The sequence below is a fragment of the Rufibacter sp. JT3400010 genome (assembly GCF_054956755.1).
Map to the genome: position 1 here is coordinate 1 of NZ_JBUDXA010000010.1, position 57,671 is coordinate 57,671.

Here is a 57,671-nt window from a genome sequence, read left to right on the forward strand (position 1 = left end):
GAAATTCTTTCCAGTTCCTTTATCTGGTATGCCTCTAAAAGCTTTTCAATGGCCACCTTTTGCTGGAAAACAGCATTTAAAAGCCCAAACAGCCGAAGGTATCTACCTAACAGTTCCTGGTGCCCGAAACACCCTTCCAGCCCGAACTCCAGGAAATTCTTTTTTGCTACCTCCCCAACTTCTATCATGTAAATGGCCTGGTGAATGTCACTCCAATTGATACTTTCCAATGAGTTGTGGCTGTTGTTCTTTAGGTTGTATGCTTCGGCCTTGTGCTCGTCTGTAAAGCCGCTGACCATGCTCTTATGCAATTGGTTGTACTTTTCGATCATTGTTTCCATAGGTGTTCCAGTAGTTTTAAATTTTTGGAAAAAGCACCCTTAATGCAGTGAAATTCCCCTTGAAACTGGGTGTTCCATTCTGTCTTACTCTTCAGCAAAATGGCTTTGTAAAGCTGCGTTAGCCTAAGTTCTAGGCTGCGTTTTATGTTCTCTTTTTGAAGCACTTTCAAGCCCCTGTTAGCTTAAAATAACCGGGGTGGCACAAGGCCACCCCGGCCCACTCAAGCCCGAACCGTTACACAAACAGTTAAACCTATCAAAACTAAACTATGCAGGCACGGCCTCTGCTTTCCGAGGGACGCGGCCTTTGGTTCGTTTCTTGAGTGTTCTCTTGTACACGCTGTCAAACAGCAGCGGAAAAATAAGCAGGGTGAGCACGGTGGCGCTGATGAGGCCACCAATGACTACAATAGCCAGCGGTTTCTGTGTCTCAGAACCGATGCCGGTGGAAAGCGCAGCCGGTAACAACCCTATGGCAGCCATCATAGCGGTCATCACCACCGGACGGGTGCGTTCTTTCACGCCTTCTTTGATGGCTTTGCCCAGTGGCATCTCCTCCAGCAGGTTGTTCTTGAACACCGAGATAAGGATCACCCCGTTTTGCACGCATATTCCGAAAAGAGCGATAAAACCCACGCCCGCCGAGATACTAAAATTGGTATGGGTGATTAAAAGGGCCAGGATACCGCCAATCAGAGCGAAGGGCACGTTCAAAATCACCAGCGCCGCGTCTTTCCCGTTGCCGAACAATGCGAACAAGATCAGGAAAATCAGCACGATACTCACTGGTACTACTTGCATGAGGCGGTCGGTGGCGCGAATCTGATTCTCAAACTCTCCTTTCCATTCCAGGTGCATGCCTTTGTCCAGCTTCACTGCCTGGTCCACCTTTTCCTGCGCCTCTTTGATGGTGCTGCCCAAATCGCGGCCGCGCACCGAGAACTTCACGGCAATAAAGCGGGCGTTGTCTTCGCGGTAGACAAAGGCAGGGCCAGTTACGCTGCTGATCTTGGCAATTTCCTGCAGCGAGATGTTTCCTCCGTGGCTCGTTGGTACCCGCAGGTTGCTAAGTTGCTCCTCGTTGTTTCTAAACTCCTGCTGATAGCGGATTCTAATGTCAAACTTGCGTTCGCCTTCGTAGAGGCTGCTGGCGCCTTTTCCGCCAATGGCCATCTCAATGACTGCCTGTGCATCGGCGGTGGAGACGCCATAAGAAGCCATGCGCTGTTGGTCCAGTTCAATCTGCATCTCGGGCTGCCCAATGAGGTTGATCACGCCCAAATCGTCTATCCCCTCCACCTTGTTGAGCACGTTGTACACTTGGTCCCCCAATACTTCTAACCGTTGTAGGTTATCTCCGAAAACCTTTACGGCCATTGAGCCTTTCACCCCAGAGACGGCTTCCTCCACGTTGTCCATGATGGGTTGGGAGAAGTTGAAGCTGATGCCCTGGTACGCCGCCAGTTTGGTCTGCATCTCTTGGATGAGTTCTTCTTTGCTTATTTTCCGCTGCCAGTCTTCCTTGGGCTTCAGGTCCACGTGCATCTCAATGTTAAAGAAACCAGTGGGGTCCGTTCCGTCATTAGGGCGACCCGTTTGGGACATTACCTGCTTCACCTCGTCAAAGGACCGGATGGTACTCCTGATCTTTTCTGACATTTCGATAGACTGCTTCAAGGATGTACTCATAGGCATGCTGGCCCGCACGTACACGGCGCCCTCGTTTAGTTGGGGCAGGAACTCAGAACCCAGGAACTTGAAGGTGAAAAGCCCCGCTGCCATGATCGCCAGCGCCACTACTAAACTGGCCCGCTTGTGCTTGTAGGTGAAGCTGAAGCCCTTGTAAACGTACTTGTTCAGGAAGTTCACAAATGGGTTATTCTTCTCCTGAACGTTTTTGTTTAAAAGCATGCTGGAAAGCACCGGCACCAGCGTGAGGGTGAAGAACAAAGCGCCCAGCAAGGCAAAGCCCAGGGTGTACGCCAACGGCGAGAACATTTTACCTTCTACTTTCTGGAAAGCAAAAATGGGCAGCAGGGCGGTAATGATGATCAGTTTGGAGAAGAAGATGGATTTCCCCAGATCAATGGCCGTTTTCTTGATGATGCCGCGTTTGGAAAGCAGGTTGTACCTGGCCATGCCCACTTCATGCGCCTTCTTGTCCAGCACCACAAACAAGCCCTCCACCATCACCACGGCCCCGTCAATAATAATCCCGAAGTCAATGGCTCCCATGGACAGCAGATTCGCCGACATGCCTTTGAGGCGCATACATACAAACGCAAAGAGCAAGGCCAGCGGAATGATGATGGCCACCGTGATGGTGGTACGCCAATCGGCCATAAACAGGAACACGATGGCTGTTACCAGCACAATGCCTTCCAGAAGGTTGTGCGATACCGTTTTGGTGGTAAAGCCAATTAAATCAGAACGGTCATAGAAAGGCTTAATCTGCACGTCATCGGGCAGCACCTGTTCGTTCAACTCCGTGATCTTGTTTTTGAGCGAGGCCAGCACCTCGCTGGGATTCTCGTTCTTGCGCATCACCACAATGCCTTCCACCAGGTTGGTTTTATCGTCCCGGCCCACAAAGCCCAGGTTTGGCAAGTGCGATTCCGTGACCGTGGCCACGTTGCGGATGAGCACCGGTACGCCGTTGCGATCAGTGACCATCACGTTCTCAATTTCAGAGATGTTGTTGAGCTGCCCGATGCCGCGCACCACGTAGGCCTGGCCGTTTTTCTCGATCACATCGCCACCCACGTTGAGGTTGCTCTTGGCAATGGCCTCGTACACGTCGGGCGCGGTGATGTTGTATTTACCTATCAGGCTGGGGTCAACGCTTACCTCGTAGGTCTTCACTTCTCCCCCAAAGCTCACTACATCGGCGATTCCCGGTACGCCTTTCAGTTTGCGATCGATCACCCAGTCCTGAATGGTTTTAAGTTCGCGCACATTTTTGGATTTACTTTCCAGAGTGTAGCGAAAAATCTCGCCGGTGGGCCCCGCGGAGGGCTGCATCTCGGCATCAATGCCCTCGGGCAGGTTAACGGTGGCCAATTGGTTCGCTACTAATTGCCGAGCATGGAAATCGTCAACTTCGTCCTCAAAGATCATGGTCACCACCGATAGCCCGAAGAGTGAAATAGAACGGAGACTGGTCTTTTTCGGCACCACGTTCATTTCCACCTCAATGGGAATGGTCACAAACTTCTCCACTTCCTCGGCGCTGCGGCCGGGCCATTGCGTGATGATCTGCACCCGCGTGTTGGTTACGTCGGGGAACGCCTCAATAGGAGTGTGCAGGAAGCTGAAGATACCGGCCACCACAATGCCGGCGGTAATGAAAAAGACCAGGAATCGGTTCTTGAGCGAGAACCCGATGATATTTTTAATGAATGAATTCATAAATAAAAAGGAAAACTAAGACGTTGACGAATTCGGGCCTAAAACAGAGTGCCGGACCAATTCTGGAATCAACTGCCTTTGATGATAACAGGCTAGAAACGCTAAGCAGTTTATTTTGCCTTTGAGGCGTTATAGACCAGAAGCGGGTACTTGCTGATCACACTTTCACCTTCTTGGAGCCCGCTCTGGAGGTAAGCCGTCTGGCCTACGGTCTGGTAAACCTGCACTTCCCGCAGTTCCACATCGCAACGCTTGCGGTACACCATCACATAGTTCTTGCTTTGATCGAAGACAATGGATTGCGCGGGTACCGCCAGCAGTTGCTTGCCATCGGGGTACTGCAAGCGGATGTTGGCGAACATCTCAGGCTTCAAGGAGAAATCGGGGTTGTCTAGGCGTACCCGAACTTTCATGGTGCGGGTCTCGGGGTCCAGCACGTTGAAGATGCGGTCTATCTTGCCCTTGAACACTTTATCTGGATAGCTGAGGGTGGTCACTTCGGCCTCGTAGCCTTCCTTGATTTTGGAGATGTCAGACTCAAACACGTTGGCCATGACCCAAATCTCATTCATGCTGGAAATGGTGAAGATGTTGGTGTCATTATCTGAGCGGATCTGCATATCGGCGTTGATGTTTTTCTCCACCACAAACCCCGCCGAGGGTGCTTTTACCACGTACTCAGATCCTTTGCCAATGTTGTAGATGCCGTAAATCTGCTTCAGGCGCTGCACCTCCGCATCGGCGTTCTTTTTTTCCTGCTGGGCGGCCAGCAGTTCTTTCTCGGAGATAAGCCCGGCCGCCAGCATGTCTTTAGCCACGTCCAGATTCTTTTGGGCTAATTGCTGAGCAGATTGCCCAGCAATGCGCTGCTGCTCAAATTCGGCAATCTCGCCACTCCGGATCACCGCCAGGGTCTGGCCTTTCTGCACGTAATCGCCCAGCTCCACCTTCACCGTCTGCACGTGACCACCCACCAACGGGAATACCTTGAAAACCTTTTTCTCATCTAGCGAGATTTTTCCTACTAGTTGTAACTGGTTCGTGACTTGCTGAAGCCGCGCGGTGTCCATCCGCACCATGTTGGAGAGCGTATCGGTGAGGCACAGTTCATTGATGGCGATGGGAGAGGTCTGAGCGGGTTTCTTTTCTTCTGAGCAGGCAGTGAAGAGAAGGGCTCCACTGAGTAAGGCCAGAAACGGAGATGCTATTTTACTTTTCATATAGATTCTGGTGATGGGGAAGTAATGGATAAGATTGACTTAATAACTGATGACCGGCTTGCCCACGGCAAAATTGATTTCCTCCAGGGTGCGCAGGCGATTGGTGCTGAGTTCCAGCAATTGGGTAATGCTGTCGGTATAGGTTTCGTAGTAATCCAGAAACTCAATGAGGCTGATGTTGCGGCGCACAAAGCTGGTTGTGACGCCTTCCAGCAGGCGGTCAAAGTCTTGCCGGAAATTGGGGTCAAAAGAAGCGTAGAACTTCTGGGCTTCCTGCGCTTTTTGGTAGGCCTGCATCACTTCGTTCTCCACCACCAATTGCTGCTGAGCTAAGAGTTGCTGACTGCGGTCTATCTCGTGCTTCGCCATTTTGATGTTACCCTGATTGCGGTTCCAGAGCGGCAGCGGCACAGACACATTCAGGCCCACATAATCCCGGATGAAATTGCTTTGCCGGTCATAGTTGGCCCCCACGGTGAGGTCCGGCACCGCTAAGGCTTTCTGGAGTTTCAGATTCGCTTGTTGTAATTGTACCTCCGTTTCGGCGGCTTTCAGGTCATACCGGTTTTCCTGGGCAGTTTCCAGCAGATGGGCGTATGAGAGTTGGTCTCCGTTAAGGTTGTTAAGAGCTGATTCATTTACCACTGGCACCAGCGTTGTGGTAGCAGGAGTGTTAGTCAGCAATCTTAGCTCCGCCTGTTCCTCCTGAATCTCATTGAGTAAACTCAACTGCTGGTTGCCTAATTGAAATAGGAGGGCTTTAAGCCTGGTGATTTCTTTTAAGGGAATGTTGCCTTTCTTGTATTGTCCGTCCAGGGCTGTGACTAGCCGCTGCACTGCCTGGGTTCTTTCCTGCAGCACGTTGTAGCCTTGCAATTTGTAGTGCAATTCAATGAAGCTGGTGCGCAGGGCAAAGCGCAGGGTGCGCAGCAAATCAAAGTAGGCCTGTTCGGTGAGTTGGGTGTTCAGTTGCTCTACCTGCACCCGCTTGTTGCGCTTGCCGGCCAGGTAAACCAGTTGGTCCAGTTGCACATAGGTTTGTCCTTGCTGAGACAGGTCAAAGTAGCGACCGTTGGTGGGGTTGTAAATGCCTTGATCAATGCTCAGGACTGGATTTTCAAACAACTTCGCCTGGATGATGGCAGCCTGCGAAGCTTCTATGGCCGTTTTCTGCGCCAGCAACGGTAAGTTTCGCTCCTGAAAAAGCTGTTCGGCCTCTGGTAAAGTAAGACGTAGCGAGTCTGTGGTCGCTGTTAAGGTGATGGGGGTTGTTGGGGTACGTTGTGCAAGAACCGGTTGGAGGGTAAACGCCAGCAAGAAATGCAGAAAGATTATTTTGGGTTTCAACATGGGCATTCTTTAAAGGAATGCTCAAAAGTAGAGTGCCCGTATTAGAGGCTGATTAGACCCAGATTAGAAAGTGATGAGAGAGGGGTGCAGAGCTAAATGAAAGGCTTAAGATGGTCATTTACTCTGAAATAGGAGGTATGTTGAGGCAAAAAAACTTTCCCGTCGTCTGTAAATTCGTGTAAATCTGTTCAAGCATCTTTCCAGCCTTATTTCGGAATTCTGAAGCTAAAACCCGCGCTGAGGTAATAGTCTGGGGCGTCTTCCGAAAGCCCAAGCGATGCTGATAAGTCAAATTGAAGGTTGTAGCGGGGGGAGAACGTGATGCCTCCGTCGGCGGAATGGCTCCACTTCTGGTTTTCAGGCTTTTCTCCAAAAAACTCTACATAACCGCCCCACAGTTCTGATATGTCGGTGCCCAGCGCCAGGGTGTAGATGCCAGTACCGGTAGGGGTGTCCCCATCCCATTCATAACCCAGGTTGTAGCCTAGGCTGAGTTTATCGGTGAGAGTGTGGGCGAGGGAGAATCTGAAATCTGGGGCTACAAACGCGGGCCTGAACTCAGAGGAACCGGAGGGTAACGTCAGGTGGCCAATAAACGAAATCTCGGGCAACAACCCTTTTTCTTCCGTGATATAGATTTTGGTTCCTACCGCTAAGGCATTCAGGCCACGCTGGGTAACAGTCCTGCCTTCAGCGGAGAAGGTATTTTGGTGGTATTCAGTGATAAGCCGGAGTTCAAGCCGCTGGAGAACCCCAAACCGGAACAGCGTGGTAGGGTAGAGGTAATCGGTGGTTTTCTGCCCTTGGTGCTTGTACACTTGCCTTAAAAAGCCACTCTCCACCTGCAAAGTGCCCACCAGGATCACACTGGAGGCTTCGGTCTGGTCGGGCCGGTCCGTCTCCAGTGCCGAATGCGCTTTGGTGCTGTCCTGCGCGGCTTGGGCAAAACAGAAAGCGGGAAGCAATGCTAAGCAGAACAACGTAAAGATTTTCATAGGACCTGGATTATGGTACGATCTTCTTTACAGGTAAATCTAATTAAAAGTTTAGATTAATCTAAATATTGAATCAGGGTATGTCTGCTTTTGAGGTGTTTTCCAGAAAAGTCCCGTAAAACGTCCTTCAGGAGAGTAAAAATCCAGTTCTGGGCCTAACCCTAAAATGTACTTTTCCTGCTGATTTCTTAATTGTTTCGGAAAATCAGCAGGAAAACGCAAAAATAGTATGCATGCAAACTAATTTCTACTCATCTTCGTAATCTAAACCCATCATCTTGTTGTAGGCTTGCTGCAACTCTGAGAAGGCATGGAGCTGGCCTTGTTGCCGGCTTACCTGCATGCCTTTCTGGTACGCCTGTTTGGCGAGTTCAGGCTCCTCTAGCTGCAGATAGAGGCTGGCGGCGTGGTAGTAAGTACCTACATATTCTGGATGTTCGGCCAGCAGTTTTTCGTAGAAGAAGCGGGCTTTACCGGTGTCTGTGGGACGGTATTCCGTAGCAATGGCGTAGATGGTGAACGGATCAGTAGGATCTTCTTCGTAGAAGGCCAGGAGTTGCGTCAATCTGCTGTTGGTCGTTTCCATTTGATGAATTATTCTTTTAAATTGCCCACAAAATTAACTTAATTAAGCTAACCCTAAGTTAAATGAAGATCTTAGTTTGCATTAGCAACGTGCCTGACACCACCACCAAAATAACCTTTTCGCCTGACGGCAAAGCGTTTAACACGGCCGGTGTTCAGTTTGTCATCAATCCTTACGATGAATATGCCCTCACCCGCGCCATTGAGCTGAAAGAAGCCCAGGGCGGCAGTGTGACGGTTTTGAACGTAGGAGAGGCTGATACGGAGCCCAACATCCGGAAAGCTTTGGCCATTGGAGCTGATGACGCCATCAGAGTTAATTTGAAACCCACCGATGCTTTCCTGGTGTCGCAGCAGATAGCCCACTACGCTAAAGAAGGCGGTTATGACCTTATCCTGATGGGCCGTGAGTCAATTGACTACAACGGTTTTCAGGTGCACGGCATGGTAGGCGAGTTGTTAGGCATTCCTACCATCGCACCAGCCATTAAACTTGACGTGAACGGTTCTACCGCTACGTTGGAACGCGAGATTGAAGGCGGAAAAGAGATCATTGAAGCTTCATTGCCGTTGGTGGTGAGTGCGCAGCAGCCAATGGCTGAGCCCCGTATCCCTAACATGCGTGGCATCATGACGGCCCGCACCAAGCCGTTGAAAGTGGTGGAGCCGGTAGGGCAGGAAGCGAAGACCAGCGTTCAGAACTATGAGTTGCCGCCCGCTAAATCTGGGGTGAAGATGATCCCCGCTGAAAATGCCGGTGACCTGATTAAATTATTGCGTAACGAAGCTAAAGTTCTATAAGCATGTCAGTATTAGTAGTGATTGAATGCGCGAACGGCGAAGTAAAGAAGTCTTCCCTGGAAGCCGCTTCGTACGGGAGCAAAGTAGCCGCCGCGCTGGGTACCTCGGCCACTGCCGTTGCCATTGGCGATGTGCAGGCTAACGCCCTTACCAGTCTGGGCGAGCAAGGAATTACCAGAGTTTTATTAGATAATGACAGCCGTCTGCATGGTTTTGTAGCTGCTGCCTACGTGAAAGTAATCTCCAAAGCCGCAGAGTCTGAAAACTCAACGGTGATTGTGCTTTCCAATTCCAACATTGGCGCAGCCATTGGCTCGCGCCTGGCCGTGAAATTGGGTGCCTCTTTGGCGACCAACGTAGTGTCTTTGCCGCAGATCAACGGTTCTTCGTTCACGGTTCGCCGCGGGGTGTTCTCCGGCAAGGCGTTTTCTGACGTGGAATTGACTTCCGATAAAAAAATTATTGCCGTTAAGAAAAACGCGCTGGACATAGAAACCACCTCCGGCGGCACCGCCACGGTAGAGAATTTCTCCGCTGATCTGGCTGATGCTGACTTCGCCACGGCTCCCAAAGAAACCATCCGCCAGTCTGGCGACATCCTGTTGACTGAGGCTGATTTAGTTGTTTCTGGCGGTAGAGGCTTAAAAGGGCCTGAAAACTGGCATTTGATTGAAGATCTAGCCAAAGCGCTGGGTGCCGCCACTGCCTGTTCCAAGCCTGTAGCCGATGTGGGTTGGAGACCGCATCATGAGCACGTGGGCCAGACTGGTATCACCGTTAGCCCCAACTTGTACATAGCCGTGGGTATCTCTGGTGCCATCCAACACCTGGCAGGGGTTAACTCTTCTAAAGTAATTGTCGTTATCAATAAAGATCCAGAGGCACCGTTTTTCAAAGCCGCAGATTACGGCATTGTGGGAGACGCTACTGAGGTTGTACCTAAATTGATAGAAGCCGCCAAAGCTTTAGACAAATAGAAGAGAAACTGTGAAGAAAATTGAGCTAGAGATTCTGGGTTTGTCCTCAAGCCAGTCGCAATCTGGATCGTTCGCCCTGGTATTGGGAGAGAAAGAAGGAAGCCGCCGTTTGCCTATCATCATAGGCATGTTTGAGGCGCAGTCCATTGCCATTCAGATTGAAAAAATTAATCCTACCCGCCCGCTGACCCATGACTTGTTTAAGTCCTTTGCCCAGCAAATGGAGGTGAGCGTGCAGGAAATTATGATTTCGGATTTAAAGGAAGGGGTGTTCTTTTCCAAAATTGTCTGCACAGACGGCGAGAAGGAGTTTGAACTGGACGCCCGTCCGTCAGATGCCATTGCCATAGGCTTGCGGTTTGGAGTTCCTATTTACACGGTAGAGTCAGTCTTGTCAGAGGCCGGTATCATCTTGAGTGATATGGAGGAAGACGAGGACGAGGAGGAAACCGACGAGATTCCAACTTCTTCCACCAGTGTTTCAACCACTGGGAGTGGGAAAAGCAACCTCAAAGAGGTATCGGTAGATGAGCTGAACACCATGCTCAACGAGGCCCTGGAGAAGGAAGATTATGAACGCGCCGCCAAAATCCGCGACGAATTGAACAAACGGAATTAAGCTGTTTATTTCATCAAAATGGAAAAGTCTTGGGTTGTTAGCCTAAGACTTTTCCATTTTGATGAAGAGGCTGTTTATTATTTTTTCTTCCTTGGTTTTACTTTCCTACTATGGCACGGAAGTAACTTCCGTGACTCTCATTTCAGACAATCTTAAGTCACGGAAGTAACTTCCGCGCCATAGTAGCCATAGTACGGATGCTGTTCCAAAGTCATCAAGCGTTTTTGAGACTTTCGCCTCACGGAAGTTGCAAACTTCCGGATATTTTAGGTCCAAGTTGAAAACTTGAACCATGGTATTAGGAAAAGGAGAATGAATCAGCACTGCTAATGGAATGGGAGGGCTATTGCGCATTCAATAAGATTTTGGTGAGAACTTACCTATTATTAGGACTTGGTGGGCTTTCAGTTTAAAGCTCATTTAGTAAAAACAGCACAAAAAAGGCGCAAGCAATCGCTTGCGCCAGTATGGCTTTATTGAAAAAAATTAAGATTTAAGAAGCTGTTTTGAAGTAGCTTTCCTGAAAAGAACCAGAAAACAGCGCTTCCCAAAAGCATCGCAGCAGGCGTACAGCGCCTTTCTTATCGGTTCTGCTGATCTTCTTGTCGTTCTTCCTCCTGGCGTTCTTCTTCCTCAATCTGTTCCACTTTCTTGGCATCGCGCATGAGGCGGTTAGAGAAGATGAAGTCATTGAGTTCTTTCACCTGGGTATCCATGATGGTGCTGCTGTGGCCTTCCCACAACTTTTTACCTTTATAGAGGAACATCACGTTGTCGCCGTACTCCAGCACCGAGTTCATGTCATGGGTAACCACAATAGTAGTGATGTTGTATTCTTCTGTAATTTCCTTGATCAACTCATCAATGGTAATGGCTGTGAGAGGATCCAGCCCAGAGTTGGGTTCATCGCAGAAAAGGTAGGTACAGTGAGGTGCAATGGCACGGGCAATACCAACCCTTTTCTTCATCCCGCCGCTTATCTCTGAGGGCATTTTGTTTCCGGCATTCTCTAAGCCTACCCGTTTCAGACAGAACTCCACCCGTTCACGACGTTCGTTCTTAGACATATCGGTCAGCATCCGCAGCGGAAATTCAACGTTTTCGCTTACGTTCATGGAGTCAAACAAGGCACTGCCCTGGAACAGCATGCCAATTTTACGCCGTATTTCCTGCTTAATGTCCAGTTTGTTGTTGGCGAAGATTCGGCCGTCATAGGTAATGCTGCCCACATCGGGTTTTACCAGTCCTACAATGCATTTGAGCAGAACGCTTTTACCGGTACCGCTGGCCCCCAGGAGCATGTTCATCTTTCCAGACTCGAAGTTGCCGCTGATGCCGTCCAGTACCTTGGTGCCGTTAAACGTTTTATGGATGTTATGAATTTCTATCATGGTAATTCAACCTAAAGTCTGAATGCTTTTATCGGTTAAGAATCAAAGCAGTAACTGCGCACAGACAAAGTCTGCAATTAAGACCGCGATCACACTGTTAGTCACCGCTTTGGTACTAGCCCGGCCCACTTCCAACGCCCCGCCTTCGGTAAAATACCCTTGAAAGGATGAGATGGCGGCTACCAGAAAGGCAAACACCACAGATTTAATCAAAGCAAAGGCAATGTTCCAGGGAACAAAGTCGGTACGTAGGCCTGTGATGTATTCCTGCCCAGACAACGCCCCCGAAAGGGAACCTGCCACGTACCCACCTAAAATGGAAAGGAACATAGAGGTAATCACCAGCATGGGAAACACCAGCAGCGCCGCCATGAGTTTAGGCAGCACCAGGTAAGAGGCAGAGTTGATACCCATTACCTCCAGGGCGTCTACCTGCTCCGTGATGCGCATGGTGCCCAAGCCTCCGGCAATGTTTGAGCCTACTTTCCCGGCCAGTACAATGGAAGTAATGGTAGGCGCCAACTCTAAGATGGTCATTTCCCGTACCATAAACCCAATGGTAGACCTGGGGATAAGCGCATTGGTCAGGTTATACGAAATCTGGACGCAGGTAACCGCCCCAATAAACGTGGAGACTACGGCAACAATGAAAATAGAGTCGATGCCAATGAGAATGGCTTCATCAATGGTTCGGTTAAATAAGATTCTGGGAGACTCTCCTCGTTTAAGAAGGCTAGAGAGAAAGAGTACAAATGCACCAAAGGTTTTCATGTAGTACGTTGAATGGTGACCCGGCCGAATTACTGCCGTGGGTGTGTTTAGGTCATTCTTGTGTTCAAATGCCTATATTACGTTGAAAAAAGAAAAAACATCCATCTCATGCAAAAATATATAGTGGTAACGGGCGGTACCAAAGGTATTGGCCGGGCTATTATTGACCGCTTCGCGGCCGAAGGATTTCACATCATTACCTGCTCGCGCCACCAAGCTGAGCTGGAAAAACTCAAACTGGAGATTGAACAGAAATTCACCTTCTCCAAGGTTTTCTACCTGGCCGCCGACGTGAGCCAGGAAGGGGAGGTGCGCCGATTAATAGACTACATCCAGTCCTTGAAAGTGAAGGTAGATGTGCTGGTGAACAACGCCGGTTTCTTTATTCCGGGCAAAATCCATGAAGAGAGTGATACGGTTTTACGCGAGATGATCAACACCAACGTCTACAGTGCCTATGACTTAACCAAAGGCCTAGTGGGCGACATGATCAAGCGCCGCGATGGTCATATCTTCAACATCTGCTCTACCGCCAGCATCACCGCGTACACCAATGGCGGTTCCTACTGCATTGCCAAACACGCCCTTTACGGCATGACCCGCGTGCTGCGTGAGGAGTTAAAGGAGCACCAGATACGCGTCACCGCCGTGCTGCCCGGCGCCACCTATACCGCCAGTTGGGAAGGTGTAGATTTGCCCAAGGAACGCTTCATGAAACCCGAGGACGTAGCCAATGCTATCTGGAGCGCCAATTGCCTTTCCAGGCAAACCGTGATTGAGGAACTGTTGCTGCGCCCGCAGTTAGGCGATATTTAAGAGCAGATTTAGGTAAAACAGCATGGAAACTAACGACTATCAGCCAGACTGGGAGGTATATTTCTGCCAGATTGAAAACAAACCAGCGTTCATTGGCGTGGACTTAAATTTACAGTCCATAGCCCCGTTGGAAACGCAAAATAAAGTCATTGAATTTACCGTTCCATTGCTTTCTCCCAGTGAAGATGGATTTCCCAGTGAAAGTGAATGGGGACCCTTGGGAGAGATGGAAGATGCCCTGGCAGACACATTGGAAACCAATTTGGACGCGGTGTTCGTGGGCAAAACCCTGAACAACGGCTTCCGGAAGTTTTACTTTTACGCCGAGGAGATCTTGTTAGTCAACCATTACCTCTCCGCCATCATGGAGCAGTTTCCTGCCTACTCCTTTGAGGCAGAGTCTTGGGAAGACCCCGAGTGGGAAACCTACCTGGAATTCCTTTTTCCGGAGCCAGAAGACCTGCAAAGAATAAGAAACGGCAAAGTGCTTCGGCACCTGGAAGAGAACGGCGACAACCCCGCTATTTCCCGGCAAGTAGATCACTTCATTTACTTCAAAGACGAAGCTTCTAGGGAGAAATATTGGACCGAAATCTCCTCCCAAGGTTACCAGAAAGTAGAGGAAAGTTTTGACCCAGATTTGGAGGAAACACCTTATAAACTGCAAGTCTCCAAAGAAGCCCAAACCCAGGAAGAAGTCATCAATGAAGTAGTGCTTTCCCTCTGGAATTTAGCTCAACAATTTGACGCCGATTACGACGGTTGGGAAACGTCTATTGAGACTGGAAATGCTTTATAATACATATCATTTTTGTCATCCTGAAAGGATCTTGTGGGCGAACTAGAAAAGCTGAAATAAACGCCCTTGTCATTTGCCGCCGAGATCCTTCCAGGATGACAAGTGAAAAAGAAGATAGAATTATTTTAATCAAAGTACTTGTTGCATGTATTAAAAAATGGTCTTTTTACAAAAATGAGGCCGAAAACAGTTTTAGTGAGAACTGAATCAGAAAGGCTTAATCCTATTTTGTTTACAAGCTTTCCTCCGGTCAGGAAAAAAAGAAAGATTAAATTTCGGTAATTCTCTTTTGATTAAATTTGAGCAAATTCTAAGATATGGAACTAGAAGGAAAAGTAGTTGTGATTACCGGTGCCAGCCGCGGGATTGGTTTGGCGGCCGCCAAACTATTGCTGGAACAGGGTGCCACCGTGGTAAGCTGGAGCCGTTCACGACCCAAGATTTCACACCCCGATTTCTATTTCTTTGAGTGCGACGTGCGGCACGAACATTCTGTGTGGGCCGCTTATGAGCAGACCGAAGAACGTTTGCGACAAAACATATCGGTGCTCATCAACAATGCGGGGTTGGGCATACAAGGTGCCTTAGACACCATGAGCCCCAAAGACTGGCACACCATGATGGACACCAACGTAAACGGGATCTTTTACTGTACCCGTCTGGTGCTACCCGCCATGAAACGCCTGCGCGAAGGCCATATCATCAACATTGCCTCTATTGCCGGTTTAATGGGCAGCGAGAACCTGACGGGTTACTGCGCGTCCAAATTTGCCGTTAGAGGTTTGTCTGAGGCTTTGTACAAAGAGGTGCGGTACTATGGCGTGAAAGTGACCTGCATTTATCCCGGCTCCACCGACACCAACTTCTTTGACAACTTCGACGGCGTCACCAACAAAGAGAACATGATGCAGCCCGAGGACATTGCCTCTACCATTGTGCACGCCTTGCAGTCGCCGCCCAATTACCACCAGGTAAACATTGAGGTGCGGCCGCTCATGCCCAAAGGTCCAATGCCTTCTAAAAAAGCCTAACCCGCACGCATGGGAATTGAAATAAAAGACCTGACCAAACTGTATGGCTCCCAGGCCGCCGTAGACCATGTCTCGTTCGCGGTGAACACCGGCGAGATTGTGGGCTTTCTGGGACCCAACGGGGCAGGCAAATCTACTACCATGAAAATTGCCACCTGTTACCTGCCGCCCAGCAGCGGAACGGTACTGGTAAACGGCCATGATGTGCTGGAAGAACCCAAGGAAGTGCGCCGCCAGGTTGGCTACCTGCCCGAGCATAACCCATTGTACCTGGACATGTACGTGCGCGAGTACCTGCACTTCGTGGGAAAACTCCACGGTTTAGGCAGCACCCATCTGAAAGCCCGCACCGAGGAAATGATCAATCTCTGTGGCCTCACCCGTGAGCGGCACAAGAAAATTGGTGCTCTGTCTAAAGGTTACCGACAACGCGTGGGATTGGCGCAGGCCTTGATTCATGACCCGCAGGTGCTCATTCTGGATGAACCTACCACCGGCCTTGACCCTAACCAGATAGTAGAAATCAGGCAACTCATCAAGGAAGTAGGGCAGGCCAAAACCGTTCTGTTCTCTACCCACATCATGCAGGAGGTGAGCGCCCTCTGTGACCGCGTGCTCATCATCAACCAAGGAAAACTGGTAGCCGATAGTCCAGTGGCCGAACTCAAGAACATGGGCCGTCAGGAGACCAGAATCTTAGCCGAGTTTGAAGCCGAAGTCAATACGGAGCCATTGCTGGCTTTACCAGGCGTAGTACGGGTAGAACCCGCCGGACCCTTGAAGTACCGCGTCATCGCTACGGCCAAAACCGACCTCCGCTCGGCCATTTTCCGACTGGCCGGGGAAAAAGGCTGGCCCTTAGTGGGGCTTCAGCAGGAAGAGAACTCCTTAGAGAAACTATTCCAGGATTTAACCAAGGCAGGGAAGTAAGTGGAATCTGTTTTCGACTTGTTTTTCAGAAAATGTGCTGAAAACCGATGCAACTACGTTGTCTCTGATAAAACTAAGTAGCAGTATAATTCAAAATATAAATTTTGTCATCTTGGAAAGATCTTGTGGGCGAACTAGAAAAGCTTTTAATAAAAGCCATTGCCGTTCGCCCACAAGATCCTTTCAGGATGACAAGGAGAGAAGATGATATAGTTATTTCTGTCCAAGTACTTACTAACCCGTAATCACCACTAAAAAATCTAGATACTTGTGTCTTGATACCGGTATCCAATACATATGTTCGCAATTCTCTCCAAAGAGTTTAACTCCTACCTCAACTCGCTCATTGGCTACATTGTCATAGGGGTGTTTCTGGTAGCCACAGGCCTGTTCATGTGGGTCTTTCCAGACAGCAGCGTGCTGGATTATGGCTACGCCGATTTGCAGAGCGTGTTTATGCTGGCTCCATGGCTGTTCTTGTTTCTAATACCGGCTATTACCATGCGGGCCTTTGCCGAAGAACGGAAAGGCGGAACCATGGAACTGCTCCTGACCAAACCCCTTTCAGACACGCAGTTGCTTTTGGGTAAGTATTTCGCTTGTTTGCTGCTAGCCTTGTTCGCGCTGTTGCCCACCTTGCTGTACTACGTGAGCGTGTACCGGCTGGGCGATCCGGTGGGGAACATTGACTCGGCGGCCGTGGCGGGTTCCTACCTGGGTTTGGTTTTTCTGGCGGCAGTGTTCGTGGCAATGGGTATATTTGCATCGTCGCTTACTGAGAACCAGATCGTGGCGTTCATTCTGGCGGTTTTCCTGTGCTATCTGGTGTATACCGGTTTTGACTTACTCGCCTCCATTGATGCGTGGGGAACGCTGTCTTATTACATCGCTCAACTGGGTATTTCCTATCACTACAGTTCCATCAGTAAAGGGTTAATTGACTCCCGCGATGTGCTGTATTTTCTAAGCGTGATTACCATTATGTTATTGGGGACTAAACTGGTGTTGGAGAGCAGAAAATGGTAGAGCAGACAGCCCCCCAAACCCCGAACCCCAAAGTGGAAAGCCGCCGCGGGCACGACTGGACGTTCTTCCTGGTGGCCGTTGGGCTGCTGCTGGTGTTGAACTTCGTAGCCAACCGCTATTTCTTCCGGATAGATCTAACCGAAGACAAACGCTACTCCATTTCAGACCAAACCAAAAACCTCCTTGCCGACCTCAAAGAACCGGTGCAGGTGACGGTGTACCTGGAAGGGGAGTTTCCGGCCGGGTTCCGGAGGTTGCAGAACAGCACCCGCGAGATGCTGGAGGAATTTCGCCTGTATTCAGACGGTAACATCCAGTACCAGTTTGTAGACCCCAGCGCTAATACCAATGAGCAGGCCCGTAATCAATTCTACACTCAGTTAGCCCAGAAAGGCCTGCAACCTACCAACCTGTTCGCGCAGGAAGGCGATAAGAAAGTAGAGAAAATTGTTTTTCCGGGGGCCTTGATTTCGGCGGGGAGAAAAGAAACGGCGGCCATTTTACTGAAAGGCAGTCAGGCGGCTCCGCCCGAAGAACGTTTGAACCAATCTATTGAAGGGCTGGAATATGAGCTGGCCTCGGCCATCAGGAAAGTAGCCTCGGTGAGTGCTGGTAGAATAGGGGTGTTGCAGGGCCACGGCGAACTATGGCTTCCGCAGGCCGCCGACTTTTTGGGCACGCTTTCAGAATACTACACCGTAAATCGCGTGAACCTTTCTGAGGTCCCCGACCTGAACAACTTCAACCTGGTGGTGCTCATGAAACCCACCCAGCCTTTTTCTGAACTGGACAAATACAAAATGGACCAGTTTCTGATAAGGGGCGGCAAGATGCTGTTCATGCTGGACGGCGTGCGGGCGTCTCTGGACAGCGTGCGGGAAGAAGGTTTCCTGGCTTTCCCGTATGACCTGAACCTGCAGGATTTACTTTTCAAGTACGGCGTGCGCGTAAACCCCGATCTGGTGCAGGATCTGAACGCCAGCTTCATTCCTATGGTGACCGGTTATATGGGCAATCAGCCCCAGACGCAACTGGTGCCCTGGCGCTATTATCCGCTTATCAGCAATTTCAGCAAGCTGCCGCTCACCCGCAACCTGGATGCCGTGCAAACCAAATTCGTGAGTTCCCTGGATACGGTTAAAGCCGTGGGCATCAAGAAATCACCGCTCCTCTGGACCTCGCAGTACTCGCGCAAGCGCGATTCGCCGGTTTCCATTTCCTTGAATGATCCGCGTGTTGACCGTGACCCGCGCCTGTTCAGCCAGAACGCCATTCCGGTTGGGTATTTGTTGGAGGGAAAATTCCAGTCGGTATTCAAGAACCGCCCCGTGCCCCAGGGAACCAATATTCCGTTCCAAGCTGAAGGCAAACCTTCGCAATTGGTGGTGTTCTCAGACGGTGATCTGGCCGCCAATGACGTAGACCCCCGCTCCGGAAGACCGCTGGAGCTAGGCTTTGACCGGTTCTCCCGCTCCCGCTTCGCGAACAAAGAGCTCTTGAAAAACGTGGCCGATTACCTGCTGGACGAGAAAGGCCTGATTGAGCTGCGCGGAAAAGAAATCAAACTGAGACCACTGGACAAAGCGAAGCTGCGCGAAGAAAGAACCCAATGGCAAGCGATTAACCTAGGCATTCCACTGGCCTTGTTGCTGCTGTTTGGCGTGACTAAGTTCTGGCTCCGGAGACGCAAGTATGCCCGGTAGAGTTGAAATCAAAGAGATTTCCGCGGAGCAAACCTGGCCCATCCGGCACCAGGTTATGTGGCCCGAGAAGTCATTCACGTTTGTGCAGTTACCAGACGATGCAACCGGGGTTCACTTCGGGGCTTTTCTGGACGGTCAGTTGGTTTCCGTGATTTCTTTGTTTCTGCAAGAGAACCAGGCCCAGTTCAGGAAATTCGCCACGCTACCTTCTTTACAAAGCAAAGGGTTGGGAAGGCAACTGGTAGAACACGTATTTGCTTTTGCTGCTAACCAAGGCGTCGCTCTTGTCTGGTGTCACGCCCGCACCACCGCGTACAACTTCTATCTGAAAGCCGGAATGCACGTGGAAGGAGCTGTTTTCGAAAAGAACGGCAAAGAGTACGTGAGAATGGAAAAGGACCTCTTTTTGAAAAAACGGCCCTAAAACACTATGGCGCGGAAGTTACTTCCGTGACTTGAGAATGCAGAAAGTCACGGAAGTAACTTCCGCGCCATAGTGTGGGTTAACTCAAAGGTGCAAAATTCTTTTATCGGTTTATTTCTCAAAATAACCCTCAATCTGAACTGAGTAGAAGTTGTTGGTGATAACACCAACAACGGCGAACGATGAAAAGGGTGTGTAAGGGTAATTAACTCATAAACCAATTTCAGAATCTTCACTTGAAAGTATCTAAAAAGGGAATCCCTGCTTTATGCCTAATTAATGAGAAATAAGCCTAAAGCAGGGATTTCCTTTTATTTTTCTTTTAAGCTAATGGATTCTTAACCGAAGATTCCCGCACGATCAATACGGGTTCCAGCACAATCTTTTTGGGCTCTTCCATCACTTCCTCCAAGGTAGAGCCTGCTGTCTTTTTGGCCATGGCTTCTAAAAACAACGTGAAAGCCTCTTCGCCCATGCGAGCCGGTTGCTGGTCAATGGTCGAAAGACTAGGCGTCACGTACGGACTGAAAGACTCATTCCCGAAGCCGATCATGCCAATCTTCTCGGGCATTTTTACGCCAGTCTGCTTCAGGTATTGCAAAGCGCCCAAGGCTGTGAAATCTACGGCGGCAAAAATGGCATCCATCCCTTTGTTTCGGGCTAGAAGGCGTTCGGCGCTTGCCCGACCGGATTCAATGGAGTTGCGGCCGTACTGGATCAGGTCATCATCTACGGGCAGGTTGTTCATTTTAAGTGCATCTACGTAGCCGCACAACCGGTCATTGAAGATCTTGATGTGCTGCGGCCCAGAGATATGGGCAATACGGGTGTAGCCCTGTTGGATGAGGTGTTCGGTGGCCATGAACGCCCCTTTGTAGTCATCTACCACCACAGAAGGGGAATTCAACTCGTCTTTTACCCGGTCAAACAAAATAAGTGGCACCTTCCGCTTTTTCACATCATAGAAGTGGTCCAGGTTGGGCGTGTCTTTGGCAATGGAGACAATGATTCCGTCTACACTGGTTTGCAGCAGGGTCTCAATTCCCTCCACTTCATATTCACCGGTCTCGTTTGACTGGAACAGCAGAATATTATAGCCGTTGCTTCGGGCCAGTTTCTCTATGCCATGCACCACGCCGCCAAAGAAGCCAATATCAGCGCTGGGAATTACAATTCCTATGATATTAGTCCTGCCAGACCTTAGAGAAGAAGCCAGCCGGTTCTGCCGGTAGTTCAAATTTTGCGCTGCCGCTTTAATGAGCTCTTTGGTAGCGGAACTGATGGACGGATGGTCATTTAAGGCTTTGGAAACCGTTGAAGCACTCGTATTCAGCTCTTTGGCTATGTCATGGATGGTGGTTCTACTCATGGCGGGCTATCGATTGCGTAAGAAGATGGGGGAGTCTTTCTGTGAAATATCCATTTGTAAGAAGTGCGTCTCTCGCAAATCTAATTAAACATCTGATAAAATGTGCCGGTTTAAAAATCTATATTTTAAATAATCCTTCTCTTAATGTTCGTATTTTTGGTAAAACGTTAAAAAAAATATTCCTTAAACCGAACAAAAAATTTGAAATGAAGTTAAAAGTTGGTAAATCGGTAAGGAAATCGATTTCCTAAATAGCAAAATTTATGAAATTGATTGAATAGAAGTCCTTTATGATTTTAGTAAACCTTAAAGATTGTAGTCAAACAACATTATTTACCTAAATCCTTCATGTATGAATAATTTATTACCGAAAAATCAGACCCTGTCACCAGGGCGGCAAAATTTACGGCAAACCAAGAAAGCTTCTTCCTTGCTCATGCTGTTGTTTGCCTTCCTGCTGGCAGGTGCCGGGCAGGCCGTGGCGCAGCAAAGAACTATTTCAGGTACGGTTACCGGAGATGGTACTTCGCCGCTGATTGGCGTTTCTGTGGTACTGAAAGGTACTACTACCGCCACCGCCACCGATGTAAATGGGCAGTTCTCGCTTCCTATCACAGGTAACGGAGGCACGTTGGTGTTTTCTTACATTGGATACATTACCCAGGAGGTACCGGTAGGAGCCCAGTCTACCTATAATGTAAATCTTTTGACTGATGCGAGAGCGTTGGACGAAGTAGTGGTGGTAGGATATGGTACCCAAAGAAAAACTGACTTAACCGGTTCTGTGGCGGCTGTATCTGAAAGTGATTTCAACCCAGGCCAAAATACTACACCAGATCAGTTGATCCGGGGGAAAGTGGCTGGGGTGCAAATTACTTCCAATGGTGGTGCTCCTGGTTCTGGATCCACTATCAGAATTAGAGGAGGAGCATCTTTGAATGCAAACAATGATCCTCTGATCGTGATTGATGGCGTACCGGTAGATAACCAGGCAGTATCTGGTGCTCCTAACCCATTAAGTTTGATCAACCCGAATGACATTGAATCCTTCAATATTTTGAAAGATGCTTCGGCCACCGCCATCTACGGTTCACGGGCTTCCAATGGGGTAATCATCATTACCACTAAAAAAGGAGTAAGCGGAGAAGCCTTCAAGCTAAACTTCAACACGGTAAATTCCTTGTCTAAAGTGAAGAACACTGTTGACGTGTTATCCGCTGACGAGTTCAGAGCTGCGGTAACAGAAGGAAGAGGTACCAACGGAGCTGCTGGTAACGCTAATTTGCTGGGAAGCAGCAACACTAACTGGCAGGATCAGATCTTCCAGGACGCTTTCACTACGGATAATAACCTAAGTGCATCAGGGTCTTATAAGAATCTCCCTTACCGCGTTTCAGTGGGTTACTTAGATCAGGAAGGGATTCTAAAAACCTCTAGCTTAAAAAGAACCTCGGTAGCCTTGAACTTGAATCCTTCCTTTTTGGAAGACCACTTAAAGGTTAACCTAAATTTGAAAGGCTCCATGACCAAAAGCAGATATGCTGATGAAGGAGCCATTGGTGCGGCCATTGCTTTTGATCCTACTCAGCCCGTGTACATGGACAATCAGCAATTTGGAGGATATTATGAATGGTTAGATGCGAGCGGAAAACCTAACACCTTAGCGCCAAGAAACCCGCTCAGCTTGTTGGAGCAGCGCCAGGACAATGGTGAAGCGAAGAGAAGTATTGGGAATATCCAGTTAGACTACAAATTCCACTTCCTGCCTGAGTTAAGAGCTAATTTGAATGTGGGGTATGATATCTCTAAAGGAGAGGGTACCGTATTCCGTCCAACTACCATGGCTTCCGTTTTCAACCAAGGTGGTAGCCGTTCAGAGTATGAGCAAACTAAAACAAACAAGTTAGCAGACTTCTACCTGAACTACTCAAAAGAGCTGACCGCTATTGATAGCCGGTTTGATATTACAGCAGGTTATTCTTACCAGAACTTCCTAATCAAAACTCCTTCTTTCCCAGTGCTAACTGAGGCTGGAACTGTGTTTTCTGTAGCAGGTATCCCAGGGCAGAATGAGAATACACTAATTGGTTTGTTTGGTAGAATCAACTACGCCCTCAAAGACAAATACCTATTGACTGCAAATATCCGGAGAGACGGTTCTTCAAGATTTGCAGAAGGTAATAAGTGGGGTACTTTCCCATCTTTGGCCTTAGCCTGGAGAATCAGTGAAGAATCTTTCCTTAAGAATTCTTCCTTGGTGAATGATTTGAAATTACGACTTGGCTATGGTATTACCGGTCAACAGGACATTGGTAATGATGTAAGCAACTACTATCCATTCTTAGCTCGTTACAGCTTCAGCGAAGGCACTGCTCTTTATCCGTTTGGTGACCAGTATTATTCTACGTTACGTCCAGCAGGGTATGACGTGAACATCAAGTGGGAAGAAACCACCCAATACAACGCTGGTTTTGACTTTGGCTTCTTTGATGGTAGAGTTTCTGGTACAGTAGATGTATACAAAAAGAAAACCAAAGACTTATTAGCCTATATAGTGCCAGCGGCTGGTACAAACTTAACCAATGGTTTAACAACCAACGTGGGTAGCCTTGAATCCAAAGGTTTTGAAGCTGCTTTAAATTTCAGTGCTATCTCTACTGAAAAAGTAACTTGGGACTTCGGTGTTAACGGTACTATTCAAGATGTGAAGATTTTGAGCCTTAGCAAAGTAAATGATCCAAATTCTCCAGGTTCATTAGTAGGAGGGGTTTCTGGTGGTACAGGTACAACCGTTCAGATCAACTCTATTGGCTATACTCCTTATTCTTTCTACCTGTACAAGCAGGTGTATGATGAGAATGGATCTCCTCTAGAAGGCGTGTACGAAGACCTGAATCATGATGGAATGATCAACGAAAAAGACTTGTACCGTTATAAGGCTCCTCAGCCAAGGGTGTATTTAGGTTTTAACTCAAACCTCACCTATGACAAGTGGAACTTGGCCTTTGTCATGAGAGCTAATTTAGGGAACTATGTTTATAATAATATTTATTCAAACATGGGTACCTATTCTAACATCTCAAACGCTACTTATCTGGTGAATATGTCTTCTAATGTTCTCCAGACAAACTTTGTCAACCCACGGTATGTATCTGACTACTATGTAGAAAATGCTTCCTTCCTACGGATGGACAACATTACACTGGGCTACAACTTTGGCAAAGTGTACAGAGACAAAGTAAACCTGCGTCTTACTGCCAATGCCCAAAATGTGTTTGTGATTACAAACTACTCTGGCTTAGACCCTGAGGTTGGAAATGGAATTGACAATAACTTCTATCCAAGACCACGTGTGTTCTCTTTGGGCGCCAATCTTGAATTCTAATCATTCAATCAAGAAGAAATGAACCGTAAACTTATAAGAAAGATAATTGTGGCAGGCATCGTGGGGTTATCCTTCACAACTGCTTGTACCGATGATTTGGATCTGACACCAAAAAATGAGCTGACTTCTGCAGATGCCTATAAAGATTTTGCCAACTATAAATCTGTATTGGCGAAGTTATATGCTGGCTTTGCTTTAACTGGGCAAGCCGGGCCTTCTGGGAACGCTGACGTGGGAGGCTTTGATGAAGGAAAATCTAACTACATCCGGGCGTACTGGCAATTACAGGAACTAACCACAGATGAAGCGGTGATTTCCTGGAATGACGGAACCATCTTTGATTTGCATGAGATGGATTGGTCCTCCAGCAATGAATATATTCGGATGATGTACGATCGCATATTCTATGAGATTGCACTTTGTAACGAGTTTATTCGGGAGACCACAGATGCTAAGCTAAGCGAGCGGGGAGTTACGGGCGCCAACTTAGAGGAAGCCAAAAAATTCAGGGCAGAGGCGCGTTTCTTGCGAGCTATGAGTTACTGGCATGCCTTAGATCTATTTGGCAGTGTCCCTTTTGTAACCGAAGAAGATGCTGTTGGGTTCTTCCTTCCGGAGCAGATTAGCAAAGCCGACCTGTTCAAGTATATAGAGTCTGAATTGCTAGCCATTGAGCCGGAGTTGGTAGGAGCCAGACAAAATGAATATGCTCGTGCTGACAAAGCTGCTGCTTGGATGGTTTTATCTAAATTGTATCTGAATGCCCAAGTCTACATTGGTCAGCAGAAGTATACAGAAGCCGTTACGTACAGCAAAAAGATCATTGACGCTGGTTTCTCATTAGCACCAGAGTACCAGAGCTTGTTCCTGGCTGACAACCACAAAGTGCGGAACGAAATCATTTTCCCGGTAGCTTATGACGGGCAAAGAACCAAAACATGGGGTGGAACCACGTTTTTGGTTCATGCTCCCATTGGTGGAACCATGAGTGCGGCGGCTTTCGGGGTAAACGGCGGCTGGGCAGGACTCAGAACCACCAAGGAAATCATTGGTCTGTTCAACAATGCTGATGACCGTGCCATGTACAACTCCGCTGGTCAAAAATTAGAAATTGATCAGATAGGCGTGTTCACAGATGGATATCCGTTGACGAAGTACAAAAACGTAACCACAGACGGAAAACCTGGTTCAGACCCAGCCGGAGATCATCCAGACACCGACTATCCTATGTTCCGTTTGGCTGATGCTTATCTGATATATGCTGAAGCGGTCTTGAGAGGTGGAACAGGAGGAGACATGGCTACAGCTTTGAGCTATGTAAACCAATTAAGAGCTAGAGCCTTTGGGAACAACTCAGGAAATATTACAGCCTCTGATTTGACCTTAGATTTTATTCTGGCAGAGAGAGCGCGTGAGTTACACTGGGAAGGACACCGCCGTACAGATTTGATTCGCTTTGGAAAGTTTACTTCTGACAGTTATCTATGGGCTTGGAAAGGTGGAGTGAAAACCGGTAGAGGAGTTGCAGATTTCCGCAGACTGTTCCCGTTACCAACTTCTGATCTGTCCGCAAACCCTAATCTAGTTCAGAATCCGGGATATTAAGCATTCTTTTGTGACAAAGGCAGGCTGGACTTGCCTTTGTCACAATAAATAAAGTTAGGCTTTAAAAACTCTACTTATGAAATTCTTATACTTAAAACAAGTACTCGTATTTGTCTTTTGCCTAGGCTTATTGTCCTGTGAAAAAGATGAAGACATGGTGGTGATTCAACCGGGCACTAAAGCCCTTCTCTCCGCCTCTCAGTCAGTATTAGTCTTGACAGATCAAGACGCAAACAAAGACGCCATTACTTTTAGCTGGACGGCTCCAGATTTTGGATATAGCGCCGCAGTGAATTATTCCCTAGAGTTTGGCACCAAAGGGAGCAATTTTGCCAACGCAGTGGTGAAAGATTATGGAACCAGCTTGGTGAAAACCCTCAAAGTTTCTGAGCTCAACGACATTGCCAATCAATTGAAGATGACGGGCTTCCAAAAAGGCGAAATGGAAGTGAGAGTGAAAGCAGGTGTGGGAGGGAATTATGCACCAACTTATTCAGATATCACTTCACTTCAAATAACTCCATATTTATCGGAACCACCCTATGCTACTCTTTATCTGGTAGGAGCTGCTACAGAAGGCGGGTGGAGTGAAAATGCAGCCACTCCAATGTTCAGAAGTGCTACAGATGCTTTTGTGTTTACTTATACAGGATATTTGAAGGCAGATGAATTTAAACTGCTAGGACAATTAGGCCAGTGGGCTCCGTCATGGGGACAAGGGGAAACTGCCAATGGCGTAACTAAACTTGTATTCCGCAGCTCTTTGTCTGAATCTGATGTTAATAATTTTAAATCGCTTATTCCTACTACTGGATATTACACGGTTACGGTTAATTTACGGGACATGACCATTGCGGTTGAGCCTTATGATACAACCGGAAAGCCTACTTATGCTTCAATTGGTTTGATTGGTGAATTTAACGGTTGGGCTGCTCCTGATGTAAAATTGACCAAGTCTTCTGTGAACCCTCATATCTGGAGTGGAGCAATCACGCTGGCAAATGCCTCTGAGTTGAAGTTCCGTGTAAATGAATCATGGGATACCAACTGGGGTTCCTCAACAGATGTAACTAAACTTTACGGTAAAGGAGGAGCAGGTGCCGCCAATTTGAAGATGGTCGCAGGTACTTATAAAGTTTACTTCAATGACCTAACGGAGAACTATCTGTTTATCAAACAATAAGTAGTGAAAAAGTATTTATGAAAGAGGTTATCTCCCTTATTAAAAGGAGATAACCTCTTCTCTTTTATTCAAAAGTCATTTGTACGCTTGCAGTTCATACACAACAGTAAGCCAATCTGTTTTAAGCCCCTTTTAAGAGAATCTGGCTTAAAACACCCATCACTCCAATCCTTTTTACCCAATGAAAAAAACAACCCTCACCCAACTGCTCTTCACCGCTTTGCTCTCCTGTTCGGCGTTGGTGCCAACGCAGGAAGTGCAGGCACAGGATAAAAAAGTAAGCCAATGGCCGCGCGGCATTACCTATGAAATCTTCGTGCAGTCCTTCGCTGATTCCAACGGAGACGGCATTGGCGATATCAAAGGCATGACTTCCAAGCTGGATTATCTGAAAAATCTGGGCGTAGAAGCAGTCTGGCTCATGCCCATGAACCCGTCGCCGTCTTACCATAAGTATGACGTAACGGACTACTACGGCATTCACCCAGATTATGGCACCATGGCAGACTTCAAGGAGTTCATCAGCCAAGCCCACAAACGCAACATCAAAGTGGTGATGGACATGGTCATCAACCATTCCTCAGACAAACACCCCTGGTTTATAGACGCGGCCAAAAACGAGAACAGCCCGTACCGCGACTATTACGTCTGGACCCACAAAAACGACCCGCAAACCCAGCGGGAGGGAAGGCCCACCGGCGCCGACTCAGACAATACCCGGCACTGGCACAAAGTGGAAAGCAGCGATTACCTCTACTACGGCTATTTCTACAGCGGCATGCCCGACCTCAACTATGACAGCCCTAAACTGCGCGAAGAGATGTTCAAAGTGGGTCGTTTCTGGTTTACCGAGGTAGGCGTAGACGGTTTCCGCCTGGATGCTGCCCGCCATATCTTCCCCGATGAACGTCCGCAGGACAACCATAACTGGTGGGTGTACTTCCGGAACGAGATGAAGAAGGCCAACAAAGACGTTTACCTGGTAGGGGAGGTGTGGGCGCCAGCCGAGATTGTGGGTCCTTACCTGAAAGGCTTGCCAGCACTCTTCAACTTTGACATGGGGTTTGCCATCACCAAAGCCGTGAATGAGGAAAACGCCGGTGATCTGGTGGCCAACCACAAAAAGATCAGGGACTTTTACCAGAACGTAAACCCAGAATACGTAGACGCCACCTTCCTGACCAACCATGACCAGAACCGCATCATGAGTGCCGTAAACGGAGATATGAACAAGGCCAAAATGGCAACAGCCCTTCTCATGACCTTACCGGGTTCCCCGTACCTCTACTACGGCGAGGAAATCGGGATGAAGGGGATGAAGCCCGATGAAAACATCAGAGAGCCCTTCCTCTGGGATGTAAAAGCCAAAGACAAAAGCCGCACCTCCTGGATGCAGCCCAAGTACAACGCCGAAGGTGCCGTCACTCCTGCCGCCGCGCAGATGAAAGACAAGAACTCGCTGTACAACCACTATAAAACCTTCATAGGCCTTCGGAACAACAGCAAAGCTTTGACCTACGGAACTTTGGAGCCGCTTGCATTAGGAACCGCTGGCGTGAGCGCGTTCGTGAGAAACCATGAAGAGGAATCTTTGCTGGTTTTACACAATCTTTCCAAAAACGAGGTGACCGTGGCCCTGCCAGAGAATCTTACTTCTTACGGTAAAGTGTATTTCAAAAGCAACAAAGGAGGCAATCACAAAGGAGCATCATCGGTGGTGATTCCGGCGTACAGCAGCGTGGTGTTGAAGAAATAATCGTTTTAGAAGTGATAAAGAACAATTTATTCTTTTAACTAAGAAGCAGGCCAAATACGAAGGAGCCGATAAACTATAGGACTCCTTTGTATTAAGAGGTTCTAATAAAAAGTAAGAGGCTGCTTTGTCTTAATCTTTTAGATTTGTGCTCCTAGTAGCACCTCTTGAATTGTAGTCAATTAATAGAAAATTGATTTCGTTTTCTGTTCCAAGAACTATTTTTGCTTTTTAAAATATAAAAGTATACCTTATTAATTACAAAAGTAAAAACATTTAAAATGTAAATTTTTAATAGGGGGTATTTTTGAAAATAGATTTCGTTGTAATAAAAAAATAAAGTGGAAATACTCAAAGTCAACTTTTATTAAGTAAATCAATGAGGCTTTCTTAATAAAGTAAGACAATCTGAATTTGCTATAGCCTGGGAAAACACTTGAGTATCAATTACTTGAAATCCAACTTTTAATGAAATAGATTGAAATAAATCCTTGGACATATAATTTCTCCAACCTGGGTTGTCACTGAACTTGCCCATTGGGTTTTTGTCATAATTAGAATGATGAAATAAGGCATAAGAGCCAGGCTTTAGTACTCTAAAACTGTCAATTACGTAAGACTCTACTGCTTCCTTTTCAAAGTGAACCATCGCATCATAAGAGAATACAGAAGTTAGTGTATTGTCTTGAACAATTGACTCAGGTATTCCTAGTCCACTACTATTATGAATATATATTATATTGGAATAGTTTTGGAATCTTTTCTTAGCTATGTTCAAGGCTTCTTTAGAAGAATCTAAAAGATAAAGCTTTTTGAATTTACCTAATATTTGTGCCGAATGACGTCCTGTTCCGCAAGCTATTTCAAGTGTATTATCTAGGTCAAGTTTTTGAAAAAATTTATAGAATATACCATTTGGATCCCAAAAGCCTTTCAACCATTCTTCCTGATCAGCTTTGGCATAATAGCCAAAATCAACACCACCCTTTTCCCAAAATGATATAATCTCTTCCGTTTTGCTCTTTCTGAAAATAAAATTTTTAATTTTTTTAACAAGGTTCATGAGTTAGCGTTTTTCCCCAAATTTAAAGGTAAATTCCGAAAGCATCTACAAACGCTCTTTTCTAATTTTGTTTACCTTATTGATATCAATTGATACAAGCCTGAATAAACGAATGGTCTTAGTTACTGGCCTGATTTCCATAATATATGCTTAAAACAGAAGAGCCCGGGACAACGCCCGGGCTCTTCTGTTTTTTAGAGGGAAAGTAATTTAGCCTGCCTGCTCGTCTACATCCTTCACCATTAAGGTGAGGAAACCAGCGAAGATCATGGAGCAACCGCCCACGATCAATACATAAATAGACTCGCCATGGAAGATGTTCTTGTTGATGAAATCCAGCAGGGTACCGGCAAAGATCTGCGGAATCACAATGAAGAAGTTGAAAACGCCCATGTAGTAGCCCATGCGTTTGGCCGGTAAGGAACCCGCTAAAATGGCGTACGGCATGGTAAGGATACTTGCCCAGGCAATTCCTACGCCTACCATGGAAAGCAATAGGTGGTTAGGGTCAGAGATAAAATACACAGAGATTAACCCAACGCCGCCAATTACCAGGCAAAGTAAGTGCGTCATTTTGCGGCTCGTCTTTTTGGCGATTACGGGTAAAACGAAGGCAAAAACTGCCGAGATGCCGTTGTACACCGCAAAACAAATACCCACCCAGTCGGCACCTTCGTTGTAAAGTTTGGAGGTGGTGTCTGTAGCCCCGTACACGTGGCTGGTGACGGCCGGGGTGGTGAAAATCCACATGGAGAAAAGCGCAAACCAAGTGAAGAACTGCACCAACGCCAATTGCAGCATGGTTTTCGGCATTCTGAAGATGCCCAGGAACGTCTCGGAAACGCCCTGCCAGAACGTAGTTTCGTTAATTTCGCGGTTAAACTCATCCAAGTCTTCGGGCGGATATTCCTTGGTTTTGACCACCGTCCAGAGCACGGCCAAAAAGAACACCACACCGCCGCTGTAAAATGCCCACTTGACAGAGGGTGGAATCTCACCCGCCGGAGCGGTGTTGGGCAAACCTATCCAGTTGTTGAAGATCCAGGGCAGGGAAGAGGCTACCACCGCGCCCACGCCAATGAAGAAGGTCTGCGTTGCAAACCCGGCGGTCCGTTGGTCAGAAGGAAGTAAATCGCCCACCAACGCTCGGAATGGTTCCATGGAGATGTTGATGGACGTATCCAGAATCCAGAGCATACCCACCGCCATCCAGAGCACCGAGGCATTGGGCATGATGAGCAGCGAGAGCGAGGCCAGTAGCGCGCCCACCATGAAGAAAGGCTTGCGCCGACCAAACACCGGGCTCCAGGTGCGGTCACTCATGTAGCCAATCACGGGCTGTACCAAAAGACCGGTCACCGGAGCGGCGAGCCAGTACAGCGCGATTTCAGTGCCGCCCAGTGTCTCAAAAATCCGGCTCACGTTGGCGTTCTGCAACGCGAATCCAAATTGAATTCCCATAAACCCGAAACTCATGTTCCAGATTTGCCAGAAACTTAGGCGGGGTTTGGCTTGCGCCTGTAATACTTGTGCCATGGGCAAGAGTTTAGATGTGAAAGATAGTTTGTCAGTTCTGTGGGTTCTGTTGCTGCTTTAATTTCTTAAAATCAGGCCAAAAATGCTCCTTTATTTCTTCTGCAACAGGAAAACGTGCGCACTCAAAGGCGCCAGTGTAAGGCTGGTTTTCACCGTGGGCTGCAAGAACAGCGGCGGCATGTCTGTGAGTAAATCCTGTAAAATAAACGTGCCTTTGGGCTCTACCTGCATGGCGGCTAAAGCTGAGGAAGGTAAGGTCAAGGCATAGTTAGCGGCTTCGCGGTTGAAGTTCACCAGTACCAGGACTTTCTCCTGCGCGGTATGGCGCAAATACGCGTACACGCCAGGGGGAGCGGTACCTTCCTGAGCGGTGAGTGCGTAGAGTTTCCCTTTCCGGATGGCTTCACGGCTGGTGCTGAGGTGGAGCAGTTTGGTATAGAATTCCCGAAGCTGTTTCTGCTCTTCGGTGAGTTTTGCGCCATCAAACTTGCCACCGTTCATCCAGGCTTGGTGCGCGGGAACGCCCCAGTAGTCAAAGATGGTGGTGCGGCCGTCTTCGCCCTGAAAGCCCTCGTGCCCGTTACCGGGTTCGCCAACTTCCTGCCCAAAATACACCATCACGGGTCCGCTACCTAAGGTGGCACTTATCGTCATGGCCGGTATGCCCGCCAAGGGAGTTCCCGCAAATTGGGAGGAGGCGATGCGCTGTTCGTCATGGTTTTCCAGGAAGCGGAGCATGTGGCTGGAGATACCGCGGCTCTCTTCGCGCCACACGTTTGTGATGTCAGCGGTGTTGCCTTTGCCCCGGTTTTCCATCAATCGGCGAAGGCCGTCATACAAACCTACTTTGTCATAGAGAAAATCAAAGCCACCTGTTTGGATGTAGTTGCGGTACTCCTTCGGGTTGTAAATCTCGGCGATGAACTTGATGTCTGGGTGTTGGGCTTTCACCTGCGGAATAACCCAGGCCCAGAACTCCACCGGTACCATCTCGGCCATGTCACAGCGGAAGCCATCGGCTCCTTTGCCTGCCCAGTAGAGCAGAATGTCGCGCATCTTGTGCCAGGTGTCCGGAATAGGAGCGAAGTGTGGGGTGCGGTTGTTCTGGTAATCTACGCCGTAGTTCAGCTTCACGGTCTCAAACCAATCCTCTACGCTGGGCGTAGCGCTGAACACGTCATTGCCCGAGGCTTTGGCAGGGTTTTCAGCAAACCTGCCGTTTTCCAGTGGTCCTTTCAAGGCGGCACCCAGCGGATTGTTGGCGGCGGGAACCTGCAGTTCCTGCCCCGGAATGTAGTAGAAGTTGTTACTAGGCTTAAAAGCAACGGTGTTGTCATCCTTCGCCCCGAAGTCTTCTACGCCGGTTGGTTTCGCATCTGAATGGTATTGGCGCGCAACGTGATTGGGCACGAAATCAATAATGACTTTGAGGCCGTTCGCATGCGTTCGCTGCACCAACGCTTCAAACTCCGCCATCCGTTTACGCACGTCTACCGCCAGGTCGGGGTTCACGTCATAGTAGTCTTTGATGGCGTACGGAGAACCGGCGCGGCCTTTCACTACATCAGCATCGTCCAACGGAATCCCAAATTTGGTGTAGTCGGTCATGAAGGCGTGCTCTATCACGCCGGTATACCACACGTGCGTAGCGCCCAACTTCTTTATCTCTTGCAGGGCTTTGTCGGTAATATCATTGAACTTGCCCACGCCGTTTTCCTGCACGGTGCCGTAGGTTTTGTTCAGCGTTTTCTTATTCCCGAACAACCGCGTCATCATCTGGTAAATGACCAGTTTGTTGTCCTGCACTTCTTCTTCCGTAGTGTAGGGGCCTGTGGCTTGCACGGGAGTAGTCATGGTTGATACCGATGTGGACGTTGTAGACGTGCTCGTAGCCGAGGGCGCGGTAGGAGTACAGGCACTTGCCAAAGCCGCCAGCAACACAAACGAGAGAAGTGGGTGGTTGTTTTTACGTATCATGTAGCACGTATCGTGTAGCAAATTTTCATTTTACTGGCCTTTCACTGGCGCGAGTCTCCAGACTCGTGACTTGGGATGATGGGAGTCTCCAGACTCCCTGGAATGTATGGTTCAGATTTACTTTTCTGCAAACCTTGCTTGTGGTTCCCGGCGAGTCTGGAGACTCGCTTCATCCTTTGTCACGAGACTTCAGTCTCGCGCCAGATAAGACTTTTATCTTCTTTTGACCTGATTTACTGAAAACAGGCCAAAAGAAGAGATTATTATGGCGCGGAAGTAAATCCGCGCCATAAAGGGTAATGTTAAGCCATCTGATGCGCTATTTCCGCTTTGGCATTTGCTTTGATTTCAAGCGGTTGGTCAAAGATGTTCAAGGTAATGGCTTTCTCGCTTTGGTTCTCAAAGAGTACACTTTCTCTGGTTACTTTGATGTTGAGTAAGTGCCCTCTGAACCTGATTTTAAAGGAATAAGAAGTCCAGCCCGACGGGATGAAAGGGTTGAAATGCAGTTGGTTATCGCGCACGCGCATACCACCGAAACCTTGTACCACGCTCATCCAGGTACCGGCCATGCTGGTGATGTGGCAACCGTCTTCGGTATCATTGTTGTAGTCGTCCAGGTCCAGGCGGGCGGTTCTTAGGTAGAACTCGTAGGCCCGTTCTTCGTCGCCTAGTTTGGCGGCCAGAATGGCGTGTACGCACGGCGACAGCGAGGATTCATGGACGGTGCGCGGCTCGTAGAAATCAAAGTTCCTCCGGATGGTATCCAGGTCATAGCGGTCTTCAAAGAGGTAGATGCCTTGCAACACATCAGCCTGTTTGATAAACACTGACCGCAGGATTCTATCCCAGGACCATTTCTGGTTTAACGGACGGTCTGCCGGGTCAAGGTCGCGTACTAGAGTCTGCTCTTTGTCCAGGAAGCCGTCTTGCTGCAGGAAAACACCAAGGTCTTTGTCCTCGGCGTAGTACATGTTGTCAATCACGTGCTGCCATTGGGTGGTTTCTTTCTCCTCGTCCAGGTTCATTTTCTGCACCAGTTCCTGGTAGCGGGAAGCGTCTGCGTTCTGAACATGCTGCAAGGCTTTGAGCGTGTACTCTAACGTCCAGGTAGCGATGGTGCTGGTGTACCAGTTGTTGTTGACGTTGTTCTCGTACTCGTTCGGGCCGGTTACGCCCAGCATCACGTACTGGTTTTTGGCCGCTGACCAGTTCACGCGCTGTGCCCAGAAACGGGAGATGCCCACCAATACTTCCAGCCCGTACTCAGCTAAATAAGCCTCATCACCGGTGTAGCGGATGTAGTCGTAAATGGCGTGGGCGATGGCACCGTTGCGGTGGATTTCTTCAAAGGTGATTTCCCACTCATTGTGGCACTCCTCGCCGTTGATGGTCACCATCGGGTATAACGCGGCACCGCCCGAGAAGCCCAGCTTCTCCGCGTTCTCGATGGCTTTTTGCAGGTGCTTGTAGCGGTACACCAACAGATTGCGAGCTACCTGCGGATCGGCAGTGGCCAGGTAGAACGGAAGGCAGTACGCCTCGGTGTCCCAGTAGGTGGTTCCGCCGTATTTCTCGCCGGTAAAACCTTTCGGTCCGATGTTCAGGCGCTCGTCTTCGCCGGTGTAGGTTTGGTTTAGCTGGAAAATGTTGAACCGGATTCCTTGCTGGGCCGTAGCATCGCCCTCAATCATGATATCGCTTTCTTCCCATTTGGCAGCCCAGGCGGCCATCTGCTCTTGCAGCATTTGCTCAAAGCCTTTCGTAGCGGCTTCGGCCAACACTTTTTTGGTGTTTTCCAGCAAAGCTTCTTTGGGGTGGTTCTCTGAAGAAAGATTTGCGGCGTACTTGTAAAGAACTGTTTCCTGTCCTTCCTGCACGGTCAAGTCAAACGTAGATTCAATGTACTTGGTGCGTTCTGCGGGGATAGCCTGCACTTCTACTTCCTTACCGTTTTGCGTTACCACAAACCGTTGGCCGGTGCACACGTGGAAGAACGTTTTCTTAGTCTCCGCAATCACATAGCCTTCGGTGGGCTGGGCTTCCTGCTGAATTTCGTTCCAGAACTTCTCATCGTAGTTGGAGTCAGCGTTTTTGATGTCGGCATCCACATAAGGAGTGAGGGTGAGGGTGCCGCTGAAATTAAGGGGCGTGATGCTGTACCGGATAACGCCTACTTCATCGTCTACAATGCTGGTGAAGCGTTTCGATGCCACCCGCACTTGTTTGCCGCTCGGTAATTGGGCCGTAAACGTACGCTCCAGCCAGCCTTCGCGCATGTTCAGCTCCCGGCGGAAATCCAGTACTTCGCACTGGTTCAGGTCCAGGGTTTCACCGTCTAGTTTTACGTCAATGCCAATCCAGTTGGCGGCGTTGAGCACCTTCGCGAAATATTCGGGGTAGCCGTTCTTCCACCAGCCCACGCGGGTTTTGTCTGGATAGTACACGCCAGCTACGTAGTTGCCTTGCAGGGTTTCGCCCGAGAAAGCCTCCTCAAAGTTGGCGCGCTGGCCCATGCGGCCATTGCCTAAGCTGAATACGCTCTCAGAGATTTGGTTATAGTGAGCGTGGAAACCTTCTTCAATGATGGACCACTCATCAACGGTAAGATATTGTTTCATAGGTTGGTATCAAGTATCAAGACACAGGTATCAAGATTATTTCTATTTCAAGTTTTCTGTTTTTGGTCTGGTTTCTGGAAAACAGCCGTTAAAAAATTATTTTTTAACTTCTTCGTCCCCCTTTGAAGGTGGTAGGGGGATGATTTCTTTTGCAGATTTGGGTATTCCCAAGACTCCTTCTTTCTTCTGCTCAGTTCTGGGTTTTTCGGTTCTTCAAACGGCCTTGTCATCCCCCAACCCCCTTCAAAGGGGGACACTCGGCTTGCCCGTTTATTTTTATTTCAGAGTCATTTTCTGAAAAACAGCCTGGAAAGGAGCTACGCTTTTTGCGCCAAAGAATGCAGGCGCTCCACGGTCATTTCGGTGAGGTCTTTTACTACTACATCGGCTTGGGTGAGTACTTCTGGTTGGCCCACGCCTACACACAGCATGTTTCCGTTTTTAGCGGCTTCAACCCCGGCCACGGCATCTTCAAACACCACGCATTCTTCAGGTTGTACCCCCAAGGCTTCGGCTCCTTTGAGGAAGACCTCCGGATTCGGCTTTCCGTTTACCACGTGGCGGCCGTCAATGATGGCATCAAAGTAGGGAAGGAGTTCGGTGCGCTCCAGAATAAGTTGCGCGTTTTTGCTGGCCGAGCCTAAGGCGATTTTAATATCTGCTGCTTTGAGGGCTTTCAGGAAATCTACCACGCCGGGCAGTATTTCGTCTGGTGTCATTTTAGCCACATCTAAGAGGTACTCGGTGTTTTTCTGTTCGCAGAGCGCCAGCATTTTTTCCTCTTCCATGGTTTGGCCGCCAATCTCCAGAATGATTTCCAGCGAACGCACGCGGCTTACGCCTTTGAGGCGTTCGTTGTCATGCTCGGTGAACTCAATCCCGAGGGTTTGGGCCAATTGGCGCCAGGCTTTGAAATGGTAAACGGCGGTGTCTACCAGTACTCCGTCTAAATCAAAAAGACAAGCTTTAATGGTGCTCATAGTTGTAGGTCGTTTTTCCGCTGTTTTGGGGAAACAAGGGTATAAAGAAGGTTATTTCTGTAGTTCTAGTACTAAGGCTGTTTTAGCCGGAATTTTGATGGTAGCCAGATTATTGAGGGTCTGGTCAGTTAGAATATTCTTCGCCTTGGTGAAGCCCTTCATGCGCTCAGCGAAGCGCTCCGTCTTTATATCTACTTCTTTGTCAGTTGAGTTGGTCGCAATCATGACAGTGTTGCTTTTATCATAGCGGAAGTACACATAGAGCCCATCTTGCGGCACAAACTGCATGAGTTTACCTGAGTGCAGGGCGGGGGTGTTTTTGCGGTATTTGGCCAATTTCTTCACGAAATTGAAAGCATCGTTCTCGCGTTCGTTTCTTCCGGCGGAAGTGAATTTGTTTTCCTTATCTCCCGCAAAGCCACCCGGAAAATCCTTGCGCACCTCGGCGTCTGAAGGGTCTTTGAAGTTCTTCATCAGGATCTCGGTACCGTAATAAAGAGAGGGAATGCCGCGGGTGGTTAGCAGCCAGGTCATGCCCATTTTGTACTTGTTCAGGTCTTCGCCAATAACGGAGAAGTAGCGGTTCATGTCATGGTTGTCCAGGAAGGTCACCAGTTTCATAGGGTCTTGGTAGACAATATCCTGCGCCAAAACCTGGTGTACTTTGCTCACGCCTTCGTCCCACCCAAACTTTTGGTTCAGGGCATCATTCATGGCCGTCCAAAGCACGAAATCAAGGGTGCCGGGTTGGTTGCTCTTGAACGGGAAGTTGATGTTGTTGCGGGTGAATCTGGCTTGTGCAATGACGTTGTTCACCCAGGCCTCCCCGAAGATGTGGATGCTTGGATACTCGTCCAGCAGGGCTTGGTTGCAACGGTTCATGAATTCATCATCGTTGTACATGTAGGTGTCAATGCGCCAGGCATCTACCCCAAAGTTCTCCACGGTCCAGAGGGCGTGCTGAATGAGGTAATTGGCCACCAACGGGTTGTTCTGGTTCAAGTCTGGCATGTGTGGCACAAACCAGCCGTTCATCATCACGCTCCAATCGGCTTTAGAGGCGTGCGGGTCAATGATGGCCTGGAACTTATGGGACGTGTTGGTATAGGTGGGGAATTGGTGCACCCAGTCTTTGGCGGGCATGTCTTTGATAAACCAATGATTGATGCCCACGTGGTTGTACACGGCATCCTGCACCACTTTCATGCCTTTGGCATGGGCTGCCTGCACTAATTTCTGGTACGCCTCATTCCCTCCCAAGCGCTTGTCAACCTGGTAATGGTCAGTGAAGGCGTAGCCGTGGTAGGCGCTGCGCATCTGCCCGCCCTCATCGGTCAGGGGTTGGTCGTTTTCAATAACAGGGTTCAGCCAAAGGGCGGTTACGCCTAGTTCCTCAAAGTAGTTCAGGTGGTTCTGAATACCTTTGATGTCTCCGCCATGGCGCAGGAAAGGATTGTTGCGGTCGGCCTGGGTGTCGGCTAGGTCCTTGAATTTGTCATTCTTTGGGTCGCCGTTGGCGAAGCGATCAGGCAAAACCAGGTAGATAAAGTCTGCCGAGGTTAAGCCCTGGGCTTTGAGTTCCTGCTTGCGGGCCTTCAGTTCATAGTTACGGGTGAGTTTCTGGTTTCCGTTGCGGCCGGTGATGGTGAACGTACCGGGCTTGGCCGAGGCGGCAATGGTGAGGTCCAGGAACTTGTAATTAGGGTTCTCTACGTCCTGCGCTTTCACCAACTGTACGCCAGGGTAATCGATTGAATAGGTCAAAGAACCCGCATTAGGGCCATACACCAGCAACTGCAACTCCTGGTTTTTCATGCCCACCCACCAATTGGTAGGATCTACGCGGGTGATGGCTGCTTTCTGCCGGGCCTGAGTAGAAAAAGAAAGGAGCAGGAAGCCAAGTAAAGCGAAAGTTGTCGCGAAAGAACGGCCAAAAGCGCGGTGTGTCATCTTGTTCGTTTTCAGATTGTTAAAACATTTCTCCTGTGTCCACAAGCGGGAGAGTTATGTTGTTGGTACTATAGTTATTGCAAACCCCATCTGGTGGGGGTTCTGTTTCTGTTCATATTTCTGGAAAACAGCCTTAAATCATAGCCAAGCCCCTTTTCTGATAATCTGCTGGGGTAAGTTGGTACTGAAACACTTAGATCCTGTCATAGGAAGCCGTGTTTCTATTTAACTCTCGCCTTAAAACAGGAAGTTACCGCTGTTTAACGCAGTACTTTAGCTATTTATCTGATTCTATTGTTAATATTGTAAAATCATGGAGGTAAATCTACACTTTTTTAATTAAGAAATCGATTTCCTGGATTTAGAAATGCCAAAATATGAAATTGTTTAACGCGTCCTTTCTGATAATCAGTTTTTTTCTAAGCTTTTGGGTCTTACCTGCTGAGGCCCAGGTTACTATAGAAATAGAGAAGGTGCCCGAGACAACCGCCGCCACAGATACCCTTTTCCTGGCAGGCAACCTGAATAACTGGAGTACCCGGTCGCCTTCCTTCGCTTTCCAGAAAGGGAATAACCAGAAATACTACCTGACCCTTCCAGCGGGCGAGGGCGAATTGGAGTTTAAAATCACCCGGGGAAGCTGGGAAAAAGGAGAGACGCTGTTGAACGGGGCTGGAAGAGGGAACCGGGTGTATAAAGCCCAACCAGGCAGCGACACCCTACGTATTGAAGTGGAAAATTGGCAAGATAATTTCTCTACTACTACGAAAGACCACACCGCCACCGACAACGTCCTGATCTTGAGCAATCAGTTCTGGATGCCCCAGTTAAAGAAATCCCGCCGGATTTGGCTTTACCTGCCCCCCAATTACGCAGGCTCAGGTAAAAGATACCCCGTGCTGTACATGCACGACGGGCAAAACCTGTTTGACTCTTTTTATTCCTTCGGAGGAGCAGAATGGGGCGTAGATGAGTCCTTGAACGAGCAGTTTGAATCTCAGGGCCGCGAAGTGATTGTAGTGGGCATTGACAACGGGGGCGAAGAGCGCATGAACGAGTATTCGCCCTGGCGCAATAAGAAACTGGGCGGCGGAAAAGGAGAGGCATACGTAGATTTTCTGGCTCAGACGCTAAAGCCCTACATAGACTCCCATTACCGCACGCTCCCCGGCAAAGAACACACCGGCATTGCCGGTAGCTCCATGGGCGGACTCATCTCTTTGTATGCAGCTCTTAAATACCCCGAGGTGTACGGCAAGGCCGGAATCTTTTCGCCCGCTTTCTGGTTTGCACCGCCTATCTTCGACTTTGCCGCCAAAACCAAACCTGCTCCCGACTTAAAGATCTTCCTGGTAGCCGGCGCCAAAGAAAGCGAGCAGATGGTACCAGACATGGCCCGCATGCGCGATCTTCTGGTGAAGCAAGGCCTTAAACCGTCTAACCTCAAATACGAAGTGCACGAAGACGGCGAACACACCGAAGCCTACTGGCAACGCGAGTTCCCCCGGGTTTTTAAGTGGCTGTTCTCAAAGTAATACCTCTGGATTTGAAGCAACGTAAAAGCCGTTTGGGGTCTGTTTTGAAGTAAACAGCCCCCAAACGGCTTTTGCATGAACGTTGAACTGCTTTTAAAGCCTCAGGTATTAGATACTCCTAAAAGCCTGTAGAATTCTCTTTTATTGATTGATGGTGCCAGAGGAATTGGTAGTGTCATCGGGTAATTCCAATGAGTCAAGGCCGCCGTCTGCGCCTTCCACCATGTCCTCGGTATTGGTGTTGCCGGTTTTCTCTGCCGGTGGTTTGTTTTCTCCTCCGCAGGAAGAAAGTAGCCCTGAAACCAAAGCCAAAGCCACCAGTTTTGTTACAAATGTCTTTTTCATAGCGCGTATAGATTAGTGTTTTGAAGCCTCACCCTTTTTGCAGTGGTAAGGTACGTTTCCTTCTCTATACGCATAAATTTGGCAAGGGTGAGGATTTGACGTCAGCGTTCCATGTATTCAATGGTAATCACATCGTCAAAACTACTGACCTGCTTGGTTTGTGTGTGTGCCTTGTATTCCTTTTTCGTTTCAATGACTATTGTGGAGTTGTCTTTCCAGTGAGCCTTAATGTCTGTGCGTATTCCGCTTATCCCGTAAACAGTACCACTGGCGGTAGGAAAGTGAACTGATACGTAGGCTGAGGCTTGTTTACCTTCACCCCATTGCACAACACTCAATTTGCGTTTACCGTCGGGTGACGGCGCTTCCTGCACTTCAAAGTGTTTCGGCTTTGGACCTCCTGTCCAACTTATTCCAGTCACTGTTACAATGCCGTCTTTTTCTACTCTGCTGAGAGCTTTTGAATATTCACGTTTGCTTTTCCTTGACGTTTCAGTTGTCCGTTCAGAATAGTCTGCCAGTAACGATCTGAGCTTTTCAATTTCTTTTTCGTCAGCAGCCGTCTCTTGGTAAAAGCGAAGCATTTGGAAAACGTCATGTAGCTCATTTTGGCTGCGGATTTCATTTTGGGTCACAATGGCGGCCACATGCTTTCTTAAGTCTTCCAATACGTCAATATCGTACCCAGTCTTTTCTTTGATGTAAGAAGCAAAGTGCAAGTGTGCTACGCTCTGTAACCCTTTGGTTAGACTGGCAAGTTGTTGTTGCAATCTGTCCAGTCTGCGCTGCTTGAAATATTTTTCGGTTTGTATTTTCTGTTGCTGATAGTATTCGGCAGCGGGGTCATATTGGTCAGAGACAAAACTTCCACCTGACTGCTGCTCCTTATAAGTCAGGGTAGCCAATAAAATGGCTCTGTGCCGCTCTAGTTCTGCTTGTTTTTCTTCGGGTGTCAATTCTTGTCACGTTTGAATTTGAATACAACTTCACTAGGGTTGCAGGTAACGGCCTCGTATAATAAACGTGCATGGCTGTCGGCCGTAGCATGACGTTTAACTTTCGTTGTCGTGTCGTTGTTTCTTTGCTCTTTATTGAGTGTACAAGTTATTTAAATAATCTTCTTCAGGCGGTAGTCTTTCAATTTTCATATTTACTGAAACACTATCATTTATTTTACCTTTAAAAAAATTATTGTTTTTGAAATTACCTTTTATTTTTCTGATTTTTTTATCTATAGGAGAATTAAAATAGATAGTGATGGAATCATTTTTAGTTGAATATCCGCCAAAATAAATGCTATCATTTGCAGATAAAACAGCTAAGCTTTTGTGTTCGAAAAATATCATTGGGGTCTTTCCCAATTTTCCTTGCTTCATCTCATAGTAATTATCATCAACTTGAAAATCCATAATTTTATAACTTCCGACAATTTCTTCATTAACGCTTGCTCTCAGGTTATAAGCAAAAGCAAAATATCCAACTGGGAATATCATAACATATATAAAAGGTAGTCTTTTCAAGAAAACATTACTTACTGGATTAACCTGAGTTTTTAACTTTCCTCCAAACTCAATAAAAAATCTGTATAAATCCTTTTGATATTCGGTTAATAATAAAACAGTAATTATCAAGTCTACAGTAATATGTTGTATAGCGAAATTAATATCAAATTCAATATTTAGGATTAAAATATTTAAACAAACCCCAATTGATAATAATAATGCAATTAATCTAGTCCTTCTGAATACAATTAGAATTCCAATTAAAAATTCAACTAGACCAATAAATAGGTTGTAATTATAAGATCTTCCAAAGAAAGACCACATATGCTGATATTTTGAAATTTCTACTAGCGGAATGAATGATTGATAATGTAATACTCTGAATTGCATGAAGAGAAACTTTGGAATTGCAAAACAGATCATCTTTGCAGATAGATAATATATTGCTAGATGTTTTATAACATTTAAAGTTTTAACAAGATAGACGTTTTTAAGTATCATAAATATTTTAATAGATACAGTTAATGAGTTTGAATAAAGGCTTTTGAAGTATCGTTTAGCTAGCCGTTGAATGAGGTTTTTGTTAATGCGCCACTCGCTGATATATTTTTGTTTTTATCTTCTTTTCAGTAAACGAAGTCAAGAGCGCATCACAGAAGTGGGTTTGCGTGCTTTGCAGATAAATTCATTTTGCGCAAACACAACGTTAATTCCTCTTCTGCCGCCTCTGTTTCTTTCACTGTGAAAAGTTGGGCGGCGTTCCCTAACTTTTATAAAGATAAACCAAATCATGAACTGGTTTACTTCTGTGACTTGTGCAGATTTTTTTGCTAGTCGGTGCGAAAACCTATATTTACAATGACACCCAACGTACTTGTGTAAACGACGGCGAGGCCGTCGGCCGCTGCTGGCGTTTACACGTGGTTAGCTGTTGCTTTTTTTTCTGTAGTGTTCACTTATTTGCCGAACAATTTCTTCTAAGTCCGCTGATTTTTTATAGTTCAGATTTCTATTAAAATCGAATAATTCAATCAGAGAAGTTAGCGATTCAATTTTCCAAGGGTCTTGATTTGGCGAAAGTGAATTTAGATACTTTTCCAAGTTGTCAAATGTAAGGTCTTGGGAAACTTCATTTCTTAGTTCAGAAATTAATTCTTCTGGCTCCAGCAAGTCTTCAACTGGCCAATCAGTTATGGCTTCTAATAAAAAGTCAGCTGCTACCTTAAAATTGTCATCTTGCGTTTCGCTTTCAAAAATTTCAGTGAGTTCTTTAAAAGTAATCAGCTTATTTTCCAATTTATATTTAAAGTTACAGCTAACTACCGGATAAACGTACCACTTACGCTTATCAGCACTATGTGTGTACTAGTTGCTTATCCATATGAAGATAAGAAGTATCTGTGGAAATCAAATTACCTGAAAAGCAAAAAGCCCGAAGGAGATACCTTCGGGCTTTTTGATGGGAGAAGTTAGGGGAAACTACGCTACACGCGTTCTCTCTAGTTCTTTCCAGGCCAGGGCAGCAGCACCCATCACGGCAGTGTTGGTCAGACCTAAACCTGATGGCAGAATTTTCACTTTGCCTTTGAAGATACTGAGTAGATTTTTTTCCATGTGGTAACGAACAGGGTCAAACAAGAACTCTTCGGCGCGGGTGAGGCCACCAAATAGGAAGATCGCCTCGGGGCTCAGGTGCGCCACGGTATCGGCTAGTTTCATGCCCAGTACTTTGCCGGTATATTCAAAGCAGTCAATGGCAATCTTGTCGCCACGCTTTGCGGCTTGGGTAATCATTTCGGCATTAAGGTCATTGAAGCTCACGCCGCGTAGTTCGCTGTAGTCGGTGTAGTCGGCCAGGAACTTGTACACGGTGCGTTTGATGCCGGTGGCCGAAACGTACGTCTCCAGGCAACCACGGCGTCCGCAACCGCACACACGGCCACTGCCTTTCACGTTCACCAGGGTGTGGCCCAGTTCACCGGCGTTGCCGTCATGGCCGTACACCAGTTCGCCGTTCACCACAATACCGCTGCCTAAGCCTGTACCCAGGGTTACCACCACAAAGTTCCGCATGTCTTTGGCGCCTCCGTAAATCATCTCGCCAATGGCGGCCGCGTTGGCATCATTGGTCAGGTAGATAGGAAGCTTGAAGTAGGAGTGAAGCAGCTCTACCAATGGCACTGAGCCGTGCCATTTCAGGTTGGGCGCATTCTCAATGGTACCCGTGTAGAAATTCCCGTTAGGGGCCCCTACGCCTACACCAATGACATTGGCCTCATCTTCAATTTTCTTGAGCTTGGCTTGCACCTCGCTGTAGAGAATGCGCAGGAAATCATGTACGGTTTCTCCTTCGGTTGTAGGGAGCTCACCTTGGGTTAAAATGATGCCATCGCGGTCAATGAACCCAAACTTGGTGTTCGTGCCTCCGATGTCAATGCCTAGAATTACGTCCTTCATGAGTGTTAGTAGAGATTGGTGCGGGTAAAGGGCACGATAGCCATGAGGTTGTCGTGCGGTTAGTTTACTTACGAGGTGGAAACTTAAGAAGAAACCTCCATTTTGCCAAATATTCGCCTGTACCTACACGTTTATCAGCCTTAGAGTCTTTTAAAACTATAAAAACTCAGTAGAAGCCGCAAATAAACCAGGTTACCAAATAATGTCTTCTAAAATTCCTGCTTTGGTTTGGTCAGAAGCAAGATAGAAGAGTAATGCCGGATGGTAGAATTTGAGGTGGTTTTGGAAAAGTGATGGTAAACTAACTCCCGTCTAGCAAGGTAGGTTACGTTTGGCCTCTGGCTTAAACTGGAGAACTTAGTCCAGCGGGTGGTTCCCGGCGAGTCTGGAGACTCGCTTCATCTTTAGGCACGGGTCTGGAGACTCGCGCCATTGCTTTCCCTGTTTTCTAAACCTATGAGGTCTTGGAGGCCTCACAGGTTTTTGGCCCGTTTTCTGTAAAACAGCTCCAAAAACCTTGTAGCGTGTGCAGTTTCAATGAGTGTCTATACTCATGCCGTTTAGAGGCTGTTTTCTGTAAAACAGGACAGAAAGAAGAGAGGCAGGTCGTGTTTTTAAGGGCCGAAGACCAGTCCGATAAATAATTAAAGTAGCACTATATTTAAGGAGTGGAAACTGGCAAAACCCGATAAAATTCCGTATTTTTGTATGTTAATAATCCAGCGAAGAACGCAATGAGTGACATCGAACAAAACAACATGCCCGACTATGACGCAGACAGTATCCAGGTGCTTGAAGGCTTGGAGGCGGTGCGTAAGCGGCCTGCCATGTACATCGGCGATATTGGGGTAAAAGGTCTCCATCACTTGGTCTGGGAAGTAGTAGATAACTCCATAGACGAAGCCTTAGCCGGACACTGTGACGAGATCAGCGTTACCATCCACACAGATAATTCCATTTCCGTTTCAGATAATGGCCGGGGTATTCCGGTAGACTTCCACCAGAAAGAAGGCCGCTCGGCTTTGGAGGTGGTTATGACGGTACTGCACGCCGGCGGTAAGTTTGACAAAGATTCCTACAAAGTATCTGGTGGTCTGCACGGCGTAGGGGTTTCCTGCGTGAACGCCCTGTCCACTGACCTGCACGTGACCGTGCACCGCAACGGAAAACTGTACGAACAGCATTACAACATAGGGGTACCCGCGTACCCGGTGCGCGAGATTGGCACTACGGACAAACGCGGTACCACTGTGCATTTTCAGCCAGACGCCAGCATCTTCACCGTTACCGAATACAAGTACGAGACCGTAGCCAGCCGTCTGCGCGAGCTTTCTTTCCTGAACAAAGGCATCAGAATAAACCTGACAGATTTGCGCGAGGAAGTAAGCCCCGGCGAATACCTGAGCGAGTCTTTCTACTCTCAAGGCGGTCTGCGCGAGTTTGTGGCCTATTTAGAGGAAACTAGAGTCAATCTGATTCCAGATCCTATCTACGTGGAGAGCGAGAAGGGCGGTATTCCCGTGGAGATTGCCTTGAACTATAACACGTCTTACACAGAGAATATTTTTTCGTACGTCAACAACATCAATACCCACGAAGGCGGTACCCACGTGGCCGGTTTCCGGAGGGCGCTTACCCGTACCCTCAAGGCGTACGCCGAGCGGTCTGGTATGCTGGAGAAAGCCAAAGTAGAGATCCAGGGCGATGACTTCCGCGAGGGACTGACTGCTGTGATCTCGGTGAAAGTGCAGGAGCCTCAGTTTGAGGGCCAGACCAAAACCAAGTTGGGTAACTCAGACGTGATGGGCGCGGTAGATACCGTGGTAGGCGAGATTCTGAACCGTTTTCTGGAAGAGAACCCCAAAGAAGCCCGTATCATCATCCAGAAAGTGATTCTGGCGGCGCAGGCCCGTTTAGCGGCCCGCAAGGCCCGTGAGATGGTGCAGCGTAAGAACGTAATGGGCGGCTCGGGCTTACCTGGTAAACTGGCCGACTGCTCCGATTCTGACCCGGAAAACTGCGAACTGTACCTGGTAGAGGGTGACTCGGCGGGTGGATCGGCCAAGCAGGGCCGTGACCGGAAGTTCCAGGCCATTCTGCCGCTCAGAGGTAAAATCCTGAACGTGGAGAAAGCCCAGGAGCACCGCATCTACGAGAACGAAGAGATCAAGAACATGATCACCGCCCTGGGCGTGAGCTTCGGTACACCGGAAGATGACAAAGCCCTGAACATGGCCAAACTGCGTTACCACAAAGTGATCATCATGACCGATGCGGACGTAGACGGTTCTCACATCAGAACCCTGATCCTGACGTTCTTCTTCCGCTACATGCGCGACCTGATTGACAATGGTTATGTGTACATCGCCCTTCCGCCGTTGTACCTGGTGAAGAAAGGCAAGGAAGAGCGCTACTGCTGGACCGAGCAAGACCGTCTGGAAGCCATTGCCGAACTAGGCAAGGGAAAAGAAGACAGCGTTGGCGTACAGCGCTACAAAGGTCTAGGGGAGATGAACCCCGAGCAGTTGTGGGAAACCACCATGCGCCCAGACACCCGCAGCTTAAAGCAAGTATCGGTAGAGTCAGCGGCAGAGGCAGACCACCTTTTCTCCATGCTCATGGGCGATGAGGTGGCTCCGCGCAGAGATTTCATTGAACGCAATGCGAAATACGCCAAAGTAGACGTTTAAGCATTAAATAAGTATTTTAACCTGGAAAAGCCTGCTTTACGCAGGCTTTTCTATTGCGCTTGGAAGTAGAATGCTGTTACTTAGCAAGAGAAGAACCGGGCGTAAAGAATCTAGCGTACGTATAATAAAAGCACAGAAAAGTAGAAGTTGACCACCTGCTATGAATTCAATCAAAGCGTCGGAGCAAATCCGGAGAAGTAACTACATAAGCCGTGACCTAAGTTGGTTGCGTTTTAATTACCGGGTACTGGACCTGGCGCGTAACCCAGAGACTTCGCTGTTTGACAGAATGAAGTTCCTGGCCATTACCGCCTCCAACCTGGATGAGTTCTTCATGATTAGAGTGGGTAGCTTGTACAACTACATTGACTTCGGGAAAGAGCGTGTAGATTACTCTGGGCTGCGGGAACTGCCGTTCCGGAAGAAATTGCTGGACCTGGCGCACCGCTTTGTGGGAGATCAATGCCAGACCTACGAAGAGCTGAAATCAGACTTTGATAAACACGGCTTCAACATTTGCAAAGTAGAGGACCTCACGGAGTCTGAACAGGTTAAAGCTGCCTCTTACTTCAAAAACACGGTTTATCCGCTGCTCACGCCCATGGTGTATGACAGCTACCACGGGTTCCCGCTCATGATGAACCAATTGCTTATCTATGCCGTGGTGACCCGTACCTCAGAAGACGAAAAGCAGCAGAGCCGCACTACCTTTGTGCAGGTGCCCAGCAATCTGAACCGTTTTTTTGAAATCTCGCGCAAAAACAAGATCATCTTCGTGCCCATTGAAGAGATCATCCGCTGGAACATGGACAAACTCTTCCGCAACGTGGAGATTGAATCGGTGAACCTGTTCCGGATTACGCGCAACGGCGATTTCACACTGGAGGAAAGCGATGACATGGACCAGGACTTTGTGCAGGAAGTAAAGCAAAAGCTCAAAAACCGCAAGAAAGGCCGTGTGGTGCGCATGGAGGTGGAACGCACGCCCTCGCCGTATGTCATGAAAATGCTGAAGGAAAGGTGGTCCATTGACAACGGAAACATCTTCTCCATAGATCGGCTCATTGACCTGAAAGCGCTGTGGCAGATTGTACGGCACCCGCACTTCGCAAACAAAATACAACGCCCGCCGGCGCCGGTTCCGGCTCCTAGCTTGCCGCCCGGGGCCATGGAGAATATCTTTGAGTACCTTAAGCACAATGACGTGCTGCTGCACCACCCGTACAACAGCATTGAGCCCGTGGTTACTTTGCTGGAAAAAGCCGCCGAAGACCCGTACGTGCTGGGAATCAAGCAGACCATTTACCGTCTAGCCGATAATTCCCGTGTGACCGCCGCTTTGCTCAAAGCCGCCGAAAACGGGAAACACGTGTCGGCGTTGCTGGAGGTGAAAGCCCGTTTTGACGAGGAGCGCAACCTGCGGGAAGGGGAGAAGCTGGAAAAAGCCGGTTGTTTTGTGATCTACGGCATCAGCAAGTACAAAACCCACACCAAAATGCTCATGATCATCCGGAAGGAAGGCGAGAAGGTGACGCGTTATGTGCACATTGGTAGCGGAAACTATAATGAATCCACTAGCCGCACCTACACCGACATCAGCTTGCTGACTACCGATGACGTGTACGGCCATGACGTGTCTGAATTCTTCAACGTAATCACCGGGCACTCGTACCCAGAGAACTATGAGTACCTGATTACCGCGCCCAAAGACATGCGCCAGCAGTTGATTGAGCTCATCAGGCAGGAGGCGCGCAACGCCGAGAACGGGCTACCGGCTGGTATTGTGATCAAGATCAACTCCCTGGAAGACAAAGAGGTTATTGATGAATTCTACGCTGCGTCGCAGGCTGGGGTACAGGTCAGGCTTATTGTGCGGGGCATCTGCTGTCTGCGGCCGGGCCGCGAAGGGCTGAGCGAGAACATTCAGGTCAGTTCCATTGTGGGGGAATACCTGGAGCACGCGCGGCTTTTCTACTTCCACAACAACGGGAACCCGCAGGTGCTGGGCGGCTCCGCCGATATCATGGTGCGCAGTTTTGAGCGGCGTATTGAGGCCCTGTTCTACATTGTGCACGAAGACCTTAAGCGCCAGGCCACCAACATTCTGCGCTACAACCTCATGGACAACCACAACTCCTATATCATGCGCGAAGACGGTTCCTACATCAAGCGGCAACCCGCCGAAGGCGAACCGGTCTTCAACATGCACCGTGAGTTCTACCGCCTCTCCACCGATGTGGAAGTGGAATCCTGCCTTTTTTAGCAAAACAGCGGTAAAACAGAACGGGGCAGTCATTCACCAATGGCTGCCCCGTTCTGTTTTACCGCTGTTTTTCAGGAATCTAGCTTGAAATGGAATTGGGTGGCGCCCTGGTGGCGTTCATAGAGCGATTGGAGCATGCCGTCTTTCAGGCCTACCTGCGGCACTAACATGGAGTCTAAATTGGCCCAGTTCATGGCAGATAAGTAAATCTCGGCGGCAGGAACAATCACGTCGGCGCGGTCTGCATTGAGCATGAGCACCTTTACGCGCTCTTCCATGCTATAGCTGGCAATCTGCTGCACCACTTCCTCAATCTGTTGCCGGAAAATAGGTTTGCCGCCCATTTTGCCCGCCATTTCATAGATTTTGTTGATGTTACCGCCCGTACCAATAGCGCTGACAATGTGGTGCATGCGGGCTTTCTCCGTTACCCATTTCTGCATGCTGTGCCACATTTCCAAGGACTCATCGCCCTGCATGTGCCTGATGGAACCCTGCTCAAACGATTGGGAAGCCACCTTCATGCGGTTCACATAGATGTTGAACTCGGTGCTGCCGCCGCCCACGTCAATGTGCAGGTAATTCTGGCCGTCCAGTTGCTGCCGAATGACCATGTTGATGAGGTCTGCCTCCGTAGTCCCGTCAATGACCTGAATCTGTAGACCCAGTTTTTCATACACTTCGTCAATGATCTCGGGTGCGTTGGCCGCTGAGCGCATGGCCGAGGTGGCGCAGACCATGAAGTCATCTACCTCGTGTACCTGCATGATGAGGTAAAGGCCGTGAAGCAGCTTAATGAATTTTTCGGCCTTGGGCCGGGAAATGATACCGGTAGCAAAAACATCTTCGCCCAGCCGCATGGGGTAGCGGATGTACTCTACGCGCTTGAAGAGGGTATGGTCTTCAAACCGGAAGACGTTGGAAATTTGGCATCTGACCGCGTTAGAGCCTATGTCTATGGCGGCGAGTTTTAGAAAGGGTTCGGTTGCTTCTGACATACAATTGTAAACATATCACCAAAAGCCATTATTTGTTGCAAAGTAGCCGCAGTTTTTAGCTTATTTCTGTAAATGGCGGCGAAAAGCAGCCGTAAGAAACCCAGTGTTGGGTAGCCCAGAAAAGGTTTCCAGACCTGCCGCAGTAGAGCAAAATAATAGTTCCCATGCATGTAGTTTAGAAAAATTGTGATACCTTAGCATAAGAACGGTCTCCAGACAGGAAGGCCGTTCTTCTTTTTTAATCATTGTACTAACCCATTACTAATATGGCAACAGTATCTTACTACACCCCAGAGGGATTGCAGAAACTCAAGGAAGAGTTACACGAGCTGAAGACGAAAGGCCGGGCCGAAGTAGCCCGCCAGCTAGCGGAAGCCCGTGATAAAGGGGACTTAAGTGAGAACGCCGAATATGATGCCGCCAAGGACGCCCAAGGCCATCTTGAACTTAAGATTTCCAAATTGGAAGAAGTTTTAGGAAACGCCCGCCTCATTGATGAGTCTAACCTGGATCTGACCAAGGCGCTTATCTTGTCTAAAGTGAAGCTGAAGAACCTGAACAACAACATGGAGATGCTCTACACCCTGGTAGCCGAAGAAGAGGCGAACCTGGCGGCGGGTAAAATCTCGGTGAAGTCTCCCATTGGCAAAGGCCTTCTAGGTAAATCTGTGGGCGAAATTGCCGAGATCACCGTTCCAGCAGGCAAACTACGTTTCGAAATCCTGGAAATCTCCCGATAAACGTTCTTCCCATGGAAACCATCTTCTCTAAGATCATCAGCGGCGAAGTAAAAGCCTACAAAATTCTGGAAGACGATCGTTTTCTGGCGTTTTTGGACGTGTTCCCTCTGGTGAAAGGCCATACATTGGTCATTCCCAAAGAACCGGTAGACTATATCTTTGACATGGACACCGATGCCCTGGCAGATTTGCACAAGTTTGCCCAAAAGGTAGCGGCGGCCGTGAAGAACGCCATTCCGTGCAAGAAAGTAGGAGTAGCCGTGATCGGATTAGAGGTTCCGCATGCCCACATTCACTTAGTGCCCATCAATCAGATCTCAGATATGAACTTCAGCAACCCCAAACTTCGGCTGGAAGCCGAAGAAATGGAAACAATTGCCGAACGGATTAGACAGGCGTTTTAGTTGTGAGTTGTTAGTGTTTAGACTGCGGTAGAGAAGCTGAATTCTCCAGTTAACATACTCCATAAAAGTCATTCGCTCTGTTTAGGGGCTGTTTTACAGAAAACAGCCCCTAAACAGAGCGAATGACTTTTAGAAGCTCTAACAACTAAACCTAATAACTGACAACTAACAACTACTTCGCCATGCGGTCTGGGTTCTCGGTCAGGAACGCTTTCCAGGATTTGCCGCCGGCTTTCTGGTTGGCTCCCTGAGAGTAGTGGTGACAGAGGGCGACGGCCAGGGCATCTGTGGCGTCCAGAAATTTAGGCGCTTCTTTGATCTTGAGAATTTGCAGTAACATGGCCGCTACCTGTTCTTTGGAGGCGTTCCCGTTGCCGGTCACAGATTGTTTTATTTTCTTTGGGGCGTATTCCACGTACGGGATGTCGCGGGAGAGGGCGGCAGCAATGGCTACACCCTGGGCGCGGCCCAGTTTGAGCATGGACTGTACGTTGGTGCCGTAGAACGGGGCTTCAATGGCCATTTCGTCGGGCAGGTACTCGGTAATAAGGCGAAGGGTGCTGTCATAAATCTTCTTCAGTTTCACGGCGTGGTTGCTGTAGCTTTTGAGTTGCAACACGCCGTACTGAAGAACCGTTATTTTGGAGCCGTTCACCTCTATGAGGCCGTAGCCCATGACGTTGGTGCCGGGGTCTACACCTAAGATTAATTTATTATTGGGAAGAACTGCGGTAGAATGAATCATGAAGTGCAAAATTACGAACAATCCGGCAAAGTGCTGGTATCGCGGCGCCTTTTGGTGGGGCTGGGAAAGCTGCTGGTCTTCGGCCTGACGTTATATTACCTGAGACAAGCAATTCTGGAAGCTAGTTCGCACAGCACCTTCTCTTTTGAGACACTCCGTAAAATTTGGTTTACCAACGGTTTTCCCTTGTGTCTGGCCGCCGCCTTGTTGCCGGTCAACTGGGGCTTAGAAGCGGTAAAGTGGCAATTCCTTTCCAGAAAGTTTGAGAAACTCTCTTTTCTGGAAGGCTACCGGGCGGTGTTGGTGGGGCTGACTCTGGGTTTTGTGACCCCCAACCGCATGGGAGACTATGCAGGCCGCATTCTCACCCTGCACCGCAAAGATAGGGCAGATGCCATTGGTGCTATTCTGTTGGGGCGTTTGTGCCAGCTTTTTGCCACGGTATTCATGGGATCTGGGGCAATCGCGTACTTCGTGTTCAAATACTATGTTTCGCTGGCCTCACCAGTGGGAATCTCCGTCTCGTTGGCTTTGCTGTTGGTCAATGGCTGGGCCTTGGCGCTGCTGTTTAGTTTTCAGTGGGCCATTGGCTTGCTGGAGCGGGTTACGTTTCTGCGCCGGTGGGTTCATTACTTCTCGGTAATAGGAGCATTTTCAAGTGCCGAATTAAGGCAAATCTTGTTTATTTCGGGAGCCCGGTACCTGGTGTTCATGGGGCAATTCATGGCATTGCTGTGGGCGTTTGGCGTACACCTTTCCGTGGAGCAATATGTGTGGGGCGTTTCGGGCACGTTTTTGATAAAGTCGGTGGTGCCTTCCATCAATGCGCTGGCTGATATTGGCATGCGGGAGCTTTCTGCCATGCACTTTTTCGGGCTGATGGGGCAGGACCCTTTGCTGGTTCTTGGCGCCAGCCTTTCCTTGTGGACCTTGAACATTGCCCTTCCCAGCGCCCTGGGGCTTATTTTTGTGCTCCCGCTTAAACTCTCTACTTCCCGTTGATGCTGCTGGCTTTGTTTCTGGTGGCCGTGTATGCACTGGTAGTGGGGCGGGCCTGGCTTGCCTGGCGACAACTTCCCACTTTTACCACGTCAAGTGAAACGCCTGCTGCGTTCTTTTCCGTCATCATCCCGGTCCGGAACGAGGCCCAGAATATTCTCTCTTTGCTGAAGGATCTGGAGCAGCAGCATTACCCGGCTTCCTGGTACGAAGTGATTGTGGTAGACGACCATTCAGATGACGGTACCCCGGCCTTGGTGCAGCAGATCCAGACACAAAGCGCTCTAAACCTTACCTTGCTGTTTTTAAGCGATTTTCCGGGAAAGAGGCAGAAAAAGGCCGCCGTGGAAATCGGAATCCAACACGCCCAAGGCGATTGGATTGCCTGCACCGATGGGGATTGTCGTTTATCTCCGCTATGGCTGGCCTCGTTCAATCAGGTGCGGCATGACCAAAAACCTAAACTGATCAGTGGTCCAGTCATGTATATGCCATTGACTACTCTGTGGCAGCGGGTACAAGCGCTGGAGTTTTCGGCCTTGATAGGAGTGGGCGCGGCTTCCATTGCCGTACAGAAGCCCACCATGTGCAACGGAGCCAATCTGGCCTATGAGAAAGCGGCCTTTTACGAGGTGCAGGGTTTCCAGGGTAATGAACAAATTCCTTCCGGCGATGATGAATTCCTGCTCCACAAAATACACCAGCGGTATACGGGGCAAATAGCTTTTGCGAAAGCCAAGGGAAGCATTGTGCAGACACCGGCAGCGGCCACGCTTTCCCAGTTTTTGCACCAGCGGGTGCGGTGGGCCAGTAAATGGAAGCACTACCAATCTTGGGCTTCACAAGTGCTGGCATTGGTGGTGCTGGGAGGGAATATTGCTATTTTGGTCGCCTTGCTGGCGGCGGGCTTCGGTTTGGGCGAATGGTGGTACTTCGGCATCGTATTAACCACAAAAATGGGCGCAGATACTCTACTTTTATACGCGGTTTTAGGCTTATTTGATAAAAAGCATTTACTTTCGCTTCTGTGGTTATTACAACTGTTGTATGTACCCTACATAGTCTTTACGGCCCTTCTGGGACTACGGGGAAAGTACCACTGGAAAGGCCGTCAACTGAGCACCGCATGACAGATCAGGAATATGACATCTTAGATGAACTCTACTTTGTGACTTCGTTTCAGGAGTTGCAGCAAACCCTGGGTATGCCAGAACCAGAACTCAGAGAAGCACTAAGAGGTCTGATCAGTATGAACTATATCAAGTGTCTTTTCCCCGACCAGGATACCGAGGTGCCATTTGATCCAGATCATTTTGCACGGGAAGGACTTCACTACTTTTTTCTGGCTTCTAAAGAAGGACTGCTCACTCACAATTCCAGGTGAAAACAATAGTCGTCTGGACCTGTTTTTCTTAAATGGTGCCAAAAATATCCGGTAATCTGAATCGCAGAAAAGCGCTGGTTTCTGATGCTCAAATTACTGGTAGCCGGTTTACACGAAACTCCCCAGTGCAAAGTTCCTTGAACACTTTGTTTACCTTTGCCCAAGGTTCTAACACAGATGAACCCAAAATAGCTTGAACAGATGTCTGAATTGAAGTTTCCTACAGTTGAGCAGGAGTTGAACCTGAAGAAGTTGGAATTGTCTGCGTTGTTGGAAATCACCAAGGCCATCAACAACAATCTGCCAGAAGAAGCGCTGTACAAAATATACCATTTCACGTTGTTGGCGCAGCTCAATATCCGGCGTCTTTCCCTTTTCCTGATTGACGAGGAATGGGAATGCAAGGTAAGTTTCGGGACGCAGCACAACTTCAAGGAAATGGAACTTCCCGAGGCAATCACTGAACTTAGGGAAATCACGACCCTGGCCAATCTGGACATTGACAGCCGCTGGTATGACTTTGAGATTGTCATTCCTATCATGCACAACAACCGCATACTGGCGTTTGTAATGATTGGCAATGTGCATGCCTATTACACCACTTTGGGTGCCCTGAGTTTTGTGCAGACCCTCAGCAACATCATTCTGGTGGCCATGGAGAACCGGCGCCTGGAGCGTCACCGGCTCACGCAGGAGGCCATGCGGAAAGAGATTGAGATTGCCCGCGAGGTGCAGAACATGCTCTTTCCTAAATCTTTGCCCAATAACAAAGACGTGGCCATCCACGCCACCTATATTCCGCATTCTTCCATTGGCGGCGATTACTATGATTACGTGCCCATTGACAAAGAGCAGTTCCTGTTCTGCGTCGCCGATGTATCGGGGAAAGGCGTGCCCGCCTCGCTGTTGATGAGTAACTTTCAGGCCGGTTTACGCACCATTCTGCGCCAAACCACCAACCTGCACACCATTGTCAGTGAATTGAACGACCTCATTTACCGCAACGCGATCGCCGAGAAGTTCATTACCTGTTTTCTGGGTATTTACAACGCCACCACCCGCGAACTCAGCTACGTAAGTGCCGGGCACAATGAATCCATTCTCCTCTACGAGAACAATACCTACCGCCTGTTAACCGAGGGCACCACCATGCTGGGGATCTTTGACGAGCTTCCGTTTTTAACCGTCACCAAGGTACATGTGCCGCATAACTCATTGGTGCTTTGTTACACAGACGGCCTCACCGAAGTTTTCAACCAGGAAGATGCCGAGTTCGGCGTAGAGAACACCCTCAGAGTCCTGCAGAATTGCCGCTACGTGAGCTCCACCAACATCCACCGCGAGTTGCTGCACGAAGTAAGCACCTACAACAGCGGCACCTCCTTCAACGATGACATCACCCTACTTTCCTGCCGTTTTAAGTAAAAGACACCGGAAACCTGTTCTTGTCTTTCAAATGAAGTGTCTGTTTTTTTTAAGGTGTAAGGGCCTTTGAAGGGGGAAAGGAATGCGTATCATCTACAGGTGTAAACATCCCCCTCCCTGTTCGGTTTGCTAAATTCGAAATAGCATAGTTGATATAATGTTTCACTTGGGGCTCTCGGTTCACGGAAGTTGCAAACTTCCGGACATAGTAGGTCCAAGTCGCAGACTTGAACCATGGTTTGTAATATAAGGTAAAAACAACTTTCCGCTACTTTCCCCAATTCCAGTCTTTCCCGAGTGCGCCTCGCTTTTGGCCCTAGACAGACAAAACACAAGAGAAACGAACGGCTGAGGCCGAAAGGGCAGTGCGCGAGGGGAAGGCGGGGCCTCGCGGCCGTGAGCGCTTACCGCATAAGATGAAACAATAAAGCACTTGCGCTCACGCTAAAAGCGTAAAGCCAAGGGAACAGCAAACTGCATGCACCAGCCAATCTCCCCCAAAGAAGCCATTTCCAGACTCAAACCAAAGCGCAGATAACCTGTATAAACCCAAAGATTTTGTGTTTCCAGGCATATTTTAAGAAATTGGCTACAAATCAAAACTCAACCAAGGAACCAAAGAATACATCACCTTAAACCTAACGAGTGCTGCGTTTCCACAAAAGCCCACCTATTCTGCCTTGGCTGTTCCCGAAAGTTTGGTGGAGGAGACCCGTGGCCGATAAAACCATTTTCCTCACCTTTGACGACGGTCCCATCCCGGAAGTCACCCCTTTCGTGCTGGAACAACTGGCTACCTACCAAGCCAAAGCGACCTTCTTCTGCGTGGGCGAGAACCTGGATCGGTACCCAGACATCGCGCAGCATGTAGTAGCTCAAGGACACACGTTGGCCAACCACACCCAACAGCATGTAAAAGCCTGGAACTTGTCTCCGGTGGCGTACCTGGACCAGGTGAACCAATGTCAAACAGAGTTGGAAAAATTAGGAGCGAGAATCACCCAAAGGAAGCTCTTCAGGCCCCCGCATGGTCAACTGACCTGGCAACATCTGCGTATGTTGGAGCCAGAGTACCAGATTGTCATGTGGAGCACCCTCACCTATGATTTTGATGCCACGCTGTCACCGGAAAAATGTTTGGCGAAAGCCATCTCGGTGACCAAACCCGGCTCTGTGGTGGTGTTTCATGACAGCCTAAAGGCGGAGCGAAATCTGCGTTATGTGTTACCCCGCTTCTTGCGCCACTTCTCTGAGCGGGGATATTCTTTCAAAACCCTGTAGCGGATGCTCTTTTCCCTTGGATTCCTGATTGTCTATTTCGCCATGTTCACGGTGCTGCTGGGGTTGTGGTGGAATAGGAGACCCAAGGTGGTGCCGCCGCTCACCAGCTACCCTAAAGTCAGTATCCTCATTGCTGCCCGAAACGAAGAAAAGCACATCCTGAAATGCCTGGAGGCGATTCACCAACTCAAGTACCCCAAAGACCGCCTGGAGGTGCTGGTAGGTGATGATCGCTCTACAGATAACACCCGCCACCTGGTAGAAGCCTTCCGGCAAGCCCATCCGTATGTCTCG

At 48.6% G+C, this 57,671-nt stretch carries 47 protein-coding genes (1 of these 47 running past the window's edge); 25 read left to right on the forward strand and 22 right to left on the reverse strand.

Translation table 11 applies throughout. The features are described from left to right. The 6 genes from ACY0JR_RS11250 to ACY0JR_RS11275 form a co-directional block, all read right to left on the reverse strand. Window positions 1-341: hypothetical protein (locus ACY0JR_RS11250; protein ID WP_462634186.1), on the reverse strand; the 341-nt coding region annotated here is incomplete at its 3' end. A 267-nt stretch (window positions 342-608) separates the two neighbouring features. Then, the gene (locus ACY0JR_RS11255) at window positions 609-3,749 is read right to left on the reverse strand and encodes an efflux RND transporter permease subunit (RefSeq protein ID WP_462634187.1); all 3,141 of its coding nucleotides are present in this window, start codon (window positions 3,747-3,749) and stop codon (window positions 609-611) included. Window positions 3,750-3,859: 110 nt separating this feature from the next. Next, window positions 3,860-4,969: an efflux RND transporter periplasmic adaptor subunit gene (locus ACY0JR_RS11260; protein WP_462634188.1), complete on the reverse strand. Its 1,110-nt coding sequence runs from the start codon at window positions 4,967-4,969 to the stop codon at window positions 3,860-3,862. Between the two features lie 39 nt (window positions 4,970-5,008). After that, window positions 5,009-6,319 (reverse strand): TolC family protein, encoded by a 1,311-nt coding sequence (locus ACY0JR_RS11265; protein ID WP_462634189.1) that lies wholly within the window; start codon window positions 6,317-6,319, stop codon window positions 5,009-5,011. Window positions 6,320-6,525: 206 nt separating this feature from the next. After that, window positions 6,526-7,314 carry a transporter gene (locus ACY0JR_RS11270; protein WP_462634190.1) on the reverse strand — a complete coding sequence of 263 codons (789 nt, stop codon included), beginning with the start codon at window positions 7,312-7,314 and terminating at the stop codon, window positions 6,526-6,528. A 247-nt stretch (window positions 7,315-7,561) separates the two neighbouring features. Next, window positions 7,562-7,900, reverse strand: coding sequence for a tetratricopeptide repeat protein (locus ACY0JR_RS11275; RefSeq protein ID WP_462634191.1), 339 nt, complete (start codon window positions 7,898-7,900; stop codon window positions 7,562-7,564). A gap of 62 nt (window positions 7,901-7,962) precedes the next feature. Here ACY0JR_RS11275 and ACY0JR_RS11280 point away from each other — a divergent pair, with 62 nt between their 5' ends. From ACY0JR_RS11280 to ACY0JR_RS11290, 3 genes are read left to right on the forward strand one after another with little or no spacing between them, the layout of a single operon-like run. Beyond that, window positions 7,963-8,700: an electron transfer flavoprotein subunit beta/FixA family protein gene (locus ACY0JR_RS11280; RefSeq protein WP_462634192.1), complete on the forward strand. Its 738-nt coding sequence runs from the start codon at window positions 7,963-7,965 to the stop codon at window positions 8,698-8,700. 2 nt (window positions 8,701-8,702) lie between these two features. After that, the gene (locus ACY0JR_RS11285) at window positions 8,703-9,677 is read left to right on the forward strand and encodes an electron transfer flavoprotein subunit alpha/FixB family protein (RefSeq protein WP_462634193.1); all 975 of its coding nucleotides are present in this window, start codon (window positions 8,703-8,705) and stop codon (window positions 9,675-9,677) included. 10 nt (window positions 9,678-9,687) lie between these two features. Next, a complete protein-coding gene (locus ACY0JR_RS11290; protein WP_462634194.1) occupies window positions 9,688-10,296 on the forward strand; it encodes a bifunctional nuclease family protein in 609 nt (202 codons plus the stop codon). 581 nt (window positions 10,297-10,877) lie between these two features. Here the strand turns inward: ACY0JR_RS11290 and ACY0JR_RS11295 are convergent. Then, window positions 10,878-11,687 (reverse strand): ABC transporter ATP-binding protein, encoded by an 810-nt coding sequence (locus ACY0JR_RS11295; protein WP_462634195.1) that lies wholly within the window; start codon window positions 11,685-11,687, stop codon window positions 10,878-10,880. Between the two features lie 42 nt (window positions 11,688-11,729). Continuing rightward, complete coding sequence (locus ACY0JR_RS11300) at window positions 11,730-12,458, reverse strand: MlaE family ABC transporter permease (protein WP_462634196.1); 729 nt, start codon at window positions 12,456-12,458, stop codon at window positions 11,730-11,732. 108 nt (window positions 12,459-12,566) lie between these two features. Between ACY0JR_RS11300 and ACY0JR_RS11305 the strand changes: the two genes are divergently transcribed. The 7 genes from ACY0JR_RS11305 to ACY0JR_RS11335 all read left to right on the forward strand — a co-directional run bounded on the left by ACY0JR_RS11305 (window position 12,567) and on the right by ACY0JR_RS11335 (window position 19,187). Further along, window positions 12,567-13,274: an SDR family NAD(P)-dependent oxidoreductase gene (locus ACY0JR_RS11305; RefSeq protein ID WP_462634197.1), complete on the forward strand. Its 708-nt coding sequence runs from the start codon at window positions 12,567-12,569 to the stop codon at window positions 13,272-13,274. 22 nt (window positions 13,275-13,296) lie between these two features. After that, the gene (locus ACY0JR_RS11310; protein ID WP_462634198.1) at window positions 13,297-14,073 is read left to right on the forward strand and encodes a DUF695 domain-containing protein; all 777 of its coding nucleotides are present in this window, start codon (window positions 13,297-13,299) and stop codon (window positions 14,071-14,073) included. Between the two features lie 317 nt (window positions 14,074-14,390). Then, window positions 14,391-15,104, forward strand: a complete 714-nt coding sequence (locus ACY0JR_RS11315; protein WP_462634199.1) for an SDR family oxidoreductase — start codon at window positions 14,391-14,393, stop codon at window positions 15,102-15,104. Between the two features lie 9 nt (window positions 15,105-15,113). Next, a complete protein-coding gene (gene gldA / locus ACY0JR_RS11320) occupies window positions 15,114-16,034 on the forward strand; it encodes a gliding motility-associated ABC transporter ATP-binding subunit GldA (RefSeq protein WP_462634200.1) in 921 nt (306 codons plus the stop codon). Window positions 16,035-16,331: 297 nt separating this feature from the next. Then, complete coding sequence (gene gldF, locus ACY0JR_RS11325; protein ID WP_462634201.1) at window positions 16,332-17,060, forward strand: gliding motility-associated ABC transporter permease subunit GldF; 729 nt, start codon at window positions 16,332-16,334, stop codon at window positions 17,058-17,060. After that, window positions 17,054-18,763 (forward strand): gliding motility-associated ABC transporter substrate-binding protein GldG, encoded by a 1,710-nt coding sequence (gene gldG / locus ACY0JR_RS11330; protein WP_462634202.1) that lies wholly within the window; start codon window positions 17,054-17,056, stop codon window positions 18,761-18,763. Before gldF ends, gldG begins: the two co-directional genes overlap by 7 nt. Continuing rightward, window positions 18,753-19,187 (forward strand): GNAT family N-acetyltransferase, encoded by a 435-nt coding sequence (locus tag ACY0JR_RS11335; protein ID WP_462634203.1) that lies wholly within the window; start codon window positions 18,753-18,755, stop codon window positions 19,185-19,187. The genes gldG and ACY0JR_RS11335 overlap by 11 nt, the downstream gene beginning before the upstream one ends. A gap of 322 nt (window positions 19,188-19,509) precedes the next feature. Here the strand turns inward: ACY0JR_RS11335 and ACY0JR_RS11340 are convergent, their stop codons facing one another. Further along, window positions 19,510-20,556, reverse strand: coding sequence for a LacI family DNA-binding transcriptional regulator (locus tag ACY0JR_RS11340; protein WP_462634204.1), 1,047 nt, complete (start codon window positions 20,554-20,556; stop codon window positions 19,510-19,512). Window positions 20,557-20,908: 352 nt separating this feature from the next. Here ACY0JR_RS11340 and ACY0JR_RS11345 point away from each other — a divergent pair, with 352 nt between their 5' ends. From ACY0JR_RS11345 to ACY0JR_RS11360, 4 genes are all read left to right on the forward strand, one after another. Continuing rightward, complete coding sequence (locus tag ACY0JR_RS11345; RefSeq protein ID WP_462634205.1) at window positions 20,909-23,941, forward strand: SusC/RagA family TonB-linked outer membrane protein; 3,033 nt, start codon at window positions 20,909-20,911, stop codon at window positions 23,939-23,941. A gap of 18 nt (window positions 23,942-23,959) precedes the next feature. Beyond that, window positions 23,960-25,546, forward strand: coding sequence for a RagB/SusD family nutrient uptake outer membrane protein (locus ACY0JR_RS11350; protein ID WP_462634206.1), 1,587 nt, complete (start codon window positions 23,960-23,962; stop codon window positions 25,544-25,546). A 76-nt stretch (window positions 25,547-25,622) separates the two neighbouring features. Beyond that, entirely contained in the window at window positions 25,623-26,729 is a 1,107-nt protein-coding gene (locus tag ACY0JR_RS11355) for a SusE domain-containing protein (RefSeq protein WP_462634207.1), read from the forward strand. Window positions 26,730-26,910: 181 nt separating this feature from the next. Further along, a complete protein-coding gene (locus ACY0JR_RS11360; RefSeq protein WP_462634208.1) occupies window positions 26,911-28,485 on the forward strand; it encodes an alpha-amylase family glycosyl hydrolase in 1,575 nt (524 codons plus the stop codon). A gap of 373 nt (window positions 28,486-28,858) precedes the next feature. On the opposite strand, the gene ACY0JR_RS11365 is transcribed toward ACY0JR_RS11360, so the two are convergent. From ACY0JR_RS11365 to ACY0JR_RS11390, 6 genes are all read right to left on the reverse strand, one after another. Further along, window positions 28,859-29,545 (reverse strand): class I SAM-dependent methyltransferase, encoded by a 687-nt coding sequence (locus tag ACY0JR_RS11365; protein ID WP_462634209.1) that lies wholly within the window; start codon window positions 29,543-29,545, stop codon window positions 28,859-28,861. A 210-nt stretch (window positions 29,546-29,755) separates the two neighbouring features. Beyond that, complete coding sequence (locus ACY0JR_RS11370; RefSeq protein ID WP_462634210.1) at window positions 29,756-31,081, reverse strand: MFS transporter; 1,326 nt, start codon at window positions 31,079-31,081, stop codon at window positions 29,756-29,758. Window positions 31,082-31,171: 90 nt separating this feature from the next. Further along, entirely contained in the window at window positions 31,172-32,935 is a 1,764-nt protein-coding gene (locus ACY0JR_RS11375) for an alpha-amylase family protein (RefSeq protein WP_462634322.1), read from the reverse strand. A 425-nt stretch (window positions 32,936-33,360) separates the two neighbouring features. Then, window positions 33,361-35,679 (reverse strand): glycoside hydrolase family 65 protein, encoded by a 2,319-nt coding sequence (locus ACY0JR_RS11380; RefSeq protein WP_462634211.1) that lies wholly within the window; start codon window positions 35,677-35,679, stop codon window positions 33,361-33,363. 317 nt (window positions 35,680-35,996) lie between these two features. Further along, window positions 35,997-36,659 carry a beta-phosphoglucomutase gene (gene pgmB, locus ACY0JR_RS11385; protein ID WP_462634212.1) on the reverse strand — a complete coding sequence of 221 codons (663 nt, stop codon included), beginning with the start codon at window positions 36,657-36,659 and terminating at the stop codon, window positions 35,997-35,999. Window positions 36,660-36,710: 51 nt separating this feature from the next. Further along, window positions 36,711-38,609 (reverse strand): glycoside hydrolase family 13 protein, encoded by a 1,899-nt coding sequence (locus ACY0JR_RS11390; protein WP_462634213.1) that lies wholly within the window; start codon window positions 38,607-38,609, stop codon window positions 36,711-36,713. 473 nt (window positions 38,610-39,082) lie between these two features. Between ACY0JR_RS11390 and ACY0JR_RS11395 the strand changes: the two genes are divergently transcribed. Then, entirely contained in the window at window positions 39,083-40,144 is a 1,062-nt protein-coding gene (locus tag ACY0JR_RS11395; protein WP_462634214.1) for an alpha/beta hydrolase, read from the forward strand. Window positions 40,145-40,285: 141 nt separating this feature from the next. Here the strand turns inward: ACY0JR_RS11395 and ACY0JR_RS11400 are convergent, their stop codons facing one another. From ACY0JR_RS11400 to ACY0JR_RS11420, 5 genes are all read right to left on the reverse strand, one after another. Continuing rightward, window positions 40,286-40,489, reverse strand: coding sequence for a hypothetical protein (locus tag ACY0JR_RS11400; RefSeq protein ID WP_462634215.1), 204 nt, complete (start codon window positions 40,487-40,489; stop codon window positions 40,286-40,288). Between the two features lie 101 nt (window positions 40,490-40,590). Continuing rightward, window positions 40,591-41,445: a hypothetical protein gene (locus tag ACY0JR_RS11405; RefSeq protein WP_462634216.1), complete on the reverse strand. Its 855-nt coding sequence runs from the start codon at window positions 41,443-41,445 to the stop codon at window positions 40,591-40,593. 132 nt (window positions 41,446-41,577) lie between these two features. Continuing rightward, complete coding sequence (locus tag ACY0JR_RS11410) at window positions 41,578-42,381, reverse strand: hypothetical protein (protein WP_462634217.1); 804 nt, start codon at window positions 42,379-42,381, stop codon at window positions 41,578-41,580. A 534-nt stretch (window positions 42,382-42,915) separates the two neighbouring features. Beyond that, complete coding sequence (locus ACY0JR_RS11415; RefSeq protein WP_462634218.1) at window positions 42,916-43,287, reverse strand: hypothetical protein; 372 nt, start codon at window positions 43,285-43,287, stop codon at window positions 42,916-42,918. A 183-nt stretch (window positions 43,288-43,470) separates the two neighbouring features. After that, window positions 43,471-44,448 (reverse strand): ROK family protein, encoded by a 978-nt coding sequence (locus tag ACY0JR_RS11420; RefSeq protein WP_462634219.1) that lies wholly within the window; start codon window positions 44,446-44,448, stop codon window positions 43,471-43,473. A gap of 734 nt (window positions 44,449-45,182) precedes the next feature. On the opposite strand from ACY0JR_RS11420, the gene gyrB reads away from it, so the two are divergent. Together gyrB and ppk1 are read left to right on the forward strand one after the other, a co-directional pair. Continuing rightward, window positions 45,183-47,138 (forward strand): DNA topoisomerase (ATP-hydrolyzing) subunit B, encoded by a 1,956-nt coding sequence (gyrB, locus tag ACY0JR_RS11425; protein ID WP_462634220.1) that lies wholly within the window; start codon window positions 45,183-45,185, stop codon window positions 47,136-47,138. Window positions 47,139-47,298: 160 nt separating this feature from the next. Beyond that, a complete protein-coding gene (gene ppk1 / locus ACY0JR_RS11430; protein ID WP_462634221.1) occupies window positions 47,299-49,401 on the forward strand; it encodes a polyphosphate kinase 1 in 2,103 nt (700 codons plus the stop codon). 71 nt (window positions 49,402-49,472) lie between these two features. Here ppk1 and ACY0JR_RS11435 read toward each other — a convergent pair whose 3' ends face one another. Then, window positions 49,473-50,399, reverse strand: a complete 927-nt coding sequence (locus ACY0JR_RS11435) for a Ppx/GppA phosphatase family protein (protein WP_462634222.1) — start codon at window positions 50,397-50,399, stop codon at window positions 49,473-49,475. A 266-nt stretch (window positions 50,400-50,665) separates the two neighbouring features. Here ACY0JR_RS11435 and greA point away from each other — a divergent pair, with 266 nt between their 5' ends. Further along, a complete protein-coding gene (gene greA / locus ACY0JR_RS11440; protein WP_462634223.1) occupies window positions 50,666-51,139 on the forward strand; it encodes a transcription elongation factor GreA in 474 nt (157 codons plus the stop codon). A gap of 11 nt (window positions 51,140-51,150) precedes the next feature. Then, window positions 51,151-51,543, forward strand: a complete 393-nt coding sequence (locus ACY0JR_RS11445; RefSeq protein ID WP_462634224.1) for an HIT family protein — start codon at window positions 51,151-51,153, stop codon at window positions 51,541-51,543. A gap of 172 nt (window positions 51,544-51,715) precedes the next feature. Here the strand turns inward: ACY0JR_RS11445 and ruvC are convergent, their stop codons facing one another. Next, entirely contained in the window at window positions 51,716-52,288 is a 573-nt protein-coding gene (gene ruvC, locus ACY0JR_RS11450; protein ID WP_462634225.1) for a crossover junction endodeoxyribonuclease RuvC, read from the reverse strand. Here ruvC and ACY0JR_RS11455 point away from each other — a divergent pair. The 6 genes from ACY0JR_RS11455 to ACY0JR_RS11480 all read left to right on the forward strand — a co-directional run. After that, the gene (locus ACY0JR_RS11455; RefSeq protein ID WP_462634226.1) at window positions 52,280-53,290 is read left to right on the forward strand and encodes a lysylphosphatidylglycerol synthase domain-containing protein; all 1,011 of its coding nucleotides are present in this window, start codon (window positions 52,280-52,282) and stop codon (window positions 53,288-53,290) included. The genes ruvC and ACY0JR_RS11455 overlap by 9 nt on opposite strands. Next, complete coding sequence (locus tag ACY0JR_RS11460) at window positions 53,290-54,417, forward strand: glycosyltransferase (protein ID WP_462634227.1); 1,128 nt, start codon at window positions 53,290-53,292, stop codon at window positions 54,415-54,417. Before ACY0JR_RS11455 ends, ACY0JR_RS11460 begins: the two co-directional genes overlap by 1 nt. Beyond that, the gene (locus ACY0JR_RS11465; RefSeq protein ID WP_462634228.1) at window positions 54,414-54,671 is read left to right on the forward strand and encodes a hypothetical protein; all 258 of its coding nucleotides are present in this window, start codon (window positions 54,414-54,416) and stop codon (window positions 54,669-54,671) included. The genes ACY0JR_RS11460 and ACY0JR_RS11465 overlap by 4 nt, the downstream gene beginning before the upstream one ends. A 201-nt stretch (window positions 54,672-54,872) precedes the next feature. After that, window positions 54,873-56,096, forward strand: coding sequence for a PP2C family protein-serine/threonine phosphatase (locus tag ACY0JR_RS11470; protein WP_462634229.1), 1,224 nt, complete (start codon window positions 54,873-54,875; stop codon window positions 56,094-56,096). A 645-nt stretch (window positions 56,097-56,741) separates the two neighbouring features. Beyond that, on the forward strand, window positions 56,742-57,377 hold the full coding sequence (locus ACY0JR_RS11475; RefSeq protein ID WP_462634230.1) for a polysaccharide deacetylase family protein: 636 nt from the start codon (window positions 56,742-56,744) through the stop codon (window positions 57,375-57,377). A gap of 3 nt (window positions 57,378-57,380) precedes the next feature. Next, window positions 57,381-57,671, forward strand: partial view of a glycosyltransferase gene (locus ACY0JR_RS11480; protein WP_462634231.1) — the 5' portion only. Its footprint extends 801 nt past the window's final position; 291 of the gene's 1,092 nt are visible here — the first part of the coding sequence; its start codon is at window positions 57,381-57,383; the stop codon falls past the right edge of the window.

Bases quoted from the DNA above. Each gene is read 5' to 3' on its own strand.
- ACY0JR_RS11410 (WP_462634217.1), bottom strand. From the start codon at position 42,381: ATGCAATTCAGAGTATTACATTATCAATCATTCATTCCGCTAGTAGAA.
- gldG (WP_462634202.1), top strand. From the start codon at position 17,054: ATGGTAGAGCAGACAGCCCCCCAAACCCCGAACCCCAAAGTGGAAAGC.
- ACY0JR_RS11420 (WP_462634219.1), bottom strand. From the start codon at position 44,448: ATGAAGGACGTAATTCTAGGCATTGACATCGGAGGCACGAACACCAAG.
- ACY0JR_RS11275 (WP_462634191.1), bottom strand. From the start codon at position 7,900: ATGGAAACGACCAACAGCAGATTGACGCAACTCCTGGCCTTCTACGAA.
- gldF (WP_462634201.1), top strand. From the start codon at position 16,332: ATGTTCGCAATTCTCTCCAAAGAGTTTAACTCCTACCTCAACTCGCTC.
- ACY0JR_RS11455 (WP_462634226.1), top strand. From the start codon at position 52,280: ATGAATCATGAAGTGCAAAATTACGAACAATCCGGCAAAGTGCTGGTA.
- greA (WP_462634223.1), top strand. From the start codon at position 50,666: ATGGCAACAGTATCTTACTACACCCCAGAGGGATTGCAGAAACTCAAG.
- ACY0JR_RS11465 (WP_462634228.1), top strand. From the start codon at position 54,414: ATGACAGATCAGGAATATGACATCTTAGATGAACTCTACTTTGTGACT.
- ACY0JR_RS11255 (WP_462634187.1), bottom strand. From the start codon at position 3,749: ATGAATTCATTCATTAAAAATATCATCGGGTTCTCGCTCAAGAACCGA.
- ACY0JR_RS11340 (WP_462634204.1), bottom strand. From the start codon at position 20,556: ATGAGTAGAACCACCATCCATGACATAGCCAAAGAGCTGAATACGAGT.
- ACY0JR_RS11285 (WP_462634193.1), top strand. From the start codon at position 8,703: ATGTCAGTATTAGTAGTGATTGAATGCGCGAACGGCGAAGTAAAGAAG.
- ACY0JR_RS11375 (WP_462634322.1), bottom strand. From the start codon at position 32,935: ATGACTACTCCCGTGCAAGCCACAGGCCCCTACACTACGGAAGAAGAA.
- ACY0JR_RS11345 (WP_462634205.1), top strand. From the start codon at position 20,909: ATGAATAATTTATTACCGAAAAATCAGACCCTGTCACCAGGGCGGCAA.
- ACY0JR_RS11310 (WP_462634198.1), top strand. From the start codon at position 13,297: ATGGAAACTAACGACTATCAGCCAGACTGGGAGGTATATTTCTGCCAG.
- ACY0JR_RS11470 (WP_462634229.1), top strand. From the start codon at position 54,873: ATGTCTGAATTGAAGTTTCCTACAGTTGAGCAGGAGTTGAACCTGAAG.
- ACY0JR_RS11445 (WP_462634224.1), top strand. From the start codon at position 51,151: ATGGAAACCATCTTCTCTAAGATCATCAGCGGCGAAGTAAAAGCCTAC.
- gyrB (WP_462634220.1), top strand. From the start codon at position 45,183: ATGAGTGACATCGAACAAAACAACATGCCCGACTATGACGCAGACAGT.
- ACY0JR_RS11460 (WP_462634227.1), top strand. From the start codon at position 53,290: ATGCTGCTGGCTTTGTTTCTGGTGGCCGTGTATGCACTGGTAGTGGGG.
- ACY0JR_RS11400 (WP_462634215.1), bottom strand. From the start codon at position 40,489: ATGAAAAAGACATTTGTAACAAAACTGGTGGCTTTGGCTTTGGTTTCA.
- pgmB (WP_462634212.1), bottom strand. From the start codon at position 36,659: ATGAGCACCATTAAAGCTTGTCTTTTTGATTTAGACGGAGTACTGGTA.
- ACY0JR_RS11295 (WP_462634195.1), bottom strand. From the start codon at position 11,687: ATGATAGAAATTCATAACATCCATAAAACGTTTAACGGCACCAAGGTA.
- ACY0JR_RS11280 (WP_462634192.1), top strand. From the start codon at position 7,963: ATGAAGATCTTAGTTTGCATTAGCAACGTGCCTGACACCACCACCAAA.
- ACY0JR_RS11360 (WP_462634208.1), top strand. From the start codon at position 26,911: ATGAAAAAAACAACCCTCACCCAACTGCTCTTCACCGCTTTGCTCTCC.
- ACY0JR_RS11300 (WP_462634196.1), bottom strand. From the start codon at position 12,458: ATGAAAACCTTTGGTGCATTTGTACTCTTTCTCTCTAGCCTTCTTAAA.
- ACY0JR_RS11335 (WP_462634203.1), top strand. From the start codon at position 18,753: ATGCCCGGTAGAGTTGAAATCAAAGAGATTTCCGCGGAGCAAACCTGG.
- ppk1 (WP_462634221.1), top strand. From the start codon at position 47,299: ATGAATTCAATCAAAGCGTCGGAGCAAATCCGGAGAAGTAACTACATA.
- ACY0JR_RS11260 (WP_462634188.1), bottom strand. From the start codon at position 4,969: ATGAAAAGTAAAATAGCATCTCCGTTTCTGGCCTTACTCAGTGGAGCC.
- ACY0JR_RS11435 (WP_462634222.1), bottom strand. From the start codon at position 50,399: ATGTCAGAAGCAACCGAACCCTTTCTAAAACTCGCCGCCATAGACATA.
- ACY0JR_RS11265 (WP_462634189.1), bottom strand. From the start codon at position 6,319: ATGTTGAAACCCAAAATAATCTTTCTGCATTTCTTGCTGGCGTTTACC.
- ACY0JR_RS11270 (WP_462634190.1), bottom strand. From the start codon at position 7,314: ATGAAAATCTTTACGTTGTTCTGCTTAGCATTGCTTCCCGCTTTCTGT.
- ACY0JR_RS11380 (WP_462634211.1), bottom strand. From the start codon at position 35,679: ATGAAACAATATCTTACCGTTGATGAGTGGTCCATCATTGAAGAAGGT.
- ACY0JR_RS11365 (WP_462634209.1), bottom strand. From the start codon at position 29,545: ATGAACCTTGTTAAAAAAATTAAAAATTTTATTTTCAGAAAGAGCAAA.
- ACY0JR_RS11370 (WP_462634210.1), bottom strand. From the start codon at position 31,081: ATGGCACAAGTATTACAGGCGCAAGCCAAACCCCGCCTAAGTTTCTGG.
- ACY0JR_RS11390 (WP_462634213.1), bottom strand. From the start codon at position 38,609: ATGACACACCGCGCTTTTGGCCGTTCTTTCGCGACAACTTTCGCTTTA.
- ACY0JR_RS11355 (WP_462634207.1), top strand. From the start codon at position 25,623: ATGAAATTCTTATACTTAAAACAAGTACTCGTATTTGTCTTTTGCCTA.
- ACY0JR_RS11315 (WP_462634199.1), top strand. From the start codon at position 14,391: ATGGAACTAGAAGGAAAAGTAGTTGTGATTACCGGTGCCAGCCGCGGG.
- ACY0JR_RS11305 (WP_462634197.1), top strand. From the start codon at position 12,567: ATGCAAAAATATATAGTGGTAACGGGCGGTACCAAAGGTATTGGCCGG.
- ruvC (WP_462634225.1), bottom strand. From the start codon at position 52,288: ATGATTCATTCTACCGCAGTTCTTCCCAATAATAAATTAATCTTAGGT.
- gldA (WP_462634200.1), top strand. From the start codon at position 15,114: ATGGGAATTGAAATAAAAGACCTGACCAAACTGTATGGCTCCCAGGCC.
- ACY0JR_RS11350 (WP_462634206.1), top strand. From the start codon at position 23,960: ATGAACCGTAAACTTATAAGAAAGATAATTGTGGCAGGCATCGTGGGG.